This window comes from Pseudomonas sp. No.21, assembly GCF_054558415.1.
The window spans coordinates 166,743-223,457 of the sequence record NZ_BAAJNO010000007.1 but is presented as its reverse complement, the minus strand read 5'-3'; the positions used below and the strand labels follow the sequence as shown (position 1 = coordinate 223,457).

The window sequence follows — 56,715 nt, the reverse complement described above, 5'->3', positions numbered from 1 at the left end:
AAACCTCGAGGCGGGTGTCGCCGATGGCTCCCTGCATTACGCCGCCGCCTTGTACTGGCTGCGACGCGAGGACGGCCGCTGGATGCCCGGCTCGCTGTGGAAGGGCTTCCTGCGCCTGCTGGAAAACGATCCGCAGCACGCCGGCAAGCACGCCATGCTGGAGCTGCTGGCCAACCGCAAGAACGCCAACCGGCTGCTGGTGGACGCACTTGAGGCCAGCCGCGAGGCGATCCGCAGCGACGGGGTGATCTGGGGCATGGCCAGTTACGCGATGGTCAACCAGGGGCGCTACGAGCTGATGTTCGACTGGCTCTCGGATTGGCAGCAGAACCCGCAGGCACCGGCCTGGGGCCTGGACAACCTGGCGCTGGGCCTGCGTGCACGCAAGCTGGATGCGCGTGCGGCAGCGGTGTCGCGGTTGTCCCTGGAGCGTGACCGGCAGAACCACGACGCCATGGTCTGGCTGGGCTTCGATGCGGCCATGGCCGGCGACCTGGAGGCCGTGGAAGGCTGGCTGGCGCGCTTGCAGGGGGCGCAGCCACGGCCCTTCTTCCGCTGCATGCAGCACCTGCTGGAAGGCTTCACCGCCGCCTCGCGGGATGGCGGCAGCGGCGTTGCCGTGGCGCACTTCCGCACCGCCCGCGCGGTGGCCAAGGGCAGCGAGCACGGTTCCTACTGGCGCCTGCGCCGGCACCTGGCCAAAGCCCTGGCCTTCGGCCCGGCGACGCCGGTCTGGCTGGCGCCGCTGCGCTACCTGCAACTGCGTTTCTGAGGCCCCGCTCAGGCCCCGCTATCGCGGCTCCTGGCCTTCAGTGCCTGGAGCCGCTCGATCACGTAGCGCAGGTGCACGTGCAGGTCGTACAGCTCGTTGGAGTAGGAGAGCGGCACGTCCACCTTGGCCAGTTGGTCCTCCAGCTCTTCCAGCCTGCCGATCTCGCCGTCCAGTTCCTCGCGCAGGGTGCCGGCGTCCAGCTTGCGGTCGATCTCGCGCAGGTACTTGTACCAGCGGTAGATGCGTGCGCGGATGCGCCAGCGGTACACCGGGCCCACGGCCTTGAACAGCGGGAACATCACCACCAGCAGCGGGATCAGCAGGATGATGTAGCGGTCGGCCAGGGAGGCGATGCGGAAGGGCAGGTAGCGTTGCAGGATCGGCAGGCCGTTCTTGTAGTAGTAGGTCGCCTCGTCCAGCGTCGAGAGGGTCATCGGCTGGGCGGCGGGATAGCGGCCGGCGGGGTCGAGCAGGCTGCCGTTCTTCATCACTTCGCGAGCGGCTTCGAGGATCAGCGGTGTCAGCGAGGGGTGGAATTCGTCGTTGGCCACCAGGGTCGCCACCGGGCCCAGGGTGAGGATGTCCCGCGAGGGGCTGTTGCTGGCGAGGTTGAGCAGGCCTTCGCCCACTTCCAGTTTCGTCAGGTAGGGCAGGCGCGCGCGGTAGGCGGCGCTGCGGCGCAGGCTCACCAGGTCCAGTTCGCTGCGTGCGGCCAGGCGCTGCACCACGGCGTTCTCCGCCGGGCCGACGAAGAAGGCCGCGTCCAGTTCGCCGGCGATCAGCGCGTCGGCGGCGCGGGTGCCACTGAACGCCTGCCAGGTCTGCGGGTAGCCCTCCGGCTCGATCCGGTTGGCTTGCAGCAGCGCCGCGGCGATGGCGCGGGTGCCGCTGTTGGGCGTGCCGATGGCGACCCGCAGCTGCAGCAGGTCGCCCATGGCGTCGATGTCCACGTCCTTGCGTTTGAACAGCCACAGCGGCTCCTGGTACATCACCCCGAGGCCGTGCAGGCGTTCGCGCTCGCGTGCCGGCAGGGTCAGTTCCTGGCCGCTCTGCACCAGGGCCATCTGCACCTCGCCGCGCTGCAGCTTGCCGAGGTTGTCCAGGGAGCCGCCGCTGGGCACCAGCTCCAGGGTGAAGCCCTGGTGCGCCAGTTCCTCCTTGAGCTTCTCGGCGAACAGCGCGTAGCCGCCGTTGGCGCCGCCGGTGGCCAGGGTCGCATGCATGGGGGGCGGCGGGGCGACGAAATAGAACACCGCGCCCACCAGCGCGGCCACTACGGGCACGGTCCAGAGGTTGGCCAGCAGCATGATCTTCAGGTCTTTCAGGAACCTTGGCATGGGAGTCCTTGGAGCGGGGAATTGAGGGGAAGGATAGCCACTGGCGCAGCGGCGGTTGCCTCCCGGTGCCGGTAAGTGACAAGGTGGCCGCCTTCCCGTTCCCCGCGACAAGTGACAGACCCGATGCGCATCCTGCACAGCTCCGACTGGCATCTCGGCCAGCATTTCATGGGCAAGACCCGCCAGGCCGAGCACCAGGCCTTCTGCACCTGGCTGCTGGAGCAGGTGCACGCGCACCGGGTGGATGCGGTGCTGGTGGCGGGCGATGTGTTCGACACCGGCGCGCCGCCCAGCTATGCCCGCGAGCAGTACAACCGCTTCGTCATCGAGCTGCGCGATGCCGGGGCGCAACTGGTGGTGCTGGGGGGCAACCATGACTCGCCCGCCATGCTCGGCGAGAGCCAGGGCCTGCTGGCGGCCCTGGGCACCCGCGTGGTGCCGGGCGTCGCCGCCGACCCGCAGGACCAGGTGCTGGTGCTGCGCGGCCGTGACGGCGAGCCGGGCGCGGTGCTCTGCGCCATTCCCTTCGTGCGCGCCCGCGACGTGCTGCAGAGCCAGGCCGGGCAGAGCGCGGCGGACAAGCAGCTGTCCCTGCAGCAGGCCATCCAGGCCCACTACGCACAGCTGTTCGAACTGGCCGAGCGGCGCCGCGACGAACTGGGCGGCCACCTGCCGATCCTCGCCACCGGCCACCTGACCACCGTCGGCGCCAGCGCCAGCGAGTCGGTGCGGGAAATCTACGTCGGCGCGCTGGAAGCCTTCCCCACCAGCGCCTTCCCGCCCGCCGCCTACATCGCCCTGGGGCATATCCACAGGCCGCAGAAGGTCGGCGGCCTGGAGCACATCCGCTACAGCGGCTCGCCCATCCCGCTGTCCTTCGACGAGGTCGGGCAGGCCAAGGAAGTGCTGCTGGTGGAACTGGGTGCGGAAGGCTTGCGCAGCGTCACGCCCTTGCCGGTGCCCTGTTTCCAGCCCCTGGCCAGCGTGCGCGGTTCCCTGGGCGAGCTGGCCGGCGCCATCGCCGAGCAGGCCCGTCGGGGCACGCCCGAGCGCCCCGTCTGGCTGGAGGTGCAGGTGGGCACGGACGACTACCTGAGCGACCTGCAAGGCCGCGTCGCTGCGCTGTGCGAAGGCCTGCCGGTGGAGGTGCTGCGCCTGCGCCGCGAGCGTGCCGGCCTGGCCCCGGCCCTGCTGGGCGTCGCACGCGAGACGCTGGACGAACTCAGCGCCGAGGACGTGTTCGTACGCCGCCTGGAGCTGGAGCAACTGGACGAGGACCAGGCCCGGCGCCTGCAGGACCTGCACCGTGGCGTGCTGGAAGAGGTCCGCAGCGAGCGCAGCTGAGGCCGGGGCAGATCGCCGCTATCGCCGCCAGGCCTGCAAGGGCGGGCGGAGAATGCCAGAATGCCGCTCCCATCCCCTGGCGGCTCCTGCATGAAAATCCTCAGCCTGCGCCTGAAGAACCTCAACTCCCTCAAGGGCGAGTGGAAGATCGACTTCACCGGCGAGCCCTTCGCCGGCAATGGCCTGTTCGCCATCACCGGCCCCACCGGTGCCGGCAAGACCACGCTGCTGGACGCCATCTGCCTGGCGCTCTATCACCGCACCCCGCGCATGAGCAGCGTCTCGGCCACGGTCAACGAGCTGATGACCCGCCACACCGCCGACTGCCTGGCCGAGGTGGAGTTCGAGGTGAAGGGCGTGGGCTACCGCGCGTTCTGGAGCCAGCGCCGTGCCCGCGACAAGGTCGATGGCGGGCTGCAGGCGCCGAAGGTGGAGCTGGCGCGCATCGCCGATGGCGAGATCCTCACCGACAAGATCAATGACAAGCTGCGCCAGACCGAAAGCCTCACCGGGCTGGATTTCGAGCGCTTCACCAAGTCCATGCTGCTGGCCCAGGGCGGGTTCGCCGCCTTCCTCGAAGCCAGTGCCAACCAGCGCGCCGAGCTGCTGGAGGAGCTGACCGGCACCGAGGTCTACGGGCTGGTCTCCGAGCGCGTCTACCAGCGCACCAGGGAAGCCGAAGCGGCCCTGGGCCAGCTGCGCGCGCGGGCCGAGGGGGTGGAGCTGCTGGGCGAGGAGCAACGCCTGCAGCTGCAGGAGGAACTCGCCGAGCTCACCGCTCGTGAAGCGATACTGCTCGGCCAGCAGGACAGCCTGCAGCGCCAGCGCCAGTGGCGTGAAGCCCTGGCCGGCGCCGAGGCGCGCCAGCTCGCCGCCGCGCAGCAGGGCCAGGACGCCCGGCAGGCGCTGGAGCAGGCCGGCCCGCAGCTGCAGCGCCTGGCCGAGAGCGAACCGGCCGAGCGCCTGCGCCCGCAGCACCGCGATTGGCAACGGGCCGGGCAGGCGGTCATGGAGGCCACCACGGCCCTGGCCCAGATGCGCGAACACAAGGCCCAGGCCGCGCGCGAGGTGGCCGACGGCCTGTGGCAGGCGCGTGGCTACAGCCAGCAGCGGGCGACGGCCCTTGCCGAACGGCGCGATGCCTTGGCCGATCAGCGCCGGCAGGTGGAGGTGCAACTGGCGGCCACTCCGCAACACGGCCTGCTGGGCGAGCGCCTGGGCGCCTGGCGCGAGCAGCTCGGCGCGCGCCGCAACCTGGCGCAGGCCATCGCCCAGTCGCAGGCCCGCCAGCAGCAGGCACGACAGGACGCGGAGCACCTGGCGCAACGCATCGCCAGCCTGCAAGCCGCGCTGGGCGAAAGCGAGCAACGCCTGGAGCGCGCCCGCGAAGGCGAAGCGCAACGCCAGGCCGCCCTCGATGCGCTGCTGGCCGGCCAATCCGAAGCCGCCCTGCGTGAGCGCTGGCAGCGCCTCAGCGACCAGGGCCACCAGTTGGCCCGCTTGCAGCAACTGGCAGACACCCGCACGCGCCTGGAGCGGCAACTGGCCGAGGCACGGGGCAGCATCGAAACCGACAGCCGCGCGCAGGCGGAGAAGGTGGCGGCGCGGGATGCCCTGCGCCTGCAGTTCACCGACCTCAAGCAACAGATCCAGGACAAGGAAAAGCTGCTGGAGCAGGAGCAGCGCATCCTCAAGCTGGAAGCCCACCGCGCCGCCCTGCAGCCGGGGGAGGCCTGCCCGCTGTGTGGCTCCCACGAACACCCGGCGATCGATGCCTACCGAGCGCTGGATGTCTCCGACACCCAGGCTGCGTTGCAGGCCAAGCGTGCCGAGCAGGACCTGGTGCGCGAGCGCGGCGAAGCCCTGCGTGACGAACTGGCCGCGCTGGAGGCGCAACTGCGCCAGCGGCAGCAGGAGGCGCAACGCCTGCAGGACGAATTGCACCAGGTGCAGGCGCAGTGGCAGCAGCACTGCGCGGCATTGGGCCGGCCCCTGGTCGATGGCCCGGCGGTGGCAGAGGCCCAGGCGCAGCAACAGGCGGAGCTCGCCGCCCTGCAACGCAGCCTGGGTGAGCTGGATGGCCTCAAGCAGGCCCTCGAAGGCGCCCGTGTCCAGCGCGAGCAGGCGCAGCGCCTGCAACTGGAAGCCGCCCAGGGGCATGCCCTGGCCTTGCAGGAACAGGACACCTTGCGCCGCCGCGAAGCGGAGAACGCGGAGCAACTGGGCCAGCTCCAGGCGCAGCAGGTGCGCCAGGAGTCGGAGTTGGGCGCGGCCCTGGGCGAGCTCGGCTACGCCTTGCCGGAGGACAACGAGCGCTGGCTGGACGAGCGCGACGCCGAGTGGCGCACCTGGCGTGACGCCCAGGCCCTGCAGCAGCGCCTGGAGCGCGACGAGCACCTGCTGCTGGCCGAGCTGCAAACCGCCGAAGGCGCCGCCACGCGCTGGCAGCAGCGCTGGGGCGAGCTGGCGCAGCCCGATGGCGAAGCCCTGGCCGCTGTGGATAACCCCGCCACTGCCCTGGAGCAGGCCGAGCAGCGGCTGGCGCAGGCCCAGGAGCGCAGCCAGGCGCTGGGTGGGCGCGAGCACACCCTGGTCGAGCAACTGGAGGCCGCACACGCCTCGCTCGACGCCCAGCGTGGTGCCTGGGAGCAGGCGTTGGCGCAGAGCCCCTTCGCCGACGAGGCGCAGTACCTGGCCGCGCTGCTGGACGAGGACGCGCGCAGCCAGCTACTGGCCCTCAAGGCGCGCCTGGAAAAGGCCTGGACCGAAGCCCAGGCCCTGGAAGCCTCGGCCCGGCAGAGCCTGGCGCAATTGCAGGCGGCGCCACGCACCGAGCTGGCCCTGGCCGAGCTGGACGAACGCCTGCAAGCGCTGCAACTGCAGTTGCGCGAACTGGCCCAGCGCCAGGGCGAGGTGCGCGGGCAACTGAGCGGCGACGAGCAGCGCCGGCAGAACCAGCAGGCGCTGTTCGCCGAGATCGCCGCCCAGGAAGGCGCCTGCGACCTCTGGCAACGGCTCAATGGCCTGATCGGCTCGGCCGACGGCGCCAAGTACCGCCGCTTCGCCCAGGGGCTGACCCTGGATCACCTGATCCACCTGGCCAACCAGCAGCTGGAGCGCCTGCACGGCCGCTACCAGCTGCGCCGACGTGCCCAGGGCGAGCTGGAGCTGGAGGTGGTGGACACCTGGCAGGCCGATGTCGCCCGGGACTGCCGCACCCTGTCCGGCGGCGAGAGCTTCCTGGTGAGCCTGGCCCTGGCCCTGGCGCTCTCCGACCTGGTCAGCCACAAGACCAGCATCGATTCGCTGTTCCTCGACGAGGGCTTCGGCACCCTCGATGGCGAAACCCTGGAAGTGGCCCTCGACGCCCTGGATGCGCTCAATGCCAGCGGCAAGATGATCGGCGTGATCAGCCACGTCGAAGCGCTCAAGGAGCGCATCCCGGTGCAGCTCAAGGTGCACAAGGGCGTGGGCATGGGTTACAGCCGCCTGGAGGCACGCTTCGCCGTGTAGCCCGGGGATGTGTGAGGGGGATTTCCCGGGCTGAAGCCCGGGCTACGTGGGTGCATTGTTCAGGTGTGGCCCTGGTCGAGGAACAGGTGCTCGGCGAGGAAGTCGACGAACACCCGCAGCTTGGCGGGCATCTGCTTGTAGCAGGGCCAGAGGGCGCGGAAGTGGCCGGCGTGCTGGTTGCGGTCTTCGAGCACCGTCTGCAACTGGCCGCTGGCCAGGGCGTCGCGTATGGCGAAGTCGGGCAGGCAGGTGATGCCCATGCCTTCGCTGGCAACGCGGATCAGGGTGTCGGCGTGGTTGCACACCAGGGTGGTGGGCAACTGCGGTTCGCTTTCGCCGGGTGAGAGCAGCAGGGGCCATTTCTGCAGCTTGCCGGTGCTGGGGAACTTGTAGTGCAGGCAGGCGTGTTGCTCCAGGTCGGCCGGCACCCGCGGCGTGCCACGGGTGGCGAAGTACTCGGGCGAGCCCACCAGCTGCAGGTGGAAGGCACCGAGCTGGCGGGCACGCAGGCGCGAGTCCTCGGGGATGCCGCTGCGCACCACCACGTCGAAGCCTTCCTCGATCACGTCCACCAGGCGGTCGCTGAAATCCAGGTCCAGCTCGATGCCGGGGTAGCGGCGCATGAACGCCGGCAGCACCACCGGGAACAGGCCCAGCACCAGAGGCAGGCTGACCCGCAGGCGGCCGCTGGGCTCCTGGGTGTTCTGCGACAGCTCGTGCTCGGCCGCCTCCAGCTCACCGAGGATGCGCCGGCAGCGTTCGAGGAACAGCGTGCCTTCCACCGTGAGGTTGATGCTGCGGGTGTTGCGGTGGAACAGGCGCACGCCCAGGTGCTGTTCCAGGCGGGCGATGCCCTTGCCCACCGCCGAGGCGGAGATGCCCAGCACGCGACCGGCGGCGACGAAGCTCTGGCTTTCGGTGACCTGGACGAAGAGGGCGAGGCGGTTGAGGCTTTCCATGGCGCTTCCGATTGCGGACTCAAGCTTCCGTTAAGTGCGGAATACTAGCCTGTTTTTCCGCAATTACCGCCGCCATAACCTGCTCCGACTTTCCTTGCGGAGCCTTCGACATGACCGATTCATCCCTTCCCGCCGGCGCTCGCCGTTGGCTGCTGCTGGCCGCCTGCCTGACGGCGGTGCTGATCCCGCTGTGCTTCACCGGCCCGGCGGTGGTGCTGCCGGCCATCAGCCAGGCCCTGGGCGGCTCGGCGGTGGAGCTCGGCTGGATCACCAACGGCTACATCCTCGCCTACGGCAGCGCGATGATGGCCGCCGGCAGCCTGGCCGACATCCACGGGCGCAAGCGCGTGTGGCTGGTGGGCCTGGCGCTGTTCGCGGCGGTGACCCCGGTGATTCCCTTCGCACCCACGGTGCTGTGGTTCGACCTGTTGCGGGTGCTCCAGGGGCTGGGGGGTTCCGCCGCCTTCGCCGGGGCCATGGCGGCGCTGGCCCAGGAGTTCCATGGCCCGATCCGCACCCGGGTGTTCAGCGTGCTGGGCACCACCTTCGGCCTGGGGCTGGCGTTCGGCCCGTTGCTGGCCGGCCTGCTGAGCGATTGCCTGGGCTGGCGCATGGTGTTCTTGCTGCCGGCGCTGTTCGGCATCGCCGGCGCGCTGCTGGTGGCCGTTTGTGCCCGTGAGAGCCGCGACCCCAATGCCCAGGGGCTGGATTGGCCGGGGGCGATCAGCTTTACCGCGATGCTCACACTGTTCACCTGCGGCACGCTGCTGGCGCCGGAGCACGGCTGGTCGCACCCGCTGGTGCAGGGCTCGCTGTGGGGCAGCCTGGCGTTGCTGGTGGCCTTCGTGCTGATCGAACGGCGCAGCCCACGGCCGATGCTGGAGCTGGGCCTGTTCCGTCGTGCGCAGTTCGCCGGTGTGCAGTTGCTGGGGGCGTCGCCCGCCTTCGCCTTCGTGGTGCTGATCGTGCTGCTGCCGGGGCGTTTCATCGGTGTGGATGGCCTCAGCGCCGTGCAGACCGGGCAACTGATGATCGCCTTGTCGGCGCCGTTGCTGGTGGTGCCGATGCTGGCGGCGTGGCTGTCGCGCTGGTTCACCGCCGGTGTGCTGTCGGCCCTGGGCCTGGCGCTGAACGCGCTGGGGCTGTTGTGGATGAGCGAGGCGCTGGTGGCCGGGCCGCAGGCCCTGGTGCTGCCGATGCTGCTGGTGGGCGTGGGCATCGGCTTGCCCTGGGGCTTGATGGACGGGCTGGCGGTGAGCGTGGTGGAGAAGGAGCGGGCGGGCATGGCCACCGGCATCTTCAACACCGTGCGGGTGTCCGGCGACGGCGTGGCCATCGCCCTGGTCGGCGCGTTGCTGGCCGCACTGATGCTGGTGGCCCTGCCGGCTTCAGCGGTGGCGCCGTCGCAACTGGTCGCCGCCGCCAGCCATGCGGCCCTGGGCGACCTGGCCCAGGCTGCGGCGATGCTGGGGGTGGACCGGGCGGCGTTGCTGCCGGGCTATGACGCGGCGTTCCGCACGCTGCTGCAGGTGTTGGCCGCGGTGACCGGGTTGACGGCGGTGCTGGTGTTCGCGCTGCTGGGCAGGGTGCGCACCCATGAGCCGGAGGCGTTGGGAGAGGTGCCTTGTGAGGCGTAGCCGTGCGTAGGGTGGACCACGCTTCATCGGTCCACCGTCGGTGTGGCCGGTAACGCCTACAAGAGCATCGCGAATGAATTCGCTCCCACAGGGAAGGAGCGGATCAGGCGGGCCAGCGTTCCTTGCGCCAGGCGCGGCGCTGGTTCTTTTCCAGGTAGGTCCAGGCGACGAAGCGGCTTCGCTTCTGGCCCTGGGCCATGTGCACGACGCGGATGTCGGTGGCACCGAGGGCCTTGAGGCGCTCTTGCAGCGGCGTGACGTTGCCGACCTTGGACACCAGGGTGCTGAACCAGAACACCTGCTGGCCGAAGGCGGCGCTTTCGTCGGCCATGCGCGCGATGAAGGCGGCTTCACCGCCTTCGCAATGCAGCTCGTTGGACTGGCCGCCGAAGTTGAGCACCGGCAGCGTGCGGCTGGGGTCCTGCTTGCCGAGGTTCTTCCACTTGCGTGTGCTGCCGCTGCGGGCTTCGTCGAGGGAGGCGTGGAAGGGCGGGTTGCACAGGGTGAAGTCGAAGCGCTCGTCGGCCTGCACCAGGCCCTGGAAGATGTGCTGCGGGTGTTCCTGGCGGCGCAGTTCGATGGCGCCCTCGTACTGCGGGTTGGCGGCGAGGATGGCGGCGGCGGATTCCAGGGACTGCGGGTCGATGTCGGCACCGACGAAGCGCCAGCCGTAGTCGTGGTGGCCGATCAGCGGGTAGATGCAGTTGGCGCCGACGCCGATGTCCAGCCCGCGCAGGCCGGGACCCCTGGGGATCGCACCGTCATGGGCGGCGCCCAGCAGGTCGGCCAGGTGGTGCAGGTAGTCGGCGCGCCCGGGGATGGGCGGGCACAGGTAGCCGGCGGGGATGTCCCACTGGCGGATGCCGTAGAACTGCTGCAGCAGCGCGCGGTTGAAGACCTTGACCGCCTCGGGGTTGGCGAAGTCGATGCTCGGCTTGCCGTAGGGGTTGGTGATGACGAACGCACCCAGCTCGGGGCTGCCCGCGATCAGGGCGGGAAAATCGTAGCGGCCCTGGTGGCGGTTGCGCGGGTGCAGCGGCGCCTTGCCCCCGTCGGACGGCTTGGCCGGTGCGGTCTTGCTGGGCGGTTTGCTGGGCATGGCGAGGTCCGGGAACGAAGGGCAGGCGCGCATTATTCACAACCGGCCGGGTTTGGCCAGCCGCCGTCGGGCGGCCGGTCAGAAGGGCAGGAGCCAGGGCACCAGCAGCACGGTGACGGCCATCACCAGCAGGGTGAAGGGCACGCCGACCTTGACGAAGTCGCCGAAGCGGTACTGGCCGGGGCCGAGCACCAGGGTGTTGACCGGCGAGGAGATGGGGGTCATGAAGGCGGCCGAGGCGGCCAGGGCCACGGTCATGGCGAAGGGCTGCGGCGAGACGCCGAGCTGCTGGGCGGTGGCGATGGCCACCGGGGCCATGAGCACGGCGGTGGCGGTGTTGGAGATGAACAGGCCGATCACCGCGGTGAGCACGAACAGCGCGGCGATCACCAGGCGCGGCGTGGCATCGCCCAGCAGCGCCACCAGGCCCTGCACGGCGAGGTCGATGCCGCCGGTCTGCTGCAGGGCGTGGGCGAAGGGCAGCATGCCGACGATGAGGATCAGGGTGGGCCAGTGGATGGCGCGGTAGGCGCTGTCCAGGTCGATGCAGCGGAAGGCGCCCATCAGCAGGCAGCCCACCAGCGCGGCCATGACGTTGGGCACCAGGCCGCTGACCATCAGGATCACCATCACCGCCAGGCTGAGCAGGGCGTGGGGCGCCTTGTGCGCGGTGGGGGCCACTTCGTCCACCTCGGCGGGCAGGCTGAGCACCAGGAAGTCGCGACCCTGGGCCTGCAGGCGGTGGATGTCCTTCCATTCGCCCGCCACCAGCAGGGTGTCGGAGCCCTTGAGCTTCTCGTCCACCAGTACGCCTTCGAGGGGACGGCCGTGGCGACGCAGGCCGACGACATTGAGGCGGTGGCGGCTGCGGAAGCCCAGCTCCTGGATGGTCTTGCCCGGCAGTTCCGACTCCGGCGGCAGGGCGACTTCGGCCAGGCCCAGCTGGTGGGCGTGCAGGCTGTAGTAGGAGGCGTTGAGCGGCATGGGCTCCAGGCCCAGCGCGCGGTAGGCGCCGAGCAGGCCGATGGCCGGGCTGGCGAGGTCCACCAGCAGCACGTCGCCGGGCTCCAGCTGGGTGTTGCCGGTGGCCATCAGCAGCAGGGTGCGGAACTTGCGCTGGCGCTCGACGGCGATGACGTTGATGCCGTATTCGCGGCGCAGCTCCAGCTCGTTGAGGGCCTGGCGCGCGAGGGGCGAGTCGGCGCGCACCCGCAGGCGCCGTTCGCGCTCGCTGAGGTGGTAGGCGCCGGCCAGGTCGGCGAGGGTCAGGCGCGGCGCCGTGCTGGTGTCGTCACCGCCTGTGCGGCCGAGCCAGCGGCTGGCGGCGAGCATGTAGAGCACGCCCAGGACCAGCACGGCGAGGCCGATGGGTGTGGGGCCGAAGAAGCCGAAGCCGTCGAAGCCGGCGCGGCGCAGTTCGCTGTGCACCACCATGTTCGGCGGCGTGGCCACCAGGGTAAGCATGCCGCTGATCAGGCCGGCGAAGGCCAGCGGCATCATCAGCCGCGCCGGTGGGATCTTCAGCCGCGCGGCGACGCCGAGCACGACCGGGATGAAGATGGCGACCACACCGGTGGAGCTCATCACCGAGCCGAGCCCGGCGACGCTGAGCATGAGCAGCACCAGCAGGCGGGTCTCGCTGCTGCCGGCGCGGGCCACCAGAACGTCGCCCAGGCGGTAGGCGATGCCGGTGCGCACCAGGCCGTCGCCGATGATGAACAGCGCGGCGATCAACACGACGCTGGGGTCGCTGAAGCCGGCCAGGGCCTCTTCGGTGCTGAGCACGCCGCTCAGCGCCAGGGCGACCAGGGCCAGCAGGGCGACGGCGTCCATGCGCGGGCGGTTGCGCACGAAGAGGATGACGACCACCAGCAGCAGGCCGAGTACCCAGAGGAGTTGCGGGGTCATGGCGGGGCTCCTGGATGGGGGATGGCCGTTGCACCGTAGCCCTGACTTCAACCGGAGGGGGTTCCTGGGCTGAAGCCCGGGCTACGACCGTTTACGGCGGGATTCTGTCAGGGGTAGCCGAGGGTGGCCTTGATCTGCTGCAGGTTGGCGGCGATCCAGGTCTTGTCGATGGCGCCCCAGTCGCGGATTGCGTAGTGGCCGGCGTTGTTGCGGGCGCCTGCGTCCTGCTGGAACTGGCAGTCGATGTCCAGGTCGGCGAGGGCGGCGAGGGTGTCCTGGGCGGTGCGGCGGGGCATGCCGGTGGCGTCCATCAGGGCGGGGACGCTGGCGGCGGTGCCGCTGTCGATCAGCCAGGCGACGTAGAGACGGCGGTAGTAGCTGGTCTTGGTCTTGCTGGTTTCCATGGGGGCTCCGGGATCAGGGCGCGCGACGGCGCAGGACGCGGTGGCGGTTGGCGAAGAACAGGCGCAGGAACAGCCGGACCAGCGGGGTGCCGAACAGGGGGGCGACGGTGAGCTGGTCGATGACCCGGGTGCCGCTGGCGCTGTGTTCCAGGCGGCGTTCGTGGCGCCACAGGCGCATGCCGGTCATGGGGGATTCTTCGACGAAGCCGACGCCGGGGGTGAGTTCGCGCAGGGTCAGTCGCGAGGTGCCCAGCGGCAGCACGCCGAACAGCCAGAGGTGGCTGGTGAACAGGGGTTCGCCGGGCTGGACGGCGAGGTCTTCGAGGTTGCGGATGCCGGCGGGTACGGTCATGCGCAGCCAGGGGCGCATTTCCTCGCGCAGGCGGTCGACGTCGGTGATCCAGCTCCAGGCCTGGCCGGGGCTGACCGCGAGGGTGGATTCGAAGCGCAGTTCGATGGGCATGTCTTCCACGTCCCTATGAAAGAGCAAGGCCCGCCGGGTGGCGGGCCTCGTGGGCTTACAGGTTGGCGATCTTCTCGCGCTGCTCGGCCAGCTTGGCCAGGGCCTGTTCGGCTTCGGCCAGTTTGGCGCGCTCCTTGTCGAGCACTTCGGCCGGGGCCTTGGCGACGAAGCCTTCGTTGGCGAGCTTGCCACCGACGCGCTTCACCTCGCCGTCCAGGCGCTGGATTTCCTTGTCCAGGCGAGCCAGTTCGGCCTCCTTGTCGATCAGGCCGGCCATGGGCACCAGCACCTGCATGTCACCCACCAGGGCGGTGGCGGACATGGGCGCTTCTTCGCCGGCTGCCAGCACGCGGACCGACTCGAACTTGGCCAGCTTGTTCAGCAGCGGGCCATTGTCGGCGAGGCGGCGCAGGTCTTCGGCGCCGGCGTTGGCCAGGACCACGTCGATGCGCTTGGCCATGGAGATCTTCATCTCGCCACGGATCTGGCGCACGCCGAGCATCAGGGTCTTGACCCACTCGATGTCGCCTTCGGCGGCGGCGTCGATGCGGGTCTCGTTGGCCACCGGCCAGGGCTGCAGCATCAGGGTGTCGCCGCTGACGCCGGCCTGGCCCTTGATGCGCTGCCAGATCTCTTCGGTGATGAAGGGCATGAACGGGTGGGCCAGGCGCAGGATGACCTCCAGCACGCGCACCAGGGTGCGGCGGGTGCCACGCTGGCGCTCGATCGGGGCGTTCTCGTCCCACAGCACCGGCTTGACCAGCTCGAGGTACCAGGAGCAGTACTCGTCCCAGACAAACTCGTAGAGGGCCTGGGTGGCCAGGTCGAAGCGGAAGGCGTCGAGGTGGCGGGTGACTTCGGCTTCGGTGCGCTGCAGCTGGGAGATGATCCAGCGGTCTACCGAGGACAGCTCGACGGCTTCACCGTTGACGCCGGTGTCCTGGCCATCGGTGTTCTCGGTGACGAAGTTGGCGGCGTTCCACAGCTTGTTGCAGAAGTTGCGGTAGCCCTCGACGCGGCCCATGTCGAACTTGATGTCGCGGCCGGTGGAGGCCAGCGAGCAGAAGGTGAAGCGCAGGGCGTCGGTGCCGAAGCTGTTGATGCCTTCGGGGAACTCGGCGCGGGTCTGCTTGGCGATCTTCTCGGCCAGCTTGGGCTGCATCATGCCGCTGGTGCGTTTCTCCAGCAGGGCGTCGAGGGTGATGCCGTCGACGATGTCCAGCGGGTCGAGGACGTTGCCCTTGGACTTGGACATCTTCTGGCCCTGGCCGTCGCGTACCAGGCCGTGGACGTACACGGTCTTGAACGGGATCTGCCCGGTCAGGTGGGTGGACAGCATGATCATCCGGGCGACCCAGAAGAAGATGATGTCGAAGCCGGTGACCAGCACGTCGGTGGGGTGGAAGGTCTTGAGGAAGTCGGTCTGTTCCGGCCAGCCGAGGGTGGAGAAGGTCCACAGGCCCGAGCTGAACCAGGTGTCGAGGACGTCATCGTCCTGACGCAGGGCGGTATCGCCCAGGTCGTGCTTGGCGCGTACCTCGGCCTCGTCGCGGCCGACGTAGACGTTGCCGGCTTCGTCGTACCAGGCGGGGATGCGATGGCCCCACCAGAGCTGGCGGCTGATGCACCAGTCCTGGATGTCGCGCATCCAGGAGAAGTACATGTTCTCGTACTGCTTGGGCACGAACTGGATCTCGCCGCTCTCGACCACGGCGATGGCCTTCTCGGCCAGCGGCTTGGTGGAGACGTACCACTGGTCGGTCAGCCAGGGTTCGATGACGGTGCCGGAACGGTCGCCCTTGGGCACCTTGAGGGCGTGGTCGTCGATCTTCTCCAGCAGGCCGAGGGCTTCGATGTCGGCGACGATGCGCTTGCGCGCCTCGAAGCGGTCGAGGCCGGCGTAGGCCGCGGGCAGGCTGCCGTCGAAGGCGTCGTTGACGCTGCCGTCGAGGTGGAACACCTGGGCGGTGGCGAGCACGGCGGCGTTCTTGTCGAAGATGTTGATCAGCGGCAGGTCGTGGCGCTTGCCGACTTCGTAGTCGTTGAAGTCGTGGGCCGGGGTGATCTTCACGCAGCCGGTGCCGAACTCGGGGTCGCAGTAGTCGTCGGCGACGATGGGGATGCGGCGGCCGACCAGGGGCAGGACGACGAACTGGCCGATCAGGGCCTTGTAGCGCTCGTCTTCCGGGTGCACGGCGACGGCGCTGTCGCCCAGAAGGGTTTCCGGGCGGGTGGTGGCGACCACCAGGTGGTCCTTGCCGTCGGCGGTCTTCAGGCCGTCGGCCAGTGGGTAGCGCAGGTTCCACAGGTGGCCCTTCTCGTCGTGGCTTTCCACTTCGAGGTCGGAGATGGCGGTGTGGAACTTGGTGTCCCAGTTGACCAGGCGCTTGCCGCGGTAGATCAGGCCGTCGTCGTGCAGGCGCACGAAGGCTTCCTTGACCGCTTCGGAGAGGCCGTCGTCCATGGTGAAGCGCTCGCGCGACCAGTCGACGGAAGAGCCGAGGCGACGGATCTGGCGGGTGATGGTGCCGCCGGATTGTTCCTTCCACTCCCAGACCTTCTCGAGGAACTTCTCGCGGCCGAGGTCGTGGCGGTCGACGCCCTGGGCGGCCAGCTGGCGCTCCACCACCATCTGGGTGGCGATGCCGGCGTGGTCGGTGCCCGGCTGCCACAGGGTGTTGCGACCCTGCATGCGGCGGAAGCGGATCAGCGCGTCCATGATGGCGTTGTTGAAGCCATGACCCATGTGCAGGCTGCCGGTGACGTTCGGCGGCGGGATCATGATGGTGTAGGGCTCGCCGGAACCTTGCGGGGCGAAGTAGTTGTTCTTCTCCCAGGTCTGGTACCAGGAGGTTTCGATAGCGTGGGGCTGGTAGGTCTTGTCCATGGTGCGGCGGGACCGTGTCGGCAACTGATCGGAAAGCCGCCGAGTATAGCGGCTGCGGCTACAAGCCCCAAGCGCGGGCATCGGGGCGTGGGCGAGGGGGCGTGCGACTCAGCCGCGGCGGGGCGGCTGGGGCAGGAGGCGGGTCAGGCGGGCGCTGAGGCGGCGCTTGAGCTCGGCCTCGATCTGCGGGACGAAGTCGTCGATGACGTCTTGCAGGATGAGTTGCGCGGCGGCGCGCAGCTCGGTGTCCAGGCGGCTGAACTCCTGGGCGCTGGCGGCTTCGGCGCTGCGTTGCAGGGCGCCCTGCAGGGGCGTCTGCGCCGGCTGCTCGGCACGCGGCGGGGGGGCGGGCTGCAGGCTGGGTGCCGGGGCCGGGCTGGGTGCGATGGGCTCGGCACCCCGGGGAGCCAGCTCGAAGGGCGGCGCTTCGACGATCTCGGAGAGCAGGGGGATGCTGTCCGGGTCGACGGACTCGGTGAGCAGGGGCGGCTCGCTGCTGGTGTGTTCGTCGAGCAGGGCACGGATCGATTCGAGGTCGTCCAGCAGGTGTGCGGGCTTTTGCGGCGGTCTGGAGTTGTCCATGGGGCGTGCTTAGAGTTCGACTCGCTTTGGATCATAGCCGCGCTGGCGGTAGGTACGGAAATTCTCGCGGCAGGCGGCCAGCAGGGCCGGTTCCTGGTTGACGATCTCGATGATGCGGCTGAAGCGTTCGAGATGCGGCGAGAGGCTGGCGTCGAGGTTGATCAGCAGGCCTTGGGCGGCCTCGGGCTGCTCGTCGCCGCCGATCACCACCGGCGCCTGCGGGTCGTCTTCGTGCAGGCCGTGGGGGATGAAGGTCTCGGCCTTGAAGCGCCACAGCAGTTCGTCCAGCTCGGCGCCCTGGGCCTTGTCGGCGCAGCGCACGAACACCGGCAGGCCATGGCGCCAGGCCTTGCTCGCCAGCTGGCAGGCGGCGCGCAGGCGGTCCGCCGGACTGCTGGAGGAAAGGACGTAGAACTCGACGCGGGTCATGGCTGGGTGTTCCTGAGGTGGGGCGGGTGCCCGGCGGCCTGAGCCGCCGGGCGGTGCGGCAGTTTACACGCGGTCCAGCAGGTACTGGGTGAGCAGGGGCACCGGACGACCGGTGGCGCCCTTGTCCTTGCCGCCGCTGACCCAGGCGGTGCCGGCGATGTCGAGGTGGGCCCAGTGGAATTTCTTGGCGAAGCGCGACAGGAAGCAGCCGGCGGTGATGGTGCCGGCCTTGGGGCCGCCGATGTTGGCGATGTCGGCGAAGGGGCTGTCGAGCTGCTCCTGGTATTCGTCGAACAGCGGCAGTTGCCAGGCGCGGTCGTCGGCGTATTCGCCCGCCTTGAGGAGCTGCTTCACCAGGGCCTCGTTGTTGCCCATGAGGCCGGAGACGTTGCTGCCCAGGGCGACGATGCAGGCGCCGGTGAGGGTGGCGACGTCGATCACCGCCTGGGGCTTGAAGCGCTCGGCGTAGGTGAGGGTATCGCACAGCACCAGGCGGCCTTCGGCGTCGGTGTTGAGGATCTCGACGGTCTGGCCGCTCATGGTGGTGACGATGTCGCCGGGGCGGGTGGCGCCGCCGCTAGGCATGTTCTCGGCGCAGGCCAGCAGGCCGACGACGTTGATCGGCAGCTGCAGCTCGACCAGGGCGCGGAAGGTGCCGAGCACGCTAGCGGCACCGCACATGTCGTACTTCATCTCGTCCATGCCGGCGGCGGGCTTGATGCTGATGCCGCCGGTGTCGAAGGTGATGCCCTTGCCGACCAGGGCGAAGGGTTTGTCGTCCTTCTTGCCGCCCTGGTAGTGGAGCACGATCATCCGCGGTGGCTGGTCGCTGCCCTGGGCGACCGCGAGGAAGGCACCGGCGCCGAGCTCCTTGAGCTTCTTCTCGTCCAGTACTTCGACCTTGAGGTTCTTGTGGGCCTTGGCCAGGGCCTTGGCTTCCTCGGCGAGGAAACTGGGGTGGCAGAGGTTCGGCGGCAGGTTGCCGAGGTCCTTGGTGAAGGCCATGCCGGTGGCGATGGCCCGGGCATGGGCGCTGCCACGCTCGACATCGGCGAGCTCGGCCTTCTCGGCCAGCAGGGTGATCTTCTTCAGGGCCGGGGCATCGGCCTTGGTGCTCTTGAAGCGATCGAAACGGTAGGTGCCGTCGGCCAGGGTCTCCACCAGCAGGCGCGCCTTGCCGTAGGCGTCGCGGCCCTTCACGGCGAGTTCGCCCAGGGCCAGTACCGCATCGCTGCCGCCGAGGCCCTTGAGCACGCCGTTGACGGCGGCGACCACCTTGCGGAACTGGCGGTCGCCGAGTTCGCGCTCCTTGCCCACGCCCACCAGCAGCACGCGTTCGGCCTTGAGGTTGGGCAGGCTGTGCAGCAGCAGGGTCTGGCCGACCTTGCCGGCGATATCGCCACGCTTGAGCAGGGCGGCGATGGCGCCACCGGTGGCGCCATCCAGTGCGCTGGCGGCGGTGCCCAGTTTGCGGCCTTCGCTGACGGCGACGACCAGGGTGGCGGTTTTCAGGGTTTCCGGGCGAGCGCTTTTGACGAGGAATTCCATGACGTATGTCCCCAAGACAAAGAGTCGGGATTGCAGGATATAATGCCGGCCATTTTTCAGTGGTCCGCCGGTTCGGCGGGCTGGCCACAAAGCGGCTAGTTTGAGCGTAGCCGCCTGAGCCTGACAACCCTGGAGTGTCTGGTTTGATTGTCTTCCGTTATCTGTCCCGTGAAGTCCTGGTCACCCTCAGCGCCGTGAGTGCGGTGCTGCTGGTGATCATCATGAGTGGTCGCTTCATCAAGTACCTGGCCCAGGCCGCGCAAGGCGTCCTCGACCCGGGCGTGCTGTTCCTGATCATGGGCTTTCGCCTGCCGGGCTTCCTCGAGCTGATCCTGCCGCTGGGCCTGTTCCTCGGTTTCCTCCTGGCCTATGGCCGGCTCTACCTGGACAGCGAGATGACCGTGCTCGCCGCCACCGGCATGAGCCAGCAGCGCCTGATGGCCTACAGCCTGGCGCCGGCGACCCTGGTGGCGCTGCTGGTTGCCTGGCTGAGCCTGGGCCTGGCCCCGCAGGGCGTGGCGCAGGTGGCACGCATCCTCAATGAGCAGGACGCGCTGACCGAGTTCGACACGCTGGTGCCCGGCCGCTTTCAGACCATGAAGAACGGCACGCGGGTGACCTACACCGAGAGCCTCTCGGCTGATCGCGGCGAGCTGGGTGGAGTGTTCATCTCCGAGAAGCGCCTGTCGCAGGACAACAAGGAACGTGGCATCGGGGTGCTGGTGGCGGAGAAGGGCCGCCAGGTCATCCACGAGGATGGCAGCCGCTACCTGATCCTGGAGAACGGCTACCGCTACGACGGCAACCCGGGCAAGGCCGACTATCGCGCGATCAAGTACGAGACCTACGGCATCCTCCTGCCCAAGCCGGAGATCAGCAGCGAGATCGGCGAGCGCGAGGCGATCCCGACGTCCGAGCTGATCGGCAGCGACAACCCGCGTTACCAGGCGGAGCTGCAGTGGCGGATTTCCATCCCGCTGCTGGTGTTCGTGGTGACCCTGCTGGCGGTGCCGCTGTCGCGGGTCAATCCGCGCCAGGGCCGCTTCCTCAAGCTGCTGCCGGCGATCCTCCTTTATATGGCCTACCTGTCCCTGCTGATCGCTGCGCGCGGCCAGCTGGACAAGGGCAAGATCCCCATGGCGCTCGGCCTCTGGTGGGTGCACGGGATGTTCCTGGTGGTCGGCCTGTCATTGCTTTACTGGGAGCCGTTGCGGCTGAAGTGGGCAGCTCGTCGTGATGCCCGTGAGGTGGCCCATGGTTAGGTTGGATCGTTATATCGGCACCAGCGTGTTCTTCGGCATCCTCGCGGTGCTGGGGGTGATAGTCGGGCTGGCGCTGCTGTTCGCCTTCATCGATGAACTGGGCGACGTCGACGGCTCCTACGGCGTCATGGAAGCGGCCGTCTATGTACTCATGACCACGCCGCGGCGCATCTACGAGATGCTGCCGATGGCCGCGCTGATCGGCAGCCTGATCGGCCTCGGCGGCCTGGCCAGCAGCAGCGAGCTGACCATCATGCGGGCGGCGGGTGTGTCCATCGGGCGCATCGTCTGGGCGGTGATGAAGCCGCTGCTGGTGTTGATGCTGGTGGGCGTGCTGATCGGTGAATACGTCGCGCCCTGGAGCGAGAACCTGGCCCAGGGCAACCGTGCGCTTGCGCAGGGCGGTGGCGAGGCGCAGAGCGCGAAGCGCGGCCAGTGGCATCGCCAGGGCAACCAGTACGTGCACATCAACGCCGTGCAGCCCAATGGCGTGCTCTATGGCGTGACCCGCTACGACTTCGATGGCGAGCGACGCATGCAGTCGGCGAGCTTCGCCCGCCGTGCCATGTACCAGACCGATCACTGGCAGCTGGAAGACGTTTCCACGACCTACTTCCGTGGCGACCACACCGAAGTGATCGAGTCGCCGAACGAGCGCTGGGACATCGAGCTGAGCCCGCAACTGCTGGGCACCGTGGCGATGGAGCCCGAAGCGCTGTCGATCACCGGGCTGTGGCGCTACACCCACTACCTGGCGGACCAGGGGCTGAACAATGGCCGCTACTGGCTGGCGTTCTGGACCAAGGTGCTGCAGCCACTGGTCACCGGTGCGCTGGTGCTGATGGCGATTTCCTTCATCTTCGGTCCGCTGCGATCGGTGACGCTGGGGCAGCGCGTGTTCACCGGCGTGGTGATCGGCTTCGTGGTGCGCATCAGCCAGGACCTGCTCGGGCCATCCAGCCTGGTGTTCGGGTTCTCGCCGCTGCTGGCGGTGCTGATCCCGGCGGGAATCTGCGCGCTGGCTGGCGTGCTGCTGCTGAGGCGCGCGGGGTAGTTCTCCCGGGCAAAAAAAAGCCGGCTGCGAGCCGGCTTTTTCTTGGGTGCGATTCGGCGGCGCTACTTCTTGTGGATGTTCTTCGGCAGCTGCACCACCTGGCTGTCGGAGTACATGTCGTGCCAGCTGCGTTTCTGCTTGTCGAATATCATCCACAGGAAGCCGAGGCCGAAGCAGAGCCAGGAGCCGATGGCGACCACGAAGCGCAGCAGGGCCTGCCACAGGCTGATGGCCGAGCCGTCGCGGTTCTGGATGCGCACGCCCCAGACCTGCATGCCGAGGGTCTGGCCGCCGCGCATCCAGAACTTGCTGAAGAAGGCGAACAGGCTGAGGAACAGCAGGCTGGAGAGTATGGGGTCGCCGATCAGCGCACCTTGCTCGGCCATCTGCCGCAGGCGTTCGCCACCGAAGATCGCGCGCAGTATCACCTGCTGGTAGAAGAGGGTGACCACCATCATCAGGGCCACGCAGAGGAGGAAGTCATAGAAGATCGCGGCGAAGCGACGGATCGGCCCGGCGACGGGGAAGTCGCCTTCGGGGCGCAGTTTCGGGTTCGGCATGGAAAGCCCTTGCAAGCGTGGGGTTGCGACATTCTAAAGGCTGGGCCCTATGGAATCACGGGCATAAAAAAACCCCCGATGTTTCCATCGGGGGTTCTTTCAAGCAGGAGGCTTAGCCCAGGACTTGAACCTGGTCGGCCTGCATGCCTTTTTGACCTTGCACAGCGACGAAGCTGACTTTCTGGCCTTCTTTCAGGCTCTTGAAGCCGTTACCTTCGATTGCGCGGAAGTGCACGAACAGATCCGGACCGCTTTCGGGGGTGATGAAACCAAAACCCTTCTCGTCGTTGAACCACTTAACGGTGCCGTTTTGACGATTCGACATGTCTTATTTCCTTGAAACTAGAGTTGATGACAGCCTCTTGCTTTTCTTAAAGCATAGAGGGCTGGAACTGGTTGCAGAGAGTAAGAGAAGTCGAGCGGGATGTAGCGGATCTGTAGGATCTACTGCACCAGGTCACGATTCAACAGCGACCCATGCAAACACAGTGCGCACACTCTACGCTAACTTTCTTTGAATTGCCAACCCCCCGAAAGCTCAATGCTAGGCGGGGTTTGGGAAGATTTCCAATGCTGATGCACTGCATCTGGAAAAAGGACGCAACAGGAGGATGAAAAGCCGTTGCGGAGGGCTGCAAGTCCGTCTAGGACGAAGGCTTGCTGGAGTCGTGGTGCCCCGGGAGAGACTCGAACTCTCACTCTGTCGCCAGAAACGGATTTTGAATCCGCCGCGTCTACCGATTCCGCCACCGGGGCACGATGGCGGCGCAGTATAGGGAGGCGACCGAGGCGGGTCAATCCGCCCGCGTGGTCAGATTTCCGCATTTCCGTTAATATTCGCGCCCCTGCGAGACGACCCCACCATGCGCGTTGCCGACTTCCACTTCGAGCTCCCCGAGCACCTCATCGCCCGCCATCCCCTGAGCGAGCGCCGCGCCAGCCGCCTGCTGGTGCTGGACGGCCCCACCGGCGAACTGGCCCACAAGGGTTTCGCCGACCTGCTGGGCTACCTGCGCCCCGGAGACCTGATGGTGTTCAACAACACCCGGGTCATCCCGGCGCGCCTGTTCGGCCAGAAAGCCTCTGGCGGCAAGCTGGAAATCCTCGTGGAGCGCGTGCTGGACAGCCACCGCGTGCTCGCCCATGTGCGTTCGAGCAAGTCGCCCAAGCCGGGTTCGACCATCCTCATCGACGGTGGCGCCGAGGCGACCATGCTTGCGCGGCACGATGCGCTGTTCGAGCTGGGCTTCGCCGAAGAGGTGCTGCCCTTGCTTGATCGCCTCGGGCACATGCCATTGCCTCCTTATATAGACAGGCCGGACGAGGATGCCGATCGCGAGCGCTACCAGACTGTCTATGCACGCCATGCCGGTGCCGTCGCGGCGCCCACGGCCGGGCTGCATTTCGACGAGGCGCTGCTGGAATCCATCGCGGCCAAGGGCGTCGAGACGGCCTTCGTCACCCTGCACGTCGGGGCTGGCACCTTCCAGCCGGTTCGTGTCGAGCGTATCGAGGAGCACCACATGCACCGCGAGTGGCTCCAGGTCGACCAGGAGGTCGTGGATGCGGTCGCCGCCTGCCGTGCGCGAGGGGGGCGGGTGATCGCCGTAGGAACTACCAGCGTGCGTTCGCTGGAAAGCGCCGCGCGGGACGGTACGCTCAAGCCCTTCAGTGGCGATACCGACATCTTCATCTATCCGGGCAAGCCGTTCCATGTGGTGGATGCCCTGGTGACCAATTTCCATCTTCCCGAATCCACCCTGCTGATGCTGGTGTCGGCCTTCGCCGGCTACCCGGAGACCATGGCTGCCTATGCGGCGGCGGTCGAGCAGGGCTATCGCTTCTTCAGTTACGGTGATGCCATGTTCATCACCCGCAACCCCGCACCGCGCGGGCCCGAGGACCAAGCATGACACGCACCTGCCGCATGACCTTCGAACTGCTGGCCACCGAAGGCAAGGCCCGTCGTGGCCGCCTGACCTTCCCCCGTGGCGTGGTCGAGACGCCGGCCTTCATGCCGGTCGGCACCTATGGGACGGTGAAGGGCATGCTGCCGCGCGACATCGAGGCCATCGGCGCGCAGATCATCCTCGGCAACACCTTCCACCTCTGGCTGCGCCCGGGCATGGAGGTGATCAAGCGTCACGGCGACCTGCACGACTTCATGCAATGGCAGGGACCGATCCTCACCGACTCGGGGGGCTTCCAGGTGTTCAGCCTGGGCGCGATGCGCAAGATCAAGGAGGAGGGCGTGACCTTCGCCTCCCCAGTCGACGGCGCCAAGGTATTCATGGGGCCCGAGGAGTCGATGCAGGTCCAGCGCGACCTCGGCTCGGACATCGTGATGATCTTCGACGAGTGCACGCCCTATCCGGCGGATTTCGACGTGGCCAGGCGCTCCATGGAACTGTCGCTGCGTTGGGCCGGCCGTTCCAAGGCCGCCCACGGCGAAAGCACCGCTGCGCTGTTCGGCATCGTCCAGGGCGGCATGCATGAAGAGCTGCGCATGCGTTCGCTCGAAGGGCTGGACCGGATCGGCTTCGATGGTCTGGCCATCGGTGGGCTGTCGGTGGGGGAGCCCAAGGAAGAGATGATCCGCGTGCTCGACTACCTGCCGGCGCAGATGCCGGCCGACAAGCCGCGCTACCTGATGGGTGTCGGCAAGCCGGAGGATCTTGTGGAGGGCGTACGGCGCGGCGTCGATATGTTCGACTGCGTGATGCCCACCCGCAACGCGCGCAACGGCCACCTTTTCGTCGAGACCGGGGTGCTGAAGATCCGCAACTCGGTGCACAAGCACGATGATTCGCCGCTGGATCCGAGCTGCGACTGTTACACCTGCAAACATTTCTCCAGGGCCTATCTGCACCATCTGGACAAATGCGGCGAAATGCTCGGCAGCATGTTGAATACAATCCACAACTTGCGGCATTACCAGCGCCTTATGGCTGGTTTGCGCGAGGCAATCCAACAGGGTAAATTGGCCGCCTTTGTCGATGCCTTCTATGCCCGGCGCGGACTACCGACACCGCCCCTGGACTGATAACGCCGCATATATAGAGCTGAACATTCTTCGTATTTTCGCAACAGGAGTGCTACATGAGCTTTCTGATTCCCGCCGCCTATGCCGACGCCGCTGCCCCGGCAGCCGCCGCTGGTCCCGCCGGCACCGGCTTTGAGTGGGTTTTCCTGATCGGTTTCCTGGTCATCTTCTACCTGATGATCTGGCGTCCCCAGTCCAAGCGCGCCAAGGAACACAAGAACCTGCTGGGCAACCTGCAGAAGGGCGACGAAGTGGTCACCTCCGGCGGTATCGCTGGCAAGGTGGTCAAGGTTTCCGATGACTTCGTGGTCATCGAGGTTTCCGATACCGTCGAGCTGAAGATCCAGAAGGTCGCCATCGCGGCCACGCTGCCGAAAGGCACGCTGAAAGCCATCTAACGATTCGTTCTTCACCATTCACGGGGCGCCTAAGGCGCCCCGCGTCATAACGGGCGGTGTCATGCTCAACAAATACCCTCTGTGGAAATATCTGCTGATCCTGGCGGTTCTCGCCCTCGGCCTGGTTTATTCCGCTCCCAACCTCTACCCCGATGACCCGGCCATCCAGGTATCCGGCAACAGCACGGCGCTGAAGATCCAGCAGGGCGATCTCGATCGCTCCGTGGCGGCTCTCAAGCAGGCCGGGATCGAAGTGAAAAGTGCTAGCGTCAGCGAGCGCGGTGGCTTGCTGCGCCTGACGAAGCTGGGCGATCAGCTGCCGGCCAAGGATGTCGTGCGCAAGGTCCTGGGGGACGACTACGTGGTCGCGCTCAACCTGGCACCGACCACTCCTGACTGGCTGCGCAGCGTGCATGCGACGCCGATGAAGCTCGGCCTCGACCTCTCCGGCGGCGTGCACTTCCTGCTGGAAGTGGACATGGAGAAAGCCGTATCCGCCCGCGTGAAGATCTACGAAGGCGAAGTCCGCACCCTGCTGCGCAAGGAGCGCGTGCGTTACCGCAGCCTGCCGGGCATCGACAATGGCTTCCAGCTCGGCTTCAGCGACCAGGAGTCGCTGGAAAAAGCCCAGTCGCTGATCCGCAAATCCTTCACCGACTTCGATCTGAAGACCGCCGAGCGTGGCGACCAGCAGGTGATGAGCCTGACCCTGACCCAGGCCAAGCTGACCGAGATCCGCGAATACTCGATCAAGCAGAACCTGACCACCGTCCGCAACCGTGTGAACGAGTTGGGCGTCTCCGAGCCGCTGGTGCAGCGCCAGGGCGCCAACCGCATCGTGGTCGAGCTGCCAGGTGTGCAGGACACCGCCGAAGCCAAGCGCATCCTGGGCAAGACCGCCAACCTCGAATTCCGCCTCGCCGCTGCACCCGATGCCAGCAAGGCCAGCACCGAATCCTTCGAATTCCGTGAGCCGGGGCGCCCGCCCGTGCCGCTGGAGCGCAGCCTGATCATCACCGGTGACCAGGTCACCGATGCCCAGGCCAGCTATGACGAGAACGGCCGCCCGCAGGTGAACATCCGTCTGGATGGCCACGGTGGCGAGCTGATGAACCGTGCCACCCGCAACAACGTCGGTCGCAGCATGGCGGTGATCTTCATCGAGCAGCGCCCGTTGACCCGCTACGTCAAGCAGGTGGTCGACGGCGTCGAGCAGGAAGTTGCGATCCAGAGCTTCAAGGAAGAGAAGAAGATCATCAGCCTGGCGACCATCCAGTCGCCGCTGGGCAGCCAGTTCCGCATCACCGGCCTGAACGGCCAGGGCGAGTCCTCCGAGCTGGCTCTGCTGCTGCGCGCCGGTGGCCTGGCCGCACCGATGTACTTCGCCGAGGAACGCACCATCGGTCCGAGCCTGGGTGCCGAGAACATCATCAAGGGCATCGAATCCACCGAGTGGGCGATGATCTTCGTGTCGCTGTTCATCATCGCCATCTACCGTTTCTTCGGTGTGCTGGCGACCGTTGCTCTGGCCTTCAACCTGGCGCTGCTGGTAGGGCTGATGTCCGCGATCGGTGCGACCCTCACCCTGCCGGGCATCGCGGGTATCGTGCTGACCCTGGGCATGGCGGTGGACGCCAACGTGCTGATCTTCTCGCGGATACGCGAGGAGCTTGCCAATGGCATGTCCGTGCAGCGTGCCATTCATGAAGGTTTCGACCGCGCCTATGCGGCGATCGTCGACTCCAACCTGACCACCCTGCTGGTGGGCGGCATTCTCTTCGCGCTGGGTACTGGCCCGATCAAGGGCTTCGCCGTCACCATGTCGCTGGGTATCGTCACCTCGATGTTCACTGCGATCATGTTCACCCGTGGTCTGGTCAACCTGATCTTCGGTGGCCGTAACTTCAAGAAACTGTGGATCTGAGGCAGCCATGATCAAGTCAACAATCCGCTTCATGGCGATCCGCAATTTCGCGTTCGCCGTCACCGTCGTCATCAGCCTGATCGGTATCGGTGCGCTGTTCATGAAGGGCCTTAACTTCGGCCTGGACTTCACCGGCGGCACCCTGATCGAGCTGGCGTACGAGAAGCCCGCCAACCTCGAGCTGATCAAGGAAGAGCTGGGCCAGGCCGGCTACCGCGATGCCGTTGTGCAGAGCTTCGGTGCCAGCACCGATGTGCTGGTACGCCTGGCGGGTGAAGACCCCCAGTTGGGTAACCAGGTTGCCGCGTCCCTGCGCAAGATCGACGCCGAGAGCAAGTTCGTGGTCAAGCGCGTCGAGTTCGTCGGTCCGCAGGTGGGCGAAGAGCTGCGTGACCAGGGTGGCCTCGCCATGCTGCTCGCGCTGGGCGGTGTCCTGCTGTATCTGGCATTCCGCTTCCAGTGGAAGTTCGGCGTCGGTGCGGTCGCTTCCCTGGTGCACGACGTGATCGTCACCCTCGGCATCCTCGCGTTCTTCCAGTTGCCGTTCGACCTGACCGTGCTGGCGGCTGTGCTGGCGATGATCGGTTATTCGCTGAACGACACCATCATCATCTTCGACCGTATCCGCGAGAACTTCCGCGTACTGCGCAAGGCCGACCTGATCGAGAACATCGACGTCTCGTGCACCCAGACCCTGTTGCGTACCATCGCCACCTCCACTTCCACCGCGCTGGCTCTGGTCGCGCTGCTGGTGTTCGGTGGCGACAGCCTGCACGGCTTCGCGGTCGCGCTGCTGGTGGGTGTGGTCGTGGGTACCTATTCCTCGATCTACATCAGCGCCCCGGTGCTGATCTGGCTGGGCCTGAGTTCGGAGGATCTGATTCCTCCGGCCGTGGCCACCGAGGTGGACGAGCGTCCCTGAGTTTGAGTGTGCTGCCAGAAGGGCCTGCATCTGCAGGCCCTTTTTGTTTGGGGCGGTGTTCATCTCGCAGGGGCGCGGTGTGATGGTTGTCCCAGTCGATGGCGTGGGATAGGTCCTACGGGAACTCGGGAAAAAAGCTGTACTCCAAGGCAGGGAGTAGGGCGCAGATGCGCCGGTTGATGAACCAGGAGGTCCATGTGAACAAGTCGATGCTCGTCGGCGCCGTTTTGGGTGCGGTCGGTGTAACCGCCGGTGGCGCTGTCGCTACCTACAGCCTTGTGGGTAATGGCCCCGAATATGCCGAGGTGCTCGCGGTGCAGCCGGTCAAGGAAACCTTCAAGACCCCGCGTGAGGTCTGCAAGGACGTCGCCGTGACCCGGCAGAAGCCTGTCCAGGACCAGCACCAGATCGCCGGTACCGTGCTGGGTGCGGTGGCGGGTGGTCTGCTGGGCAACCAGATCGGTGGTGGCAACGGCAAGAAGATCGCTACGGTCGCAGGCGCCGTGGGCGGTGGTTATGCCGGCAACAAGGTGCAGGAGCACATGCAGAACAGCGACACCTACACCACCACCGAAACCCGTTGCAACACCGTCCAGGAGACCAACGAGAAGGTCGTCGCCTACGACGTGCAATACCAGTTGGATGGCAAGGTGAACCAGGTGCGCATGGATCATGACCCGGGTGCGCAGATTCCGGTTACCAAGGAAGGTCGTCTGGTACTGACCCAGCGGCAGGCCGGCATCCAGCAGTGATTGCCGGATGAAATGAAGAAGGCGCCTCCGGGCGCCTTTTTCTTGGGCATGAAAAACCCGGCGCCAGGCCGGGTTCTTCGTAACGCGAGCGTATCAGCGCTTCAGCGACGGCGGCAGGTGCGGCTGGATGGCAGTTAGCACGGCCTTGAAGCACTTGGTGTTGCCCGCGACAATGTGGCCTTTCTCGAGGAAGTCGTGGGCACCGGTGAAGTCGCTCACCAGGCCGCCCGCTTCCTGTACCAGCAGGGCGCCAGCGGCCATGTCCCACTCGGACAGGCCGAATTCCCAGAAGGCATCGAAGCGGCCAGCGGCGACATAGGCCAGGTCCAGGCTGGCGGAGCCGGCGCGGCGGATGCCGGCGGTCTGGCCGACCAGGCTGCGGAACATGTTCAGGTAGTTGTCGAGGTTATCCAGCTGGCTGTCGCGGAAGGGGAAGCCGGTGCCCAGGAGGGCGCCTTCCAGGCTCTTGCGCGGGCTGACGCGCAGTCGGCGGCCGTTGAGAGCGGCGCCACGGCCGCGGCTGGCGGTGAACTCTTCCTGGCGGACCGGATCGAGTACCACGGCGTGTTCCAGGCGACCCTTGTATTTGCAGGCGATGCTCACCGCGAAGTGCGGTACGCCGCGGATGAAGTTGGTGGTGCCGTCCAGCGGGTCGATGATCCACTGGTAGTCGGCGCCTTCGCCGGTGCCGGCGATGGAGCCGCCTTCTTCGCCGAGGATGCTGTGGGTCGGGTAGGCCTTGCGCAGGGCCTGGACGATGGTTTCTTCGGCGGCGCGGTCGACCTCGGTGACGTAGTCCTTGGCGTCCTTCTCGTTCACCGAAATCACGTCCAGGCGCTCGATGGAGCGGAAGATCAATTCACCGGCGCTGCGAGCGGCGCGCAGGGCGATATTCAGCATAGGCTGCATGGGGGAGTCACCTGGGTCGTTAAAGAAAGCCGGACATACTATCAGAAAAGCGTGGCTCATGAAGTGCAGGCCGGCGGTTTCATGGCGTTTGACCGAGTGCTTCTGTAAGATTTCACGCCCTGAAGTCTAGGTTTGGAGCCAGCGCCTTGCTGCAAAACATTCGCGTGGTCCTGGTCGGCACCAGCCACCCCGGCAATATCGGTGGGGCGGCGCGTGCCATGAAGAACATGGGGTTGTCGCGCCTGGTACTGGTCGCGCCCGAGCAATTCCCGCATCAGGAAGCCTGGGCGCGCGCCTCCGGTGCCGACGACATCCTCGAATCCGCGCACGTCGTCGCGACCCTGGAAGAGGCGTTGATCGGCTGCAGCATGGTCTATGGCACCAGTGCGCGTGATCGTCATATCCCCTGGCCGTTGCTCGACCCCCGGGAGTGCGGGGTGAGCTGCGTCGAGCAGATCGAGGGCGGCTCCGAGGTGGCGCTGGTATTCGGTCGCGAATACGCCGGCCTGACCAACGAAGAGCTGCAGCGCTGCCAGTTCCATGTCCATATCCCCTCCGACCCCGCGTTCGGTTCGTTGAACCTGGCGGCTGCCGTCCAAGTGCTGACCTACGAGGCGCGCATGGCGTGGCTCGCCGTACAGGGCAAGCCGACCAAGATGGAGAAGGTCGAGCTGACCGCCGAGGAAAATCTCCAGCCGGTGACGGTGGATGAGCTGGAGTTGTTCTTCGGCCACCTCGAACGGACCCTGGTGGAAATCGGCTTTCTCGATCCTGAACGGCCGCGCCACCTGATGTCACGGCTGCGCCGCCTTTATGGGCGCAGTGCGATCAGCAAGCTCGAGATGAATATCCTGCGCGGCATTCTGACGGAAACCCAGAAAGCGGCGCGTGGAGAGATCCAGAAGCGGAGAGAGAAGTGATGTTCGAACGCATGCGAGAAGACATTCAGAGCGTATTCCACCGTGACCCGGCTGCGCGCAATGCCTTCGAGGTGCTCACCTGCTACCCCGGTCTGCATGCCATCTGGCTGCACCGTCTGGCCCATGCCCTGTGGCTGGCCGGCTGGAAGTGGCTGGCGCGACTGGTATCGAACTTCGGCCGCTGGATGACCGGCATCGAGATTCACCCGGGGGCGCGGATCGGCCGGCGCTTCTTCATCGACCACGGCATGGGCATCGTCATCGGCGAGACCGCCGAAATCGGCAACGACGTGACGCTCTATCAGGGGGTGACGCTGGGCGGCACCAGCTGGAATGCCGGCAAGCGCCATCCGACGCTGGAAGATGGCGTGGTGGTCGGGGCGGGGGCCAAGGTGCTCGGTCCGTTCACGGTCGGGGCCGGTGCCAAGATCGGTTCCAATGCCGTGGTGACCAAGGCGGTGCCTGCGGGGGCTACCGCCGTGGGGATTCCTGGGCGGATCATCGTCAAGGAGGATCCGGAGAAGACGGCGAAGCGCCAGGCGATTGCCGAGAAGTTCGGGTTCGATGCCTATGGCGTAGGCCAGGACATGCCAGACCCCGTGGCGCGGGCGATCGGTCAGTTGCTCGACCATGTCCAGGCGGTGGACGAGCGTCTCGAGGGCATGTGCAGGGCGCTGACTGCGTTGGGGAGCGACTACTGCGCCAGCGCCTTGCCGGAGCTGCGCGACGAAGACTTCGAGGGTGTGAAGGACCAGGCGCGCCCGCCAGCGGCCTGATAGGCGTGGTGGTGCGTTTCTGATATCATGCGCGCCCCTGTATCTGCTAAATCCGACTATTTTGATAGGTCTTATAGTTGACTTGAATAGTCGGGAATAGCATACTCGCTGGCAAATCAGCGAACCGTGGAATCCCCATGCGCTTGACTACCAAAGGCCGCTACGCCGTCACAGCCATGCTCGACCTGGCTTTGCATTCGCAGCAAGGTCCGGTTTCTCTGGCTGATATTTCCGAGCGTCAGGGCATCTCCCTTTCCTATCTCGAACAGCTTTTCGCCAAGTTGCGCCGTGGCAACCTGGTCAGCAGCGTTCGTGGCCCGGGTGGCGGTTATCAGTTGTCCCGCGATGTGGGCAGTATCTACGTGGCCCAGGTCATCGATGCCGTCAACGAGTCGGTCGACGTCACGCGCTGCCAGGGGCAGGGCAATTGCGACTCCTCCGGAGGCGCCTGCCTGACCCACCACCTGTGGGATGACCTGAGCATGCAGATCCACGAGTTCCTCAGCAGCATCAGCCTGAGCGACATCGTCGCCCGCAACGAAGTCCAAGAGGTGGCCCAGCGCCAGAACGAGCGCCATGACCAGCGTCGCCTCGGTGGCAGGATGCCGCGTTCAGAAAAGATTGAAGTGTCCGCCATCGAATGAGCAGGGCGCCCGCCTGATAGGAGATAACCGATGAAATTGCCGATTTACCTGGACTACTCCGCCACGACGCCAGTGGACCCGCGGGTTGCGCAGAAGATGAGCGACTGCCTGTTGGTCGATGGCAACTTCGGCAACCCGGCCTCGCGTTCCCACGTGTTTGGTTGGCGGGCCGAGGAAGCGGTCGAGAACGCCCGTCGCCAGGTGGCCGAACTGGTCAATGCCGACCCGCGCGAAATCGTCTGGACCTCCGGTGCCACCGAGTCCGACAACCTGGCCATCAAGGGCGTGGCGCACTTCTACCACACCAAGGGCAAGCACATCGTCACCTCCAAGATCGAGCACAAGGCGGTCCTGGATACCACTCGCCAACTCGAGCGTGAAGGCTTCGAAGTCACCTACATCGAGCCGGGCGAAGATGGCCTGATCACTCCCGCCATGGTCGAAGCGGCCCTGCGCGAAGACACCATCCTGGTGTCGGTGATGCACGTGAACAACGAGATCGGCACCATCAACGACATCGCGGCCATCGGCGAGCTGACCCGTGCCCGCGGCATCCTGTTCCATGTCGATGCGGCCCAGTCCACCGGCAAGGTCGAGATCGACCTGGACAAGCTGAAAGTCGACCTGATGTCCTTCTCCGCCCACAAGACCTACGGTCCTAAGGGTATCGGTGCCCTCTACGTACGCCGCAAACCGCGCGTGCGCCTGGAGGCCCTGATGCACGGTGGTGGTCATGAGCGCGGTATGCGTTCCGGCACCCTCGCCACCCACCAGATCGTCGGCATGGGTGAAGCCTTCCACATCGCCAAGCAGGAAATGGCCCCCGAAAATCAGCGAATCAAGGCGCTGGCGGATCGCTTCTGGGCTGCCGTGGATGGCATGGAAGAGCTCTACCTCAACGGTAGCGCCACCTCCCGCGTGCCGCACAACCTGAATATCAGCTTCAACTACGTCGAAGGCGAGTCGCTGATCATGGCCCTCAAGGACCTCGCGGTCTCCTCGGGTTCGGCCTGCACCTCCGCCTCTCTCGAACCGTCCTACGTGCTGCGCGCGCTGGGTCGCAACGACGAGTTGGCGCACAGCTCCATTCGTTTCACCTTTGGCCGCTTCACCACCGAAGAAGAAGTGGATTACGCCGCCAGCAAGGTCCGTGAAGCCGTAGACAAGCTCCGTGAATTGTCCCCGCTGTGGGACATGTACAAAGAGGGCGTCGACCTCTCGACGGTCGAATGGCAGGCGCACTGACGCCACCCCTGATGAGTGAGGAATAAGCACCATGGCATACAGCGAAAAGGTCATCGACCACTACGAAAACCCGCGCAACGTCGGCAAGCTCGACGCTGAAGATCCCGATGTCGGTACCGGCATGGTCGGCGCTCCGGCGTGCGGCGACGTGATGCGGCTGCAGATCAAGGTCAACGAGCAGGGCGTCATCGAAGACGCCAAGTTCAAGACCTACGGCTGCGGTTCGGCCATCGCCTCCAGCTCCCTCGCCACCGAGTGGATGAAGGGCAAGACCCTGGACGAAGCCGCTGCGATCAAGAACACCACCATTGCCGAAGAACTGGCGCTGCCGCCGGTGAAGATCCACTGCTCGGTCCTGGCCGAGGACGCCATCAAGGCGGCTGTCCAGGATTACAAGCAGAAGAAGGGTCTGCTCTAACCGCTCGACTGAGTAAGGAGTCGCTATGGCCATCAGCATGACCGCTTCCGCCGCCGATCACGTGCGCCGCTCCCTCGAGGGGCGCGGCAAGGGTGAAGGTATCCGCCTGGGTGTCCGCACCACGGGTTGTTCCGGCCTGGCCTATGTCCTGGAGTTCGTCGATGAGTTGGCGGGCGAGGACATGGTCTTCGAAAGCTTCGGCGTGAAGGTGATCATCGACCCGAAGAGCCTGGCCTACCTCGACGGCACCGAGCTGGACTTCGTCCGCGAAGGCCTCAACGAGGGGTTCAAGTTCAACAACCCTAACGTTCGCGGCGAGTGTGGTTGCGGCGAGAGCTTCAACGTCTGAGGCGTTCCGTGGGTACCCCCTGTCATTTCGCATTGTTCGACCTGAAGCCCGGCTTCGACCTCGATCTCGACCAACTGGCGTCTCGCTATCGCGAGCTGGCGCGCAATGCTCACCCGGATCGCTTCGTCGATGCCCCCGAGCGTGAGCAGCGCCTGGCGGTGGAGCACGCGGCGCAATTGAACGAGGCCTACCAGACGCTGAAGAGTGCGCCCCGTCGGGCGCGCTACCTGCTGGCCGTCCGTGGGCACGAGCTGCCGCTGGAGGCTACCGTCAAGGACCCCGAGTTCCTGTTGCAGCAGATGCAGTGGCGGGAAGAGCTCGAGGAGCTGCAGGACAGTGCGGACCTGCCCGGCGTGGCGACCTTCAAGCGACGCCTCAAGATGGCCCAGGCCGATCTTGACCAGGCGTTCTCTGCCTGCTGGAGCGACGAAGCCCGTCGCGAGGAAGCCGAGCGCCTGGTGCGCCGCATGCAGTTCCTCGACAAGCTGACTCACGAAGTGCGCCAACTGGAAGAGCGCCTCGACGACTAACCCGCGCATCGCCGCATGGACGGTGGTGTGCCTGAAAAACAGACAAGCATGGCCCTACTGCAGATCGCCGAACCCGGACAGAGCCCAAAACCGCACCAGCGCCGCCTGGCGGTGGGTATCGACCTGGGCACCACGAATTCCCTGGTAGCCGCCGTTCGCAGTGGCGTTTCCGCGCCGCTCGCCGATGCCGACGGTCAGGTCATCATGCCGTCCGCCGTGCGCTATCACGCCGATCGCGTCGAAGTCGGCCGCTCGGCCAAGGACGCTGCATCCGCCGATCCGCTCAATACCGTCCTGTCGGTCAAGCGCTTCATGGGGCGCGGCCTCGAGGATGTGAAGCAGCTGGGTGAGCAGCTCCCCTATCGCTTCACCACCGGCGAGTCGCACATGCCGTTCATCGAGACCGTGCAGGGTGCCAAGAGCCCTGTGGAGGTCTCCGCTGAAATCCTCCGTGCCTTGCGCCAGCGAGCCGAAGCCACCCTGGGTGGCGAGCTGGTCGGTGCAGTGATCACCGTTCCCGCCTATTTCGACGATGCCCAGCGCCAGGCCACCAAGGATGCTGCGCGCCTCGCCGGCCTGAACGTCCTGCGCCTGCTCAACGAGCCCACTGCCGCTGCCGTGGCGTACGGGCTGGACAAGCAGGCCGAAGGCGTCGTGGCCATCTATGACCTGGGTGGCGGTACCTTCGATATCTCCATCCTGCGTCTGACTCGCGGCGTCTTCGAAGTCATGGCCACTGGTGGCGACAGCGCCCTGGGCGGGGATGATTTCGACCATGCCCTGGCCGGCTGGATCGTCGAGCAGGCCGGTCTTTCCGCCGACCTGGATCCGGGCGCCCAGCGCAGCCTGCTGGAGGCCGCTTGCGCCGCCAAGGAAGCGCTAACCTCCGCCGATGCGGTCGAGGTGCACTATGCGCAGTGGTCGGGCCAACTGACCCGAGCCCGCTTCGATGAGCTCATCGAGCCCATGGTGGCTCGCAGCCTGAAGGCCTGTCGCCGCGCCGTGCGCGATGCCGGTATCGAGCTCGACGAGGTCGAGGCGGTGGTCATGGTGGGTGGTTCCACCCGTGTGCCACGGGTACGCGAGGCGGTCGGCGAGCTTTTTTCCCGTCAGCCCCTGACCGACATCGATCCCGACCAGGTCGTCGCCATTGGCGCTGCCGTCCAGGCGGACACCCTGGCGGGTAACAAGCGCGGCGAAGAACTGCTGCTGCTGGACGTGATCCCGCTGTCCCTGGGGCTCGAAACCATGGGTGGCCTGATGGAGAAGGTGATTCCGCGCAACACCACCATCCCCGTCGCCCGTGCCCAGGAGTTCACCACCTATAAGGACGGCCAGACCGCCATGATGATCCACGTGCTCCAGGGGGAGCGCGAGCTGATCAAGGACTGCCGGTCCCTGGCCCGTTTCGAATTGCGTGGCATCCCGCCGATGGTGGCTGGCGCCGCGAAGATCCGCGTGACCTTCCAGGTGGACGCCGATGGCCTGCTGGGCGTGACCGCCAGCGAGACTTCCTCCGGTGTCGAGGCGAGCATCCAGGTGAAGCCGTCCTACGGCCTGACCGATGGCGAAATCACCCGCATGCTGCAGGACTCCTTCCAGTACGCCGGTGACGACAAGGCCGCCCGCGTCCTGCGCGAGCAGCAGGTCGATGCCCAGCGCCTGATCGAGGCCGTGCAGGCGGCGCTGCAGGCCGATGGCGACGCGTTGCTCAGCGCCGAGGAGCGGATCGCCATCGACTACCAGCTGGAGCAGCTGCAGGGTCTGTTGGCGGGGACCGACGGCGCTGCCATCGAACAGCAAACCAAGCGGCTGACCCAGGTGACCGATGCCTTCGCGGCCCGGCGCATGGACGCCAGCGTCAAGGCCGCCCTGGCGGGCCGCCGACTGAATGAAATCGAGGAATGACTGATGCCGCAGATCGTATTTCTGCCCAATGCCGAGCACTGCCCTGAAGGGATGGTGGTCGAGGCCCAGCCGGGCGAGACCATCATCGCTGCGGCCATGCGCAATGGCCTGGAGATCGAGCACGCCTGTGAGATGTCCTGCGCCTGCACCACCTGCCACGTCGTGGTGCGCGAAGGGTTCAACTCCCTCGAGGCGTCCGACGAGCTCGAGGACGACATGCTGGACAAGGCCTGGGGCCTGGAGGCCGAGTCGCGACTGTCCTGCCAGGCGGTCGTGGGGGAGGTCGATCTCGTCGTGGAGATTCCCAAGTACACTCTCAACCAGGTTTCTGAAAAGCACTGAGGAACGAGCATGAGTCTCAAATGGGTCGATGTTCTGGAGATCGCCATCCAGCTGGCCGAGAGCAAGCCCGAGGTTGACCCGCGCTACGTCAACTTCGTCGACCTGCACAACTGGGTCGTGAGCCTGCCGGAGTTCGATGACGACAGCCAGCGCGGCGGCGAGAAGGTCCTCGAAGCCATCCAGGCTGCCTGGATCGAAGAAGCCGACTGAGCCCGGTCTGCTGACCCTACGCATTTAACAGGAACCCGCGTATAATTCGCGGGTTTAATTTTTCGCTTTAATCCTGATTTCTGGAGTTTCACATGGCCGTTGAACGTACCCTGTCCATCATCAAGCCCGATGCCGTTGCCAAGAACGTGGTTGGCGAGATCGTCACCCGTTTCGAAAAAGCCGGCCTGAGCGTCGTCGCCGCCAAGATGGTCCAGCTCTCCGAGCGCGAAGCCGGTGGTTTCTACGCCGAGCACAAAGAGCGTCCCTTCTTCAAGGATCTGGTTTCCTTCATGACCTCCGGCCCGGTTGTCGTGCAGGTACTGGAAGGCGAAGGCGCCATTGCCAAGAACCGTGAACTGATGGGCGCTACCGACCCGAAGAAAGCCGATGCCGGCACCATCCGCGCCGACTTCGCCGTCTCCATCGACGAAAACGCCGTACACGGTTCCGACTCCGAGGCTTCCGCTGCTCGCGAGATCGCCTACTTCTTCGCCGCCACCGAGGTGTGCGCTCGTATTCGCTGATAGCGAAGGCACGAGGGTGAAGCCATGACTGAATCCACCGGTAAAGTTAACCTGCTGGGCCTGACCCAGCCGCAACTGGAGAGCTTCTTCGAATCCATCGGGGAGAAGCGTTTCCGTGCCGGACAGGTGATGAAATGGATTCACCACTTTGGCGTCGATGATTTCGACGCCATGAGCAATATCGGCAAGGCCTTGCGCGACAAGCTCAAGGCCTCTGCCGAGATTCGCGGTCCCGAGATCGTCAGCCAGGACATCTCCAGCGACGGCACCCGCAAGTGGGTGGTGCGCGTGGCGTCCGGCAGCTGCGTCGAGACCGTGTACATCCCGCAAGGCGGGCGCGGCACCCTCTGCGTCTCCTCCCAGGCGGGCTGCGCGCTGGATTGCAGCTTCTGCTCCACCGGCAAGCAGGGTTTCAACAGCGACCTCACCGCGGCCGAAGTCATCGGCCAGGTCTGGATCGCCAACAAGTCCTTCGGCACCGTCCCGGCCAAGATCGACCGCGCCATCACCAACGTGGTGATGATGGGCATGGGCGAGCCGCTGCTGAACTTCGACAACGTCGTCGCCGCCATGAACATCATGATGGACGACCTCGGCTACGGCATTTCCAAGCGCAAGGTGACCCTCTCCACCTCCGGCGTCGCGCCGATGATCGACAAGCTCGCCGAAGTCACCGACGTGTCCCTGGCACTGTCGCTGCACGCGCCGAACGACGAGTTGCGCAACCAACTGGTGCCGATCAACAAGAAGTACCCCCTGGCGGTGGTGCTCGAGGCCTGCAACCGCTACATCTCCCGCCTGGGCGAGAAGCGTTTCCTGACCATCGAATACACCCTGCTCAAGGATGTGAACGATCAGCCGGCCCACGCTGAGCAGATGATCGCACTCCTCAAGGATTTTCCTTGCAAGATCAACCTGATTCCGTTTAATCCCTTCCCTTTCTCGGGGTACGAGCGGCCGAGCAATAATGCCATTCGCCGCTTCCAGGACCTGCTCCACAAGGCCGGGCACAATGTCACCGTGCGCACCACGCGCGGCGATGACATCGATGCCGCCTGCGGCCAGTTGGTCGGCCAGGTCCAGGATCGTACCCGTCGCAGCGAGCGCTACATCGCCGTGCGCCAGCTCAATGGCGATGGCGACGCACCGCAGAACGCTGCCAACCGAAACTGAAGAGAGGACATCCATGACCTTGCGCCCCGCGCTGCTTCTCGTTTTCGCCAGCCTGGTGGGCTGCGTGTCCACTGGCTCCGTTGACCCGATGAAGACCGCGGAAGGCCGCGACAAGGCCCGCGATGCCTACATCCAGCTGGGCATCGGCTACCTGTCCCAGGGGGCCGCCGAGCGCGCCAAGGTGCCGCTGCGCAAGGCGCTGGAGCTCGACTCCTCCAGCGCCGATGCCAACGCCGCGCTGGCCCTGGTTTTCCAGACCGAAATGGAACCCAAGCTCGCCGACGAGCATTTCCGCAAGGCGCTGTCCTCGCGCACCGACTCGCGCATCCTCAACAACTACGGCGGCTTCCTCTATGAGCAGAAACGCTACGAGGAGGCCTACAAGCGTTTCGAACAGGCCGCCGAAGACAGCCTCTACCCCGAGCGCTCCCGCGTGTTCGAGAACCTCGGGCTGACCGCCCTGCGGATGAACCGCCCGGACCTGGCCAAGCAGCATTTCGACAAGTCCCTGCGACTCAACCGCCAGCAACCGGTGGCGCTGCTGGAGATGGCAGACCTGTCTTATGCCGAGAAGCAGTACGTCCCGGCCCGCGAATACTACGACCGCTACAGCAAGATCGCGCCCCAGACCGCCCGCAGCCTCCTGCTCGGTATCCGTCTGGCCACCGTGTTCGATGACCGCGACCAGGCGGCGAGCCTGGGCCTGCAACTCAAACGACTCTATCCCGGCACGCCGGAATACCAGCAATACCTGTCGGAGCAAAGATGAAAGCGTCGCAACCCGAAATTGCCGCGGCGACCCGTGCCAACCCAGGCGAGACCCTGCGTCAGGCGCGTGAAAGCAAGGACCTGAGCCTTGCCGAGGTCGCGCGACAGCTGAACCTGACCGAACAGGCCCTGCGCCAGCTCGAAGCGGGCTCTTTCGACCAGTTGCCCGGCCACACCTTCGCCCGTGGCTACATCCGTGCCTACGCCAAGCTGCTGGGCATGGACCAGGCGCGCCTGGTGACCGACTTCGACCTCTATACCGGCACCGACGCCACCGGCAGCAACGTCCACAGCCTGGGGCGCATCGAGGAGCCGGTGCGCTTGTCGCAGAGCGTCCTGCGCTTCGTCAGCTTCGCCATCCTGCTGGTCCTGGGCGTCATCGGCTTCCTCTGGTGGCAGGACCAGGCCGAGCGCCGCAGCGGTGAAACCGCCGACATCAGCATGGAGCACGTCGAGGTCGAGAGCGCCGACGGCACCACCCAGATCCACCCGCTGGACGAGCCCGAGGACCAGGCGGTCGTCGAGGCCCAGCAGGGCGAGGAGGGCGCCCCGGGCGAACTCTCCCCCGAGGTCGCCGCGCAGCCGGAAGGCACGCCCCCGTCCGCCGTCGCCTCCGCGTCGGCCCAGGCCCTGCCTCTGCCCCAGTCCAGTGCGCCGGCCACCAGCGCCCCCGTTGCACCGAGCGCCGCCACGGCCACCACTCCGGCCGCTCCCGTCGTGCCTGCCGCGCCCACGGCTCCCGCCGCCACCGCGCCTGCCGCACCTGCACAGGCTCCGGTGGTCGCTGCCGCCGGCCAGGGCCTGGTGCGCATCCAGTTCGTCGCCAATTGCTGGACCCAGCTAACCGATGCCGATGGCAAGGTCCTGCTCAGTGCCCTGAAGCGCAGCGGCGAGTCCGTCGAGCTGGCCGGCAGGCCACCGTTCGAGCTGCGCCTGGGTTACGCCCGTGGCGCCCAGGTCAGCTACAACGGCCAGGCCGTCGATGTGGCGCCCTACACCCACGGTGAGACCGCTCGCCTGAAACTGGGGCAATAAGCCATGCATTGCGAATCCCCGATCAAACGCCGCCAGTCCCGCAAGATCTGGGTCGGCTCCGTGCCCGTGGGCGGTGACGCCCCGATCGCCGTCCAGAGCATGACCAACACCGATACCTGCGACGTCGCCGCCACTGTTGGCCAGATCCGCCGGCTGGAAGAGGCGGGCGCCGATATCGTCCGCGTCTCGGTGCCTGACATGGAGGCCGCCGAGGCCTTCGGCAAGATCAAGCAGCAGGTCCGCGTTCCCCTGGTCGCCGACATCCACTTCGACTACACCATCGCCCTGCGCGTGGCGGAACTGGGCGTCGACTGCCTGCGCATCAACCCGGGCAACATCGGCCGTGAAGACCGTGTGCGTGCCGTGGTCGATGCCGCCCGTGACCGTGGCATCCCGATCCGAATCGGCGTCAACGCCGGTTCGCTGGAAAAGGACCTGCAGAAGAAGTACGGCGAGCCCACCCCGCAAGCCCTGGTGGAGTCCGCGCTGCGCCATGTCGAGCACCTGGATCGCCTGGACTTCCAGGACTTCAAGGTCAGCGTCAAGGCGTCCGACGTGTTCATGGCGGTGGAAGCCTATCGCCTGCTGGCCACCCAGATCGTCCAGCCGCTGCACCTGGGCATCACCGAAGCCGGCGGCCTGCGCTCCGGCACCGTGAAGTCCGCCGTGGGCCTGGGCATGCTGCTCGCCGACGGGATTGGCGATACCATCCGCATCTCGCTGGCCGCCGATCCGGTGGAAGAGATCAAGGTCGGCTACGACATCCTCAAGTCCCTGCGCCTGCGTTCCCGTGGCATCAACTTCATCGCCTGCCCGAGCTGCTCGCGGCAGAACTTCGACGTGGTCAAGACCATGAACGAACTGGAAGGCCGCCTCGAGGACCTGCTGGTCCCGCTGGACGTCGCCGTGATCGGCTGCGTGGTGAACGGGCCCGGCGAAGCCAAGGAAGCCCATGTGGGGTTGACCGGCGGCACGCCGAACAACCTCATCTACATCGACGGCAAGCCGGCGCAGAAGCTGAACAATGACAACCTGGTGGACGAGCTGGAAAAGCTGATCCGCCGCAAAGCGGCCGAAAAGGTCGAAGCTGACGCGGCCGTCATCGCCCGCAGCTGATAAGGATTCCGAGTGAGCAAGACGCTGCAAGCCATCCGTGGCATGAACGACATCCTGCCGGAGCAGACCCCTGCCTGGCGTTACCTCGAACGTACCCTGGCAGACCTGCTGGACAGCTACGGCTACCGCGAGATCCGCCTGCCGATCCTCGAGTTCACCGAGCTCTTCGCCCGCGGCATCGGCGAAGGCACCGACGTGGTCGACAAGGAGATGTACACCTTCCTCGACCGCAACGAAGAGTCCCTGACCCTGCGCCCCGAAGGCACCGCCGGTTGCGTGCGTGCCGTGCTGGAGCACGGCATGACCGGCGGCGGCCAGGTGCAGAAGCTGTGGTACGCGGGCCCGATGTTCCGCTACGAGAAGCCGCAGAAGGGCCGCTACCGCCAGTTCCACCAGATCGGCGTGGAAGTCTTCAACCTGCCCGGTCCGGACATCGACGCCGAGCTGATCGTGCTCACCTGGCGCCTGTGGAAGAAGCTCGGCCTGGGTGATGCCGTGACCCTGCAGCTCAACAGCCTGGGCTCCAGCGAGGCCCGCGTCGCCTATCGCGAAGCCCTGGTGGCCTACCTGCAGGAGCGCTTCGATCGTCTCGACGAAGACAGCCAGCGGCGCATGACCACCAACCCGCTGCGCATCCTCGACAGCAAGGTGCCGGAAACCCAGGCCCTGCTGGTCGACGCCCCGCGCCTGCACGACTATCTGGACGCCGAGTCCGTGGCCCACTTCGAGGGCCTCAAGGCGCGCCTCGACGCGGTCGGCATCCGCTACGAGATCAACCAGAAGCTGGTCCGTGGCCTGGACTACTACAGTCGCACCGCCTTCGAGTGGGTCACCGACAAGCTCGGCTCCCAGGGCACCGTCTGTGGCGGTGGCCGCTATGACGGCCTGATCACCCAGTTCGGCGGCAAGCCGACCCCGGGTGTCGGCTTCGCCATGGGCGTCGAGCGCCTGGTGCTGCTGCTGGAAACCCTGGACCTGGTCCCGGCCGAGCTCAACGCTCCCGCGCATGCCTTCATCTGCGCCTTCGGCGAGCCTGCCGAACTCGCTGCCCTGGCACTGGCCGAGCGACTGCGCGATGCCGTTCCCGGCCTGCGCATGCTGGTCAATTCCGGTGCCGGCAGCTTCAAGAGCCAGTTCAAGAAAGCCGACAAGAGCGGCGCGCGCTTCGCCCTGATCCTGGGTGAGGACGAACTGGCCAACCGCGTGGTAGGTTTCAAACCCCTGCGCGACGACAGCGAACAACAGAACATCGCCTGGGACGCTCTCGCAGAGCGCCTGGCGGCCTGCATCGATCAGGCTTGAGCCTTTAGAACATAGGAGTATTGGGGTGAGCACGCGTACCGAAGATGAAGAGCTGGCGGCGATCAAGGATTGGTGGCAGCGCAATGGCAAGCCCCTGCTCACCGGCGGCGCCCTCGCGCTGGTGGTGGTCTTCGGTTGGCAGGCCTGGCAGAAGCACCAGACCAACCAGGCCCAGGGCGCGTCCCAGGTCTACCAGCAACTGCTGGAAACCGCGCTCAACCCGTCCGGCAAGCCCGATGCCGGCAAGGTCGCCGAGCTGGCCAACAAGCTGAAGACCGACTTCGGCGGCACCCACTACGCCCAGTACGGCAGTCTGTTCGTCGCCAAGGTGGCGGTGGAGTCCGGCAAGCTCGATGACGCTGCGGCCGAACTCAAGGCCGTGGTGGACAAGCCTGCCGACGCCACCCTCGGCGAGCTGGCGCGCCAGCGCCTGGCGCGTGTCCTGGCCGCCCAGGGCAAGGTCGACGACGCCCTGAAGCTGCTCGAAGGCGATGCCGGCAAGGCCTTCCTGGCCAGCCGTGAAGAACTGAAAGGCGACCTGCTGGTACAGCTGGGTCGCTCCGACGAGGCGCATGCCGCCTATGAGAAGGCCAAGGCCGCGCTGACGGAAGACGCAGCGGTCGGTGGCTTGCAGATGAAGCTCGACGACCTGGCCAAAGGGGATGCGTGACGTGATGCGCTGGAAATTTGCCGCACTGCTGGCCCTGGCCGTTCTGGCCGCGGGTTGCAGCAGCAATAGCAAGAAGGAACTGCCGCCTGCCGAACTGCCCGACATCACCGAGGAAGTTCAGCTCAAGGAAGTCTGGAGTCGCTCCGTCGGCGAAGGCCAGGGCGAGTCCTACAACATGCTGGTGCCCGCCGTCGACGGCGACGTGATCTATGCCGGTGACGTCGAGGGCCTGGTGGTCGCCATCGACCGCATGAGCGGCGACAAATTGTGGGAGCAGGAGCTGGACCTCCCGGTATCCGGCGCGGTCGGCGCGGGCTACGGCCTGGTGCTGGTCGGCACCCTGAAAGGTGAAGTGATCGCCCTCGACGCCAGCAATGGCGAAGAAAAATGGCGCGCCCGGGTCAACGGCGAAGTCCTCGCCCCGCCGGCCACCAACGGTGACGTGGTGGTGGTGCAGACCCAGAACGACACCCTGTTCGGCTTCGATGCCGCGACCGGCAACCAGCGCTGGATCTACGAGAACACCCCCGCCGTGCTGACGCTGCGTGGCACGGGCGCGCCGATCGTGACCAACCGCCTGGCCGTGGCCGGCCTGTCCTCCGGCAAGGTCATCGCCGTCGACGTGCAGCGTGGCCTTCCGGTGTGGGAGCAGCGTGTGGCCGTGCCGCAGGGCCGCTCCGAGCTGGATCGCGTGGTCGACATCGACGGTGGCCTGCTGCTGTCCGGCGGCACCCTGTACGTCGCCACCTATCAGGGCCGCGTCGCCGGCCTCGACCTGGACAGCGGTCGCGTGCTCTGGCAACGCGAGGCTTCCAGCTACGTGGGCGTCGCCCAGGGCTTCGGCAACGTCTACGTGAGCCAGGCCAGCGGCACCGTCGAAGGCATCGACGAGCGTTCGTCCTCGGCGCTGTGGAGCAACGACTCCCTGGCCCGTCGCCAGCTCTCGGCGCCGGAGGTCTTCTCCAGCTACGTGGCTGTCGGCGACTTCGAAGGCTACCTGCACCTGCTCAGCCAGGTGGATGGCCACTTCGTCGGCCGCGAGAAGATCGACGGTGATGGCCTGCGTGCGCGTCCGCTGGTGATCGGCGACATGCTGTACGCCTTCGGCAACGGCGGGAAGCTGGTCGCGCTGACCATCCGCTAAGCTGAAAAATAGTGTCCGGCCGCTGCCGTCCGACGGCAGCGGCCGTTGTGTTTTCTGAAATAACGAATAGTGGAGAGCCTCATGGTTCCCGTAATTGCCCTGGTGGGCCGCCCGAACGTCGGCAAGTCCACCCTGTTCAACCGCCTGACCAAGACCCGCGACGCCATCGTCGCGGAGTACGCCGGTCTGACCCGTGACCGCCAGTACGGCGAGGCGAAGTGGAACGGCCGCACCTTCATCGTCATCGATACCGGCGGTATCTCGGGTGACGAGCAGGGCATCGACGCGAAGATGGCCGAACAGTCCCTGCAGGCCATCGAAGAGGCCGATGCGGTGCTGTTCATGGTCGACTCCCGCGCCGGCATGAGCGCCGCCGACCAGTCGATCGCGGAGCACCTGCGCAAGCGCAACAAGAAGACCTACCTGGTGGCGAACAAGGTCGACACCATCGACCCGGACCTCGCCCGCGCCGAGTTCAGCCCGCTGGGCCTGGGCGACGCCCTGCCCATCGCCGCCGCCCACGGCCGCGGCATCAGCCAGATGCTGCAGGAAGCTTTGGGTGACTTCCCCCGCGACGATGCGGTCGAGGAAGACGCCGCCGCGCAGGCCGAGGACGTCGCCGAAGGCGAGGAGCAGAGCCGGATTCCCGGTCCGAGCGAGAAGGACGGCATCAAGATCGCCATCATCGGTCGCCCCAACGTCGGCAAGTCGACGCTGGTCAACCGCATGCTCGGCGAGGAGCGGGTCATCGTCTATGACCAGGCCGGCACCACGCGCGACAGCATCTACATTCCCTTCGAGCGCAACGAAGAGAAATACACCCTGATCGACACCGCCGGCGTGCGCCGTCGCGGCAAGATCTTCGAGGCCGTGGAGAAGTTCTCCGTGGTCAAGACGCTGCAGGCGATCCAGGACGCCAACGTGGTGATCTTCGTCATGGATGCCCGCGAAGGCGTGGTCGAGCACGACCTCAACCTGCTGGGCTTCGTGCTGGAGACCGGTCGTGCACTGGTCATCGCCCTGAACAAGTGGGACGGCATGGAGTCGGGCGAGCGCGACTACGTGAAGACCGAGCTGGAGCGCCGGCTGTTCTTCGTCGACTTCGCCGACATCCACTTCATCTCCGCGCTGCATGGCACCGGGGTCGGCAACCTGTACAAGTCGGTTCAGGCCTCCTTCAAGTCCGCCATCACCCGCTGGCCCACCAGCCGCCTGACCCAGATCCTCGAAGGCGCGGTGCAGGAGCATCAGCCGCCATTGGTCAACGGTCGCCGCATCAAGCTGCGCTATGCCCACCTCGGTGGCGCCAACCCGCCGCTGATCGTGATCCACGGCAACCAGGTCGAGTCGGTGCCCAAGTCCTACTCGCGCTACCTGGAAAACACCTACCGGCGCGTGCTGAAGCTGGTGGGTACGCCGATCCGCATCGAGTACAAGGGTGGCGACAACCCCTTCGAGGGCAAGAAGAACACCCTGACCGACCGCCAGGTGAACAAGAAGCGCCGCCTCATGTCGCACCACAAGAAGGCCGAGAAGAAGCGTCGCGACAAGCGCTGATTCCCGTGCAACCGCAAGAGGGCGCCCATGGGCGCCCTTTTTCGTTCCGGGCGTTGGCCATCGGGGCGGCCGGCAGCACCTTGTCGCAACGCCTGCTTTCATCTTGGTCGTGAGCCCGACAGGCCTTAAGCTAGCCGCCACTTCCCAGTCGCCAGCAGCCTGAAGAAATGATCGCCAGCAAGTTGCCCAACGTCGGCACCACCATCTTCACCCGCATGTCCCAGCTCGCCGCCGAAACCGGCGCCATCAACCTGTCCCAGGGTTTCCCGGATTTCTCCGCGCCCGCCGCTCTGTGCGATGCGGTGGCCCGCCATATCGGTGCCGGCCACAACCAGTACGCCCCCATGACCGGCCTGCCCGCGCTGCGCCAGCAGGTGGCGGCCAAGGTCCAGGCCTTCTATGGCCGCCAGGTCGATATCGACAGCGAGGTCACGGTCACCCCCGGTGCTACCGAAGCGATCTTCTGCGCGATCCAGGCCGTGGTGCGCGCCGGTGACGAGGTCATCGTCCTCGACCCCTGCTACGACAGCTACGAGCCTTCGGTGGAACTGGCCGGCGGCCGCTGCGTGCATGTGCCCCTGGCCCTGCCGGGCTTCGCCATCGACTGGCAACGCATGGCCGATGCCCTCAGCGAGCGCACCCGGATGATCATCCTCAACAGTCCGCACAACCCCAGCGGCGCCCTGATCTCCCGGGCCGAACTGGACCAGTTGGCGGCGCTGATCCGGGGGCGCGACATCTACCTGGTCAGCGACGAGGTCTACGAGCACCTGGTGTTCGACGGCCAGTCCCATGTGAGCGTGCTGTCCCATGACGAGCTGTATGCCCGCGCCTTCGTGGTCAGCTCCTTCGGCAAGACCTACCACGTCACCGGCTGGAAGACCGGCTACGTGGTCGCGCCGCCGGCCCTCTCCGCCGAGCTGCGCAAGGTGCACCAGTACGTCAACTTCTGCGGCGTCACGCCGTTGCAGTGGGCACTGGCCGACTTCATGGCCGACCACCCCGAACACCTCACCGAGCTGCCCGGTTTCTACCAGGCCAAGCGCGACCTGTTCTGCGACCTGCTGGGTGGATCGCGGTTCAGTTTCACCCGCGCCGCCGGCACCTATTTCCAGCTGGTCGACTACAGCGCCATCCACCCCGAGCTGGATGATGTGGCCATGGCCGAATGGCTGACCCGCGAACACGGCGTGGCCGCCATTCCCGTGTCGGTGTTCTACCAGAGCGCCCCGCGTGACCTGCGCCTGGTGCGCTTCTGCTTCGCCAAACGAGAGGAGACGCTGCGCCAGGCAGCGGAGAAGCTATGCGCGATCTGAGTTCATTGCCCGACCTGCAGCTGGCCCTGGTGCAGACCACCCTGGCCTGGCACGACGCCGACGCCAACCACAGGCACTTCGAGGTCCTGCTGGAGCAGGCCCGTGGCGCCGACCTGATCGTGCTGCCGGAGATGTTCACCACCGGCTTCTCCATGGAGTCGGCCGTCCTCGCCGAAGAGGAGGAGGGCCCGACCTACGCCTGGCTGCGCGAGCAGGTCCGTCATCTCGATGCGGTGGTCACCGGTAGCGTGATCATCCGCGCCGCCGACGGCAGCCACCGCAACCGCCTGCTCTGGGCGCGCCCCGACGGCGAGATGCTGCACTACGACAAGCGCCACCTGTTCCGCATGGCCGGTGAGCACAAGCACTACACGCCGGGCGAGACCCAGGCGCTGTTCGAGATCAAGGGCTGGCGGGTGCGCCCGCTGGTCTGTTACGACCTGCGCTTCCCGGTCTGGAGCCGTGATCCCCACGACACCGACCTGCTGCTCTACACCGCCAACTGGCCCGCCGCGCGTCGTCATCACTGGAACCGCCTGCTGCCGGCACGGGCCATCGAGAACCTCTGCTACGTGGCGGCGGTGAACCGGGTCGGAGAAGACGGCAAGGGCCACCCCTACAGCGGTGACAGCCAGGCCCTGGACTTCCAGGGCGAGACGCTGCTCGATGCCGGCGCGCGGGACGGTGTGTTCCAGGTTTCCCTCGCTGCCGGCGCCCTGGCCGGTTACCGCGAGCGTTTCCCCGCGCACCTGGATGCAGATGGGTTCGCATTGACCCCCTGATCCCCGCTTGCCCGGAACCCGGAGGTGCCGGGTTCCGGGCACGCATCCCTGGCGACGCGCAACACTGCCGGCTCATTACCCGGGGCTTAAGACGCGTCCGAATTCCGATCCGTTTTTTTCCCTTCCCCGTGCCTTGCCCCTAGCATGGCCGTGCCGGCAATAACTCGTTCCCTCGATCCCTTGGCTCGCTGCACTGTGAAGCACTCGCAGGGGCTTGCTGCTGACCAGGATTTTTCCATGCCGACGTTCCGCTTGAATCCACTCAGTCGTTCTACTCGCACCTGGGTCGCCAGCCTTGGCCTGGCCGCGCTTCTCCCCCTGGGCGTCCAGGCCCACTCGGCCCATTCCCCGAACGGCTCTTTGCCTTCCCAGGTACTGGATACCCAGACGGGGCGTTTCATCGAGCTCTCCAGTCTCCTCTCCGCCCGGAGCTTGAGCGCCGACGTGCCCAGCGGCACCGAGCAGCTGCGCAGCGCCACCGGGCTCAATCTCTCGGGGCTGGCCCTGGATAGCGCGGAGAGGTTCGGCGATCTCAAGGTCTACACCGGCGGGGCGTTTTCCGGCGTGGGTGCGCGCGCCTTGCAGGCCGTCGATGACGTCATCGTGGTCGCCCGTCGGGATGGCAGCTTCATCGCCTTGCTGCCCGAATCCAATATCGTCATTCGCGGCGAAGCATCGGGACAGCAGACCCTCACGCGCTACGACGCAAGCCACACCCACCCTCCCGCCTCGCGTGACTATGTAGAAGCTCCGCAAGCCGATCTGCCCCATGAGGTGCAGTCCTTCTCGGGAGCTCGCAGCTTCCTGGTCGACCGTAATGCCGAAGGGGAGGTCGTCGTCGACGTCCTGGCCGGGTTCTCGCGCAATGCGGTCGAGTACATCGGCGACCACGAGGCCTATGCACTGGCGCAGATCGCCTCGGTCAACCTGGCGCTGAAGAACTCCAGGGTCGAAGGCGTGCGCCTCCGCCTCGTGGGCACCCAGGTGATCGACAGCGAACATGCCATCACCCGGGAAACGCTCCACAAGCTGAACGTGCTGTTCGCCGACGGCATGCGCCAGTACGGGCCTGACCTGGTCACCGGCTTCTTCAGAGGCATCACGGGCGAGGACACCATGCTGGGCTGGGGCAACATCCGTGGCCGCTACTCCATCAACGTGATCACCTCGCCCACCACCTTCCGCCACGAGGTCGGGCACAACATCGGTGCCAACCACTGTCCGGAAGGCGACGGCTACCGCTACGGCTACCACAACGGTCGTGTCGGGACCATCATGTGCGGCAACCAGGTCAACTACTTCTCCAACCCCGATCTGAGGGATCGACAGGGCGTGCCCCTGGGGCATCCGGAAATGGCCGACGTAGCCCGTCTCTGGCGCGAGAACAGCGCACGCATGTCCGCCTACAGCCCTTCCGTGGTGCCGCTGGAAACCGAGCGTGCCACCCGGTTCCTGGAAGAGCGCGTCACGCTGGATCGAAACGAGTGGCGGTACTTCCCCATCGACGTACCGGCAGGTACCGAGCGCCTGGCGTTCACCGCGAACCATGGCGCGGGCCACGAGATCCACGGACGCATCCAGCTCTACCTGCGCTATGGCCAGCAGCCGACCGCCACCCAGTTCGACGAGCGTTCGATCATGGCGGCCGGCGTGGCCCTGGGGGTCAAGGACCCGAGGCCCGGGCGCTGGTACCTGGCCATGCGGGTGCAGGACAACCGTACGGCGACCGACCAGGTGCTCGAGGGCCATGCGTTCGCCAGGCAGCAGGACACGGTCGAGGCGCGTTACCTCCGCCTGGTCGCCAAGTCGGCGATCGAAGGGGGCAACGCCGCCAGCATCTCCGAGCTCCACCTGGCCGGGGCCGATGGACGCTCGTTGCCCCGTGATCAATGGCGGGTCATCTCGTCCAAGGGCTACAAGCCCGAGAACGCCATCGATGGCGGGACCGGTACCTACTGGTATTCCTCGTCCAAGGAGCGCTATCCGTACGACTTCGTCATCGACCTGGGAGCACGCGAGCGCTTTTCCCAGCTGCACTACCTGCCGCGTCAGAGCAGCGGCCTTTTCGGCAACATCAAGGACTACGAAGTGCATGCCAGCGACCGGCCCGATGGTGACTGGACCCTGTTGGCCGAGGGCCAGTTCAGCGCCGACAACCTGGTCAAGCTCGCCAGCCTGAAGCCGGTCGTCGCCATCCTGCCGCCGGTAGCCCAGATCGCCGGCCCAGCCTCCGCCAGCGCCGGTGACACGGTCCGGCTGGACGCCTCCGCCTCCAGCGACCCGCAAGGCAGCGTGCTCAGCTACACCTGGTCGGCCTCGCCCAGGCTGGACTTCAGCTACGACGGCCCCCGGGTTTCCTTCAAGGCGCCGGTGCTCGACAGGGACACCCGCTACACCTTCGAGCTGGCCGTGAGCAACGGCACGCACACGGTGCGCAAGATCCACCCGGTACTGGTGAAGGCCGGCATCGCCGGTTCACCGACCTGCCATCCCGCGTGGAGCGCGACATCCGACTACGTGTCGGGCAGCAAGGTGCAGAGGAAGGGGCGCACCTACGAGGCGCGCTGGTGGACCCGGGGTAACGAGCCGGGTGACCCGGCGTTTACCGGGCTGGATGGCAGCGGCAAGGTCTGGCGCGACCTGGGCGCTTGCGGTGGCGCCAGCACCGAGACACCGGAGAACCCACCCGTAGTCCTGCCGCCTGTGGCGCACATTTCCGGTCCTTCCACGGCCATCGCCGGCGGCGAGGTCCGCCTGAGTGCCGCCGCCTCGACCGATCCGGGCGGTCTGCCGTTGACCTACCGCTGGGGGGCAAGCCCGCAGGTTCCGTTCAAGGCCAGTGGCGCCAACCTGACGTTCGTGGCCCCGCCCCAGGAAAGGGAGGTGGCTTATCGCTTCACCCTGACCTTGAGCAATGGGCAGAAAGAGGCCACGCGCACCCACGAAGTGAAGGTCGGCGCCCAGGTCCCCGAGCAGCCGGGTACGGGCGGCTGCGCCAAGCCCTGGAGCGCCGATGAGGCTTATTGGGAAGGTGGCCAGGCGACCCACAAGGGCCGTCTCTATACCGCACGCTGGTGGAACCGTGGCTCCGAGCCGGGCAAGCCGGAGTTCACCGGCGCGGACGGTAGCGGCAAGGTCTGGCGCGACGAGGGCACCTGTAACTGACGGGCGTGGCGGCCAGCTGCCGCCGGCCGTCAATCATGCGGGGTCGCCCGTTGCCGGGCGGCTCCGTATCATGGCGGTCCTGCATCCCTCTTCTGCGTTGCCTCAAGGAGCCTGACATGAGCACGGAAGCCGAAAATCCCTTCCAGACCCCCTCCGCCGAACTGCTCGTACCGGCGACCGGCACCGAGCACCTGCGCCTTTACAGCATCCCTGGCGTCGGCCTGGCCACCTTCTTCGGCACGCCACTGGCCGGGGCCTATGTCACCGCCGCCAATCTCAAGGCCATGGGCCGGGGTGGCGAGACCGGAAAGCTGTGGGCCGTCTCGATCGGCTTCTTCATCGCGATAATCATCGCGGGTGCCCTGCTGCCGGAGAACGTCCCTGCCATCGTCTTCGGCGTGGTCCAGGTGATGGCGATGAATGCCTATGCGCGGCAGTTGTTCGGCACGCAACTGGACCGGCACAAGGCTGCCAATGGCGCGTTCTTCTCGTTGTGGCGGGGCGTAGGGATCGGGCTGCTGTTCATGTTGGCGTTCATCGTCGCCATGGTGCCGATCCTGCTGCTGTTCGGGCTCGTCTGAGCCGCTGCCATGAAAAACGCCGGGCGATGCCCGGCGTTTTCGTTTCTGCGCCTGTCAACCCAGGGTCGGGTAGTCGGTGTAGCCGGCTTCGGCGCCACCGTAGAAGGTGTTGGCGTCCGGCTGGTTGAGAGGGGCGCCCTGGCGCAAGCGCTCGACCAGGTCGGGGTTGGCGATGTAGGGCCGGCCGAAGGCCACGGCATCGGCGAGGCCGCTGGCCAGGGCCTGCTCGGCGCTGCCGCTGTCCAGGCCGCCGGCGAGGATGATCCTGCCCTGGTAGCGGTCGCGCAGTTCGCGCAGCAGGTCGTCGAAGCCCTCGAAGGTGCCGCCCAGCCAGTCCGGCTTGTTGATGTGCAGGTAGGCGAGGTTGCGGCTGTTCAGTTGCTCCACCAGGTAGTCGAAGGTCTCGCGCGGGTTGGCGTCGCTGATGTCGCCGAAGGTGCCCATCGGCGAGATGCGCACGCCTACTCGGCCGCTGTCGCCGGTGGTGGCGATCACGGCGTCGATCACTTGCAGTACCAGGCGCGCGCGGTTGGCCGCCGAGCCGCCGTAGGCGTCGGTGCGCTGGTTGCTGCCGGAGCAGAGGAACTGGTCCAGCAGGTAGCCGTTGGCCGCGTGCACCTCGACGCCGTCGAAACCGGCACGCAGGGCGTTGGCCGTACCCTGTGCGTAGGCGGCGACCACGCCGGGGATTTCATCGAGCGCCAGGGCGCGCGGCTTGGCGGTGGGTTCGCGATGGTGGCTGCCATCGGCTTCCTGCACGTAGCAGTCGGCCTTGGCCTGGATGGCGGACGGGGCGACGGGATCGACGCCGCCCGGCTGCAGCAGCGGGTGGGAGATGCGCCCCACGTGCCAGAGCTGCAGGACGATGCGACCGCCCTTGTCGTGCACCGCCCGGGTGACCTTCTTCCAGCCCTCGACCTGCTCGGCGCTGTGGATGCCGGGAGTCCAGGCGTAGCCCTGGCCTTCGGGGCAGACCTGGGTGGCCTCGCTGATGATCAGGCCGGCGCTGGCACGCTGGGCGTAATAGGTGGCGTTGAGTTCGCTGGGGATGTTGCCGGGTTGCAGGCTGCGCTGGCGGGTGAGGGGCGCCATCACCACCGCGTTGGGAAGCTGGAGGCTACCCAGTTGGGTGGGCTGGAACAGGTTGCGTGTGGTCATCGGTGCGATCTCCATCGGCTGCATTCGGCATGAATGTGGCGGTCGATTATGCCGGTGGCAATCTCGCTGACAAGTACGTACGATTCTGGCAGTCACTTACTGATGGGTAAGCAATATGAGCGAGCACGAGCCGATCACCACCGAAACCAAGCGCCTGGTTTCGGGCGACAAGGTCTATAACACGCCGGTGGAGGTGACGCTGGACGTGATCGGCGGCAAGTGGAAGTCGCTGCTGGTGTATCACCTGATGAAGGAGGCGCTGCGTTTCTCCGAGCTCAAGCGCCGCGTGCCGGGCATCACCGAGAAGATGCTGACCCAGCAGCTGCGCGAGCTGGAGCATGACGGCGTGCTCTCGCGCACCGTGTTCGCCGAGGTGCCGCCGCGTGTGGAGTACCGCCTCACCGAGCACGGCGCGAGCCTGCAGCCGGTGCTGGAGGCGATGTGCGCCTGGGGCCGCTGCCACTGGCAGCAGCAGGGCTAGCCGACGCTCGTCCTGCCACAAAGGAAAAACCCCGCCGAGGCGGGGTTTTTCGTTTCCGTCGCGAGCGTCAGGCCGCTTCGGCCTCGGTCTGGCTCAGGGCGCGGTTGAGGGCGCTGAACAGGGCCCGGAAGCTGGCGGTGGTGATGTTCTCGTCGATGCCGATGCCGTGCAGCGCGCGGCCCCCTTCCAGGCGCAGCTCGATATAGGCGGCGGCCTTGGCGTTGGCGCCGCCACCGATGGCGTGCTCGGAGTAGTCCATGATCTCCACCTTCACCGGCAGGCTGGCCACCAGGGCCTCCAGCGGACCCTTGCCCATGCCGCGCAGGTGCTGGGTCTCGCCCTTGACCTGGACTTCGATGTCCACCGCGCTGGTGCCGTTCTCTTCCTGCAGGCGATGGCCTTTCAGGGTGTAGGGCGTGGTGGCCTGCAGGTACTCGCTGTCGAGCAGCTTGTAGATCTGCTCGGCGGTCATTTCGAGGCCGAGGCGATCGGTCTCGCGCTGCACCACCTGGCTGAACTCGATCTGCATGCGGCGCGGCAGGCTGATGCCGTATTCCTGCTCCAGGAGGAAGGTGATGCCACCCTTGCCCGACTGGCTGTTGACGCGGATGACCGCCTCGTAGCTGCGGCCGATGTCGGCCGGGTCGATCGGCAGGTAGGGCACTTCCCAGACACCGTCTTCCTTCTGCTGGGCGAAGCCCTTGCGGATGGCGTCCTGGTGGGAGCCGGAGAAGGCGGTGTGCACCAGGTCGCCCACATAGGGGTGGCGCGGGTGGACCGGCAGCTGGTTGCACTCCTCGACCACCTTGCGCACGGCGTCGATGTCGGAGAAGTCCAGTTGCGGGTGCAGGCCCTGGGTGTACATGTTCAGCGCCAGGGTCACCAGGTCGACGTTGCCGGTGCGCTCGCCGTTGCCGAACAGGCAGCCTTCAACGCGGTCGGCACCGGCCATCAGGCCCAGTTCGGTGGCGGCCACGCCGGTGCCACGGTCGTTGTGGGTGTGCAGGCTGATGATCACGCTGTCGCGCTTGTTGATGTGGCGACCGAACCATTCGATCTGGTCGGCGTAGACGTTCGGCGTGGCGCACTCAACGGTGGCGGGCAGGTTGAGGATGATCTTGTTGGTCGGGGTCGGTTCCCAGACGTCGATCACCGCGTTGCACACCGCCAGGGAGAAGTCCTGCTCGGTGGAGCTGAAGATTTCCGGCGAGTACTGGAAGGTCCACTGGGTTTCCGGCTGCCTGGCGGCCAGCTGCTTGATAAGGCGTGCGGCGCCGGTGGCGATGTCGATCACGCCCTGGCGGTCCTGGTTGAAGACGATGCGGCGGAAGGACGGCGCGGTGGCGTTATAGACGTGGACGATGGCCTTCTTCGCGCCCTTGAGGGATTCGAAGGTGCGGGTGATCAGGTCTTCGCGGGCCTGGGTCAGCACCTGGATGGTCACGTCATCGGGGATGTGGCCGTTCTCGATCAGTTCGCGGACGAAGTTGAAGTCGGTGTCGGAGGCGGAGGGGAAGGCCACCTCGATCTCCTTGAGACCGACCTGCACCAGGGTTTTGAAGAAGCGCATCTTCTTCTGCGCGTCCATCGGCTCGATCAGCGACTGGTTGCCGTCGCGCAGGTCGGAGCTGCACCAGATCGGCACTTCGGTGATGGTCTTCGACGGCCAGGTACGGTCAGGCAGGTCGATGGCGGGGAAGGCGCGGTATTTGCGAGACGGGTCGTTGAGCATGCTCATGGGGCAATCCTTGTTCTGATGGGCCTGATGACGGCGGCCGGCCAAATGAAATGCGGGGTGGAGCGGGGCGTCGCGATTCAGCTACGCAGTCGTGGGCTGACCAGGCGTAGGCAGGCGTGTTGACGCAGGAGGATGAGGGTGTGAGCGGTTTTCATGCCGACAACCCTATTGGCTTGGGTTGAATATGGCAAGGCTTGTCGAGAAATTGATGATTTCGTGCGCTGGATGCGCCTGGGCGATGGTTTTTTGCTCGACTGGCGGCGAAATGTGGCGGGAATTGCGCGTCAGCCCAGGAGCGAGAGCACGGCCTGTGGCTGCTGGTTGGCCTGCACCAGCATGCTCTGCGCCGCCTGCCGGAGGATCTGCTTGGAGGCGAGGGTGGCCGACTCGGCGGCGAAGTCGGCGTCGGTGATGCGCGAGCGGCTGGCGCTGGCGTTCTCGGCGATGTTCTGCAGGTTGCTGACCGTGTTGTCCAGGCGGTTCTGGATGGCGCCCATGTACGCGCGCTGGCGGTCCACGTAGGCGAGCGCGTCGTCGATGTCCATCACCGCGAGGCCCGGGGTCTTGATCAGGTTGACGTTGTTCAGCGCCATCGCCCCGGTGTTGAAGGAGGCAAGGCCGACGTCGATGGTTTCCCAGGCGTTGGCGCCGACCTGCAGCGAGGTCTGCACGCCTCCACCGGTGGCATTGGCATCGAACAGCTTGGGCTCTTCCAGCTTGAAGCCCAGGGAACCGGGTGTGCCGGTGCCGCGGTTGGGCAACACGTCCTCGGCAGTGAACACATCGCCGCCGTCGGCATCGAAGCCGCCGATGGCGCCGGTGTCCTCGTTGGTCAGGTCCATCCCGGCGATGAAGGCCGCGCCATTGGCGGAGAACTGGGTGCCGAAGTCGGCGGCGCTGGCGAAGGCGCCACGGCTAGCATTGGCCAGGGCGTCGTCGAGGGTGGAGTTGGCGTGGCCGGCCAGGTACTGCATCACGTCCCTGATGCCGTTGCCGCCGGCGGCCTTGATCTCCGCGTGCATGTAGCGCACGGCGGCGTAGGAGGCAGAGTAGCCGGCGCTGCTGCCGATGCCGCCGAAGGCACCGACCACTGCGCCGATGCTGCTGGCGGCGATGTCGCCGCGCAGGCGCTCGTCGGCACCCTGCACCGCCTCCGC

The 56,715-nt window shown here is 66.4% G+C and carries 52 protein-coding genes and 1 tRNA gene (2 of these 53 running past the window's edge); 36 read left to right on the top strand and 17 right to left on the bottom strand.

Annotated features, from left to right (window positions below; genetic code table 11):
- A protein-coding gene (locus ACYJSS_RS16300; protein WP_158545629.1) for a tetratricopeptide repeat protein crosses the window boundary here: on the top strand, positions 1-772 show its final stretch. 4,196 nt of this gene lie to the left of the window's left edge; 772 of the gene's 4,968 nt are visible here — the last part of the coding sequence; its start codon lies off the left edge, out of view; its stop codon occupies positions 770-772.
- 8 nt (positions 773-780) lie between these two features.
- On the opposite strand, the gene ACYJSS_RS16295 is transcribed toward ACYJSS_RS16300, so the two are convergent.
- A complete protein-coding gene (locus tag ACYJSS_RS16295; protein WP_111263756.1) occupies positions 781-2,109 on the bottom strand; it encodes a TAXI family TRAP transporter solute-binding subunit in 1,329 nt (442 codons plus the stop codon).
- A gap of 123 nt (positions 2,110-2,232) precedes the next feature.
- Here ACYJSS_RS16295 and sbcD point away from each other — a divergent pair, with 123 nt between their 5' ends.
- Together sbcD and ACYJSS_RS16285 are read left to right on the top strand one after the other, a co-directional pair.
- A complete protein-coding gene (gene sbcD, locus ACYJSS_RS16290; RefSeq protein ID WP_459480151.1) occupies positions 2,233-3,453 on the top strand; it encodes an exonuclease subunit SbcD in 1,221 nt (406 codons plus the stop codon).
- A 90-nt stretch (positions 3,454-3,543) separates the two neighbouring features.
- Positions 3,544-6,966: an AAA family ATPase gene (locus ACYJSS_RS16285; protein WP_111263754.1), complete on the top strand. Its 3,423-nt coding sequence runs from the start codon at positions 3,544-3,546 to the stop codon at positions 6,964-6,966.
- Between the two features lie 59 nt (positions 6,967-7,025).
- Here ACYJSS_RS16285 and ACYJSS_RS16280 read toward each other — a convergent pair whose 3' ends face one another.
- Complete coding sequence (locus tag ACYJSS_RS16280; protein WP_111263753.1) at positions 7,026-7,925, bottom strand: LysR family transcriptional regulator; 900 nt, start codon at positions 7,923-7,925, stop codon at positions 7,026-7,028.
- Between the two features lie 110 nt (positions 7,926-8,035).
- Here ACYJSS_RS16280 and ACYJSS_RS16275 point away from each other — a divergent pair, with 110 nt between their 5' ends.
- Positions 8,036-9,562, top strand: coding sequence for an MFS transporter (locus ACYJSS_RS16275; protein WP_111263752.1), 1,527 nt, complete (start codon positions 8,036-8,038; stop codon positions 9,560-9,562).
- Positions 9,563-9,665: 103 nt separating this feature from the next.
- Here the strand turns inward: ACYJSS_RS16275 and rlmF are convergent, their stop codons facing one another.
- The 8 genes from rlmF to ACYJSS_RS16235 form a co-directional block, all read right to left on the bottom strand.
- Positions 9,666-10,661, bottom strand: a complete 996-nt coding sequence (gene rlmF / locus ACYJSS_RS16270) for a 23S rRNA (adenine(1618)-N(6))-methyltransferase RlmF (RefSeq protein WP_111263751.1) — start codon at positions 10,659-10,661, stop codon at positions 9,666-9,668.
- A gap of 78 nt (positions 10,662-10,739) precedes the next feature.
- Positions 10,740-12,569 carry an SLC13 family permease gene (locus tag ACYJSS_RS16265; RefSeq protein ID WP_111263750.1) on the bottom strand — a complete coding sequence of 610 codons (1,830 nt, stop codon included), beginning with the start codon at positions 12,567-12,569 and terminating at the stop codon, positions 10,740-10,742.
- Between the two features lie 107 nt (positions 12,570-12,676).
- On the bottom strand, positions 12,677-12,973 hold the full coding sequence (locus ACYJSS_RS16260) for a winged helix-turn-helix domain-containing protein (protein WP_111263749.1): 297 nt from the start codon (positions 12,971-12,973) through the stop codon (positions 12,677-12,679).
- A gap of 13 nt (positions 12,974-12,986) precedes the next feature.
- Positions 12,987-13,436, bottom strand: a complete 450-nt coding sequence (locus tag ACYJSS_RS16255; protein ID WP_111263748.1) for an SRPBCC family protein — start codon at positions 13,434-13,436, stop codon at positions 12,987-12,989.
- 55 nt (positions 13,437-13,491) lie between these two features.
- Positions 13,492-16,323: a valine--tRNA ligase gene (locus ACYJSS_RS16250; protein WP_111263747.1), complete on the bottom strand. Its 2,832-nt coding sequence runs from the start codon at positions 16,321-16,323 to the stop codon at positions 13,492-13,494.
- A 108-nt stretch (positions 16,324-16,431) separates the two neighbouring features.
- Positions 16,432-16,905, bottom strand: a complete 474-nt coding sequence (locus ACYJSS_RS16245; RefSeq protein WP_236205443.1) for a DNA polymerase III subunit chi — start codon at positions 16,903-16,905, stop codon at positions 16,432-16,434.
- Between the two features lie 9 nt (positions 16,906-16,914).
- A complete protein-coding gene (locus ACYJSS_RS16240; protein WP_111263252.1) occupies positions 16,915-17,334 on the bottom strand; it encodes a DNA polymerase III subunit chi in 420 nt (139 codons plus the stop codon).
- 63 nt (positions 17,335-17,397) lie between these two features.
- Positions 17,398-18,882 carry a leucyl aminopeptidase gene (locus tag ACYJSS_RS16235; RefSeq protein ID WP_111263253.1) on the bottom strand — a complete coding sequence of 495 codons (1,485 nt, stop codon included), beginning with the start codon at positions 18,880-18,882 and terminating at the stop codon, positions 17,398-17,400.
- 143 nt (positions 18,883-19,025) lie between these two features.
- On the opposite strand from ACYJSS_RS16235, the gene lptF reads away from it, so the two are divergent.
- Together lptF and lptG are read left to right on the top strand one after the other, a co-directional pair.
- On the top strand, positions 19,026-20,144 hold the full coding sequence (lptF, locus tag ACYJSS_RS16230) for an LPS export ABC transporter permease LptF (RefSeq protein WP_111263254.1): 1,119 nt from the start codon (positions 19,026-19,028) through the stop codon (positions 20,142-20,144).
- On the top strand, positions 20,137-21,198 hold the full coding sequence (gene lptG, locus ACYJSS_RS16225; RefSeq protein ID WP_111263255.1) for an LPS export ABC transporter permease LptG: 1,062 nt from the start codon (positions 20,137-20,139) through the stop codon (positions 21,196-21,198). Before lptF ends, lptG begins: the two co-directional genes overlap by 8 nt.
- A gap of 62 nt (positions 21,199-21,260) precedes the next feature.
- Here lptG and ACYJSS_RS16220 read toward each other — a convergent pair whose 3' ends face one another.
- From ACYJSS_RS16220 to ACYJSS_RS16210, 3 genes are all read right to left on the bottom strand, one after another.
- Positions 21,261-21,758: an RDD family protein gene (locus tag ACYJSS_RS16220; RefSeq protein WP_111263256.1), complete on the bottom strand. Its 498-nt coding sequence runs from the start codon at positions 21,756-21,758 to the stop codon at positions 21,261-21,263.
- Positions 21,759-21,870: 112 nt separating this feature from the next.
- The gene (locus ACYJSS_RS16215; RefSeq protein ID WP_003459665.1) at positions 21,871-22,083 is read right to left on the bottom strand and encodes a cold-shock protein; all 213 of its coding nucleotides are present in this window, start codon (positions 22,081-22,083) and stop codon (positions 21,871-21,873) included.
- Between the two features lie 344 nt (positions 22,084-22,427).
- A tRNA-Leu gene (locus ACYJSS_RS16210) sits at positions 22,428-22,514 on the bottom strand.
- Positions 22,515-22,621: 107 nt separating this feature from the next.
- On the opposite strand from ACYJSS_RS16210, the gene queA reads away from it, so the two are divergent.
- The 6 genes from queA (at position 22,622) to ACYJSS_RS16180 (ending at position 28,797) form a co-directional block, all read left to right on the top strand.
- Positions 22,622-23,671, top strand: a complete 1,050-nt coding sequence (gene queA / locus ACYJSS_RS16205; RefSeq protein ID WP_111263257.1) for a tRNA preQ1(34) S-adenosylmethionine ribosyltransferase-isomerase QueA — start codon at positions 22,622-22,624, stop codon at positions 23,669-23,671.
- A 14-nt stretch (positions 23,672-23,685) separates the two neighbouring features.
- Positions 23,686-24,801, top strand: coding sequence for a tRNA guanosine(34) transglycosylase Tgt (tgt, locus tag ACYJSS_RS16200; protein ID WP_173173118.1), 1,116 nt, complete (start codon positions 23,686-23,688; stop codon positions 24,799-24,801).
- Between the two features lie 56 nt (positions 24,802-24,857).
- A complete protein-coding gene (yajC, locus tag ACYJSS_RS16195) occupies positions 24,858-25,199 on the top strand; it encodes a preprotein translocase subunit YajC (RefSeq protein ID WP_111263259.1) in 342 nt (113 codons plus the stop codon).
- Positions 25,200-25,260: 61 nt separating this feature from the next.
- The gene (gene secD / locus ACYJSS_RS16190) at positions 25,261-27,123 is read left to right on the top strand and encodes a protein translocase subunit SecD (RefSeq protein ID WP_236205444.1); all 1,863 of its coding nucleotides are present in this window, start codon (positions 25,261-25,263) and stop codon (positions 27,121-27,123) included.
- A 7-nt stretch (positions 27,124-27,130) separates the two neighbouring features.
- A complete protein-coding gene (secF, locus tag ACYJSS_RS16185; protein ID WP_111263261.1) occupies positions 27,131-28,045 on the top strand; it encodes a protein translocase subunit SecF in 915 nt (304 codons plus the stop codon).
- Positions 28,046-28,242: 197 nt separating this feature from the next.
- The gene (locus ACYJSS_RS16180) at positions 28,243-28,797 is read left to right on the top strand and encodes a glycine zipper 2TM domain-containing protein (RefSeq protein ID WP_111263297.1); all 555 of its coding nucleotides are present in this window, start codon (positions 28,243-28,245) and stop codon (positions 28,795-28,797) included.
- A gap of 93 nt (positions 28,798-28,890) precedes the next feature.
- Here ACYJSS_RS16180 and suhB read toward each other — a convergent pair whose 3' ends face one another.
- Positions 28,891-29,706 (bottom strand): type III secretion system regulator SuhB, encoded by an 816-nt coding sequence (suhB, locus tag ACYJSS_RS16175; RefSeq protein ID WP_111263262.1) that lies wholly within the window; start codon positions 29,704-29,706, stop codon positions 28,891-28,893.
- Between the two features lie 146 nt (positions 29,707-29,852).
- Between suhB and trmJ the strand changes: the two genes are divergently transcribed.
- The 23 genes from trmJ to ACYJSS_RS16060 all read left to right on the top strand — a co-directional run bounded on the left by trmJ (position 29,853) and on the right by ACYJSS_RS16060 (position 52,181).
- Positions 29,853-30,626: a tRNA (cytosine(32)/uridine(32)-2'-O)-methyltransferase TrmJ gene (gene trmJ / locus ACYJSS_RS16170; RefSeq protein WP_111263263.1), complete on the top strand. Its 774-nt coding sequence runs from the start codon at positions 29,853-29,855 to the stop codon at positions 30,624-30,626.
- Complete coding sequence (gene cysE / locus ACYJSS_RS16165; protein WP_111263264.1) at positions 30,626-31,402, top strand: serine O-acetyltransferase; 777 nt, start codon at positions 30,626-30,628, stop codon at positions 31,400-31,402. Before trmJ ends, cysE begins: the two co-directional genes overlap by 1 nt.
- A 137-nt stretch (positions 31,403-31,539) precedes the next feature.
- Complete coding sequence (gene iscR / locus ACYJSS_RS16160) at positions 31,540-32,046, top strand: Fe-S cluster assembly transcriptional regulator IscR (protein WP_111263265.1); 507 nt, start codon at positions 31,540-31,542, stop codon at positions 32,044-32,046.
- 30 nt (positions 32,047-32,076) lie between these two features.
- Positions 32,077-33,291, top strand: coding sequence for an IscS subfamily cysteine desulfurase (locus tag ACYJSS_RS16155; protein ID WP_236205445.1), 1,215 nt, complete (start codon positions 32,077-32,079; stop codon positions 33,289-33,291).
- A 31-nt stretch (positions 33,292-33,322) separates the two neighbouring features.
- Positions 33,323-33,709, top strand: a complete 387-nt coding sequence (gene iscU, locus ACYJSS_RS16150) for a Fe-S cluster assembly scaffold IscU (RefSeq protein ID WP_021220845.1) — start codon at positions 33,323-33,325, stop codon at positions 33,707-33,709.
- A 25-nt stretch (positions 33,710-33,734) separates the two neighbouring features.
- A complete protein-coding gene (iscA, locus tag ACYJSS_RS16145; RefSeq protein ID WP_111263267.1) occupies positions 33,735-34,058 on the top strand; it encodes an iron-sulfur cluster assembly protein IscA in 324 nt (107 codons plus the stop codon).
- Between the two features lie 8 nt (positions 34,059-34,066).
- Entirely contained in the window at positions 34,067-34,588 is a 522-nt protein-coding gene (hscB, locus tag ACYJSS_RS16140) for a co-chaperone HscB (protein WP_236205446.1), read from the top strand.
- A 48-nt stretch (positions 34,589-34,636) separates the two neighbouring features.
- The gene (hscA, locus tag ACYJSS_RS16135) at positions 34,637-36,496 is read left to right on the top strand and encodes a Fe-S protein assembly chaperone HscA (RefSeq protein ID WP_236205447.1); all 1,860 of its coding nucleotides are present in this window, start codon (positions 34,637-34,639) and stop codon (positions 36,494-36,496) included.
- Positions 36,497-36,499: 3 nt separating this feature from the next.
- Positions 36,500-36,838 carry an ISC system 2Fe-2S type ferredoxin gene (fdx, locus tag ACYJSS_RS16130; RefSeq protein ID WP_111263270.1) on the top strand — a complete coding sequence of 113 codons (339 nt, stop codon included), beginning with the start codon at positions 36,500-36,502 and terminating at the stop codon, positions 36,836-36,838.
- A gap of 9 nt (positions 36,839-36,847) precedes the next feature.
- Positions 36,848-37,048: a Fe-S cluster assembly protein IscX gene (gene iscX, locus ACYJSS_RS16125; protein ID WP_111263271.1), complete on the top strand. Its 201-nt coding sequence runs from the start codon at positions 36,848-36,850 to the stop codon at positions 37,046-37,048.
- 92 nt (positions 37,049-37,140) lie between these two features.
- Entirely contained in the window at positions 37,141-37,572 is a 432-nt protein-coding gene (gene ndk / locus ACYJSS_RS16120; protein ID WP_111263272.1) for a nucleoside-diphosphate kinase, read from the top strand.
- Positions 37,573-37,596: 24 nt separating this feature from the next.
- Positions 37,597-38,745 (top strand): dual-specificity RNA methyltransferase RlmN, encoded by a 1,149-nt coding sequence (gene rlmN, locus ACYJSS_RS16115; protein WP_111263273.1) that lies wholly within the window; start codon positions 37,597-37,599, stop codon positions 38,743-38,745.
- Positions 38,746-38,758: 13 nt separating this feature from the next.
- On the top strand, positions 38,759-39,514 hold the full coding sequence (gene pilW, locus ACYJSS_RS16110) for a type IV pilus biogenesis/stability protein PilW (RefSeq protein ID WP_111263274.1): 756 nt from the start codon (positions 38,759-38,761) through the stop codon (positions 39,512-39,514).
- A complete protein-coding gene (locus ACYJSS_RS16105; protein ID WP_236205448.1) occupies positions 39,511-40,548 on the top strand; it encodes a RodZ domain-containing protein in 1,038 nt (345 codons plus the stop codon). Before pilW ends, ACYJSS_RS16105 begins: the two co-directional genes overlap by 4 nt.
- A gap of 3 nt (positions 40,549-40,551) precedes the next feature.
- Entirely contained in the window at positions 40,552-41,664 is a 1,113-nt protein-coding gene (gene ispG, locus ACYJSS_RS16100; RefSeq protein WP_111263276.1) for a flavodoxin-dependent (E)-4-hydroxy-3-methylbut-2-enyl-diphosphate synthase, read from the top strand.
- A gap of 12 nt (positions 41,665-41,676) precedes the next feature.
- On the top strand, positions 41,677-42,966 hold the full coding sequence (gene hisS, locus ACYJSS_RS16095; RefSeq protein ID WP_236205449.1) for a histidine--tRNA ligase: 1,290 nt from the start codon (positions 41,677-41,679) through the stop codon (positions 42,964-42,966).
- A gap of 25 nt (positions 42,967-42,991) precedes the next feature.
- The gene (locus tag ACYJSS_RS16090; RefSeq protein ID WP_111263278.1) at positions 42,992-43,636 is read left to right on the top strand and encodes a YfgM family protein; all 645 of its coding nucleotides are present in this window, start codon (positions 42,992-42,994) and stop codon (positions 43,634-43,636) included.
- A complete protein-coding gene (gene bamB / locus ACYJSS_RS16085; RefSeq protein ID WP_236205450.1) occupies positions 43,629-44,780 on the top strand; it encodes an outer membrane protein assembly factor BamB in 1,152 nt (383 codons plus the stop codon). Before ACYJSS_RS16090 ends, bamB begins: the two co-directional genes overlap by 8 nt.
- Positions 44,781-44,861: 81 nt before the next feature.
- On the top strand, positions 44,862-46,337 hold the full coding sequence (gene der, locus ACYJSS_RS16080; protein WP_111263280.1) for a ribosome biogenesis GTPase Der: 1,476 nt from the start codon (positions 44,862-44,864) through the stop codon (positions 46,335-46,337).
- A 167-nt stretch (positions 46,338-46,504) separates the two neighbouring features.
- Positions 46,505-47,653, top strand: a complete 1,149-nt coding sequence (locus ACYJSS_RS16075) for a pyridoxal phosphate-dependent aminotransferase (protein ID WP_111263281.1) — start codon at positions 46,505-46,507, stop codon at positions 47,651-47,653.
- Positions 47,641-48,435: an amidohydrolase gene (locus tag ACYJSS_RS16070; protein ID WP_236205451.1), complete on the top strand. Its 795-nt coding sequence runs from the start codon at positions 47,641-47,643 to the stop codon at positions 48,433-48,435. The genes ACYJSS_RS16075 and ACYJSS_RS16070 overlap by 13 nt, the downstream gene beginning before the upstream one ends.
- A gap of 237 nt (positions 48,436-48,672) precedes the next feature.
- A complete protein-coding gene (locus ACYJSS_RS16065; RefSeq protein ID WP_236205452.1) occupies positions 48,673-51,600 on the top strand; it encodes a discoidin domain-containing protein in 2,928 nt (975 codons plus the stop codon).
- A 116-nt stretch (positions 51,601-51,716) separates the two neighbouring features.
- Entirely contained in the window at positions 51,717-52,181 is a 465-nt protein-coding gene (locus ACYJSS_RS16060; protein WP_236205453.1) for a hypothetical protein, read from the top strand.
- A gap of 54 nt (positions 52,182-52,235) precedes the next feature.
- Here the strand turns inward: ACYJSS_RS16060 and ACYJSS_RS16055 are convergent, their stop codons facing one another.
- Positions 52,236-53,339, bottom strand: coding sequence for an alkene reductase (locus ACYJSS_RS16055; protein ID WP_236205454.1), 1,104 nt, complete (start codon positions 53,337-53,339; stop codon positions 52,236-52,238).
- Positions 53,340-53,454: 115 nt separating this feature from the next.
- On the opposite strand from ACYJSS_RS16055, the gene ACYJSS_RS16050 reads away from it, so the two are divergent.
- The gene (locus ACYJSS_RS16050) at positions 53,455-53,820 is read left to right on the top strand and encodes a winged helix-turn-helix transcriptional regulator (protein WP_111263286.1); all 366 of its coding nucleotides are present in this window, start codon (positions 53,455-53,457) and stop codon (positions 53,818-53,820) included.
- Positions 53,821-53,887: 67 nt separating this feature from the next.
- Here the strand turns inward: ACYJSS_RS16050 and leuA are convergent, their stop codons facing one another.
- Both leuA and ACYJSS_RS16040 read right to left on the bottom strand, forming a co-directional pair.
- Positions 53,888-55,558: a 2-isopropylmalate synthase gene (gene leuA / locus ACYJSS_RS16045; protein ID WP_236205455.1), complete on the bottom strand. Its 1,671-nt coding sequence runs from the start codon at positions 55,556-55,558 to the stop codon at positions 53,888-53,890.
- 284 nt (positions 55,559-55,842) lie between these two features.
- Positions 55,843-56,715 carry the 3' portion of a flagellinolysin gene (locus ACYJSS_RS16040; RefSeq protein ID WP_111263288.1) on the bottom strand. The gene runs 798 nt beyond the window's last position, so the window shows 873 of its 1,671 coding nt (coding positions 799-1,671); the start codon falls outside the window, past its right edge; its stop codon occupies positions 55,843-55,845.

Coding starts and splice junctions, on each gene's coding strand:
- yajC (WP_111263259.1), top strand. CDS start 24,858: ATGAGCTTTCTGATTCCCGCCGCCTATGCCGACGCCGCTGCCCCGGCA.
- ACYJSS_RS16215 (WP_003459665.1), bottom strand. CDS start 22,083: ATGTCGAATCGTCAAAACGGCACCGTTAAGTGGTTCAACGACGAGAAG.
- ndk (WP_111263272.1), top strand. CDS start 37,141: ATGGCCGTTGAACGTACCCTGTCCATCATCAAGCCCGATGCCGTTGCC.
- pilW (WP_111263274.1), top strand. CDS start 38,759: ATGACCTTGCGCCCCGCGCTGCTTCTCGTTTTCGCCAGCCTGGTGGGC.
- ACYJSS_RS16220 (WP_111263256.1), bottom strand. CDS start 21,758: ATGCCGAACCCGAAACTGCGCCCCGAAGGCGACTTCCCCGTCGCCGGG.
- tgt (WP_173173118.1), top strand. CDS start 23,686: ATGACCTTCGAACTGCTGGCCACCGAAGGCAAGGCCCGTCGTGGCCGC.
- iscR (WP_111263265.1), top strand. CDS start 31,540: ATGCGCTTGACTACCAAAGGCCGCTACGCCGTCACAGCCATGCTCGAC.
- rlmN (WP_111263273.1), top strand. CDS start 37,597: ATGACTGAATCCACCGGTAAAGTTAACCTGCTGGGCCTGACCCAGCCG.
- ACYJSS_RS16055 (WP_236205454.1), bottom strand. CDS start 53,339: ATGACCACACGCAACCTGTTCCAGCCCACCCAACTGGGTAGCCTCCAG.
- ACYJSS_RS16240 (WP_111263252.1), bottom strand. CDS start 17,334: ATGACCCGCGTCGAGTTCTACGTCCTTTCCTCCAGCAGTCCGGCGGAC.
- ACYJSS_RS16260 (WP_111263749.1), bottom strand. CDS start 12,973: ATGGAAACCAGCAAGACCAAGACCAGCTACTACCGCCGTCTCTACGTC.
- ACYJSS_RS16065 (WP_236205452.1), top strand. CDS start 48,673: ATGCCGACGTTCCGCTTGAATCCACTCAGTCGTTCTACTCGCACCTGG.
- ACYJSS_RS16070 (WP_236205451.1), top strand. CDS start 47,641: ATGCGCGATCTGAGTTCATTGCCCGACCTGCAGCTGGCCCTGGTGCAG.
- hscA (WP_236205447.1), top strand. CDS start 34,637: ATGGCCCTACTGCAGATCGCCGAACCCGGACAGAGCCCAAAACCGCAC.
- ACYJSS_RS16060 (WP_236205453.1), top strand. CDS start 51,717: ATGAGCACGGAAGCCGAAAATCCCTTCCAGACCCCCTCCGCCGAACTG.
- ACYJSS_RS16280 (WP_111263753.1), bottom strand. CDS start 7,925: ATGGAAAGCCTCAACCGCCTCGCCCTCTTCGTCCAGGTCACCGAAAGC.
- ACYJSS_RS16050 (WP_111263286.1), top strand. CDS start 53,455: ATGAGCGAGCACGAGCCGATCACCACCGAAACCAAGCGCCTGGTTTCG.
- ACYJSS_RS16295 (WP_111263756.1), bottom strand. CDS start 2,109: ATGCCAAGGTTCCTGAAAGACCTGAAGATCATGCTGCTGGCCAACCTC.
- ACYJSS_RS16105 (WP_236205448.1), top strand. CDS start 39,511: ATGAAAGCGTCGCAACCCGAAATTGCCGCGGCGACCCGTGCCAACCCA.
- iscU (WP_021220845.1), top strand. CDS start 33,323: ATGGCATACAGCGAAAAGGTCATCGACCACTACGAAAACCCGCGCAAC.
- bamB (WP_236205450.1), top strand. CDS start 43,629: ATGCGTGACGTGATGCGCTGGAAATTTGCCGCACTGCTGGCCCTGGCC.
- ACYJSS_RS16275 (WP_111263752.1), top strand. CDS start 8,036: ATGACCGATTCATCCCTTCCCGCCGGCGCTCGCCGTTGGCTGCTGCTG.
- ACYJSS_RS16245 (WP_236205443.1), bottom strand. CDS start 16,905: ATGGACAACTCCAGACCGCCGCAAAAGCCCGCACACCTGCTGGACGAC.
- cysE (WP_111263264.1), top strand. CDS start 30,626: ATGTTCGAACGCATGCGAGAAGACATTCAGAGCGTATTCCACCGTGAC.
- fdx (WP_111263270.1), top strand. CDS start 36,500: ATGCCGCAGATCGTATTTCTGCCCAATGCCGAGCACTGCCCTGAAGGG.
- queA (WP_111263257.1), top strand. CDS start 22,622: ATGCGCGTTGCCGACTTCCACTTCGAGCTCCCCGAGCACCTCATCGCC.
- lptG (WP_111263255.1), top strand. CDS start 20,137: ATGGTTAGGTTGGATCGTTATATCGGCACCAGCGTGTTCTTCGGCATC.
- secF (WP_111263261.1), top strand. CDS start 27,131: ATGATCAAGTCAACAATCCGCTTCATGGCGATCCGCAATTTCGCGTTC.
- iscA (WP_111263267.1), top strand. CDS start 33,735: ATGGCCATCAGCATGACCGCTTCCGCCGCCGATCACGTGCGCCGCTCC.
- ACYJSS_RS16265 (WP_111263750.1), bottom strand. CDS start 12,569: ATGACCCCGCAACTCCTCTGGGTACTCGGCCTGCTGCTGGTGGTCGTC.
- ACYJSS_RS16250 (WP_111263747.1), bottom strand. CDS start 16,323: ATGGACAAGACCTACCAGCCCCACGCTATCGAAACCTCCTGGTACCAG.
- sbcD (WP_459480151.1), top strand. CDS start 2,233: ATGCGCATCCTGCACAGCTCCGACTGGCATCTCGGCCAGCATTTCATG.
- ispG (WP_111263276.1), top strand. CDS start 40,552: ATGCATTGCGAATCCCCGATCAAACGCCGCCAGTCCCGCAAGATCTGG.
- iscX (WP_111263271.1), top strand. CDS start 36,848: ATGAGTCTCAAATGGGTCGATGTTCTGGAGATCGCCATCCAGCTGGCC.
- leuA (WP_236205455.1), bottom strand. CDS start 55,558: ATGAGCATGCTCAACGACCCGTCTCGCAAATACCGCGCCTTCCCCGCC.
- ACYJSS_RS16235 (WP_111263253.1), bottom strand. CDS start 18,882: ATGGAATTCCTCGTCAAAAGCGCTCGCCCGGAAACCCTGAAAACCGCC.
- secD (WP_236205444.1), top strand. CDS start 25,261: ATGCTCAACAAATACCCTCTGTGGAAATATCTGCTGATCCTGGCGGTT.
- der (WP_111263280.1), top strand. CDS start 44,862: ATGGTTCCCGTAATTGCCCTGGTGGGCCGCCCGAACGTCGGCAAGTCC.
- ACYJSS_RS16255 (WP_111263748.1), bottom strand. CDS start 13,436: ATGCCCATCGAACTGCGCTTCGAATCCACCCTCGCGGTCAGCCCCGGC.
- rlmF (WP_111263751.1), bottom strand. CDS start 10,661: ATGCCCAGCAAACCGCCCAGCAAGACCGCACCGGCCAAGCCGTCCGAC.
- ACYJSS_RS16155 (WP_236205445.1), top strand. CDS start 32,077: ATGAAATTGCCGATTTACCTGGACTACTCCGCCACGACGCCAGTGGAC.
- ACYJSS_RS16285 (WP_111263754.1), top strand. CDS start 3,544: ATGAAAATCCTCAGCCTGCGCCTGAAGAACCTCAACTCCCTCAAGGGC.
- suhB (WP_111263262.1), bottom strand. CDS start 29,706: ATGCAGCCTATGCTGAATATCGCCCTGCGCGCCGCTCGCAGCGCCGGT.
- ACYJSS_RS16075 (WP_111263281.1), top strand. CDS start 46,505: ATGATCGCCAGCAAGTTGCCCAACGTCGGCACCACCATCTTCACCCGC.